Genomic DNA, 57,334 nt, shown 5'->3' on the forward strand with positions numbered 1-57,334 from the left:
GTTTGCTTGCTGTCTCCGAGGCTGCCGAGCGCCTTGGCGTCTCCTCACGTCAGGTGCAGCACCTAGTCGCGCGTGGAGAGCTGCGGCAAGTGGCGCGGGGCGTGCTCGACGAAACGTCGGTCGCTCGACTATTGGCCGTTCGGGGCGGATCGCACAAGCGCGCGTGGTCTGAGGCAACAGCCCGGGGTGCGGTTGCGCTGCTGTCTGGCGCTGATGCTGAATGGATGGGAGACACCCAGCGTTCGCGACTCAGAGGCCGGCTTCGCCAGCTCGATGCAGCCGAGCTGGTCGAGCGGGGCTCGAGAGCGCGCGGAGGTCACTCGCTATCGGGCCCACTCACGCGCCGGGCAGTACCTCTTGGGCGAGCTCGTCTACGCGGCCGATGTGGCCGGCCGGCTCGGACTGACGGAGACGAACAACATTGACGGCTACATCTCTGTCGGAGACGTCGACGGGCTCGCGTCTAGGCACGGCCTGATTCGCGACGACGAAGGAAGGGTGACGCTCCGAGCGACGACCATGGGTCTTGACGTCGTACGTGACTTGGCGAAGCGAAGTGTCGTGCTGGCCGCGATCGACCTCGCCGAGTCGTTGGAGGTCCGTGAGCGACGGGCAGGCGTGGACGCGCTCGACCGTGCGTTGGAGGAATTTCGTGGTTGACCGCACCACCATCGACGTACCCAGCCCGCCGGGAGGCTGGGGTGCGCCCCGGCCAAATGTTGCCGAGATCGAGGCTGTGCTCTCTCACGAGAAGTGGACTCTCGTTGGCGGGTTGATGACCCAGCTGCACGGCATCCATCGGGGGATTGAATCTTTGCGCCCGACCAACGACGTCGACATCGTCCTCCACGTCGAGACGACCCGCGGTGTTGCCGCCGAGGCCGCCAAGGCGCTGGAGTCGCTCGGGTATGAGTTCAAGCCATCGATCGATGACCGGACCGACACGGCGCACCGGTTCAGGCGCGGCGACTCCACCGTGGATCTCGTCACCACTGCACCCGGCGTCGTCGACGTCCTGATCGCCGACCATGCATCTCCGCGGGTAGTCGAGAAGTTGCGCGGTCGAACCATGGTCGCGATCGAAGGCGGCACCCAAGCTCTGCGTCGCACCATCAACGCGCGGCTGGCCATTGAGCCCGGTCGCACGACCACGGTGAGCGTCCCGTCACCGTTTGGTGCAGTCATCCTCAAGGCCGCGGCCTACCAGACCGACTCGAGAGACAAGGAACGCCATCTCCGGGACGGCGCGCTTCTTCTTGCGGTGATTGAGGATCCGTACGCCGCACGTGAGCTGCTCGCGGGTTCGGACAGGGCGCGACTCCGGGCGCTGGTTCGGGCGCTCCCCGATGATGCTCGCGAGTGGCGCACCCTTCCAGAGCAGTGGCGGACCAACGGGCAGACGGCGCTCCGCATCCTCATGTCCTGAGGATGGCGACGTGCGCAAAGGTTCATTAGCAAGGCGACACGCCGTACTGGTTCCAATAATCTGGAGCGCGTCGGTCGTAGCCTGCTGGTGATGCCCGGCGTTGGTGACGCTCGGTGCGCACATGACCGCCGGAGACGGCTGGCCCTTCACAACGAAGCACTTGGAGCGTCGGCTCCCGATGCCCGCTCCTCCCCATTTCCGAGGCTCGGCTGGAGCATCACATGAGCATTGCGAAGATCCTCGGCGTCGACGACGTCGACAACCCCCAGATGACCGCGGCGCGGACGCATGGCCCGCGTGGATCAGTGACGATCCTGACCTCGGTGTCGTCGACGACCTCTTCGACCTACCCAAGTGGCTCAGCGCCGCGACACCGGTCGACCGCGATGGTCCGATACGCGCGCTTGCAGTGCTCGCGATGACCGACGAGAACGCCGCGGTCGCGTTGGCGTGGCTACTTGTACCTGGCGCAGAAGCGACTCGGTGCCAAGTTGTGCGATGTCGCGCCGGACATCGACGGTCTGGTCGCTGGGCAATTGTGGGTTGAGATCCGAAGTCAGGGCGGCACTCCGCCGAGGGCTGTTGGAAGGACGATCCTTCGCAACATCGAGCGGTCCATTCAGGCCGAGTTCGGCAAGGGCGAGGCAGGTCTTCGTGCGGATCGGACCAATGCGAAGACTCAACCAAGCGACACGGTCGGCGAGCAGGCGATCCCGGTGGTTCCCAAGCGGGACCCCGAGGCCCAACGCGTCCTGCGCGCCGTCGTGGAGCGGATGCTCGCCGTCGACGACATCACGATCGAGGAGGTTCGCATCCTTGCGTCCGCCGCCGAGCATGCCGAGTGGCTGAAGAAGCCGAAACGTGGTCGTGCTGGCGTCACCTCACCGGATGCCCCGGAGATCCTCACGTGGCTTGACCAGACGAAGGCGCGCACCATGCGCCGCCATGTCGCCGAGCTGCTCGACCGGGTGGCCGCGTTCGCTCGCGGGCAGGGTCTGGAGTCCCTCCTCGAGTCGGAGGGTGATGACCTCGCGTTCGCAGAATGGGCCAGAGAGCTCGGCGACTCACCAGAAGCCTCGGCCTACCGCCGGTGTCGCGAGTGGATGCTCCGGGCGACCCGAGCACATGCGCTGACGTGGGACCCCGTCACCGAGCGGTGCGCGCTCGAGCCGTGGATGTGTCCGGACTGCATCAGGGCCGAGAACGCGGCATAGGGCTCAGAGACCCATCGCAGGGCCAGAAGGCTGCTGCGTACGCCGCGCGAACGTGTCGGCCGACTCGGGCGCCCGACGCGTGGTGCCGTTGAGGGCCTTGATCCTGTAGGCGAGGGCAGCAGTGGGGCGGTCAACCGGCAGCGGCTTGCGCGCGAGGGCGACGCTGAGGGCCAGCTCGGCGTCGACACCGCGACGCTGGAGCTTGTCGAGTTGCTTGGCCAGCCCGATGGTCTCCTCATCGCGCGTGCCGACGTACTGGACGATGCGCTCCTCCCAGACCTTGAGTGCTTCGCCGTAGCGGGCGTTGATCGTGCGCGTGAGGTGGCGGTGGTACGACGCCTCGTCGTCGCTGTTCGGAGTTTGACCGGCCATCGTGCGGTCGTTGGCCCTGACTCCGCGGGCCGCCCTCCAGACGGCGAGGTCGGCGCGGAGGTCGGGGGTGAGTACGTCGTCGTGCCGGCGCACCCACTCGGGCAGTGTCGAGGTGGCGCGGTCGCGAACCCGGGTGGTGAGGGTGGAGACGCGACGGGCGTGGCCGGCGAGGTACGGACCCCGGGCCGGATGCTCGGCCGGTCGGCGTGGACACCGGCAAGCCGGGGAGTGGCCCGACGGGAGCCTCCTCGAGGTCGACGTGCAGCTTCGACGCAGCGAGAGCAAGAGCGTCGGCGTACCTCGCGACGGCCGTCTTCAATTGCGTCTCGGGGGAGGCAGCGACGGCGCGAGTGGTCGTCGCCGAGGCAGTGGCACCGTCGCGGGCCACGATCCCTTCCAGTAGTTCGGTGGCGGTTCGGGCACGATCCAGCCTCGGCGAGGGCAGCGCGTGGTCGTCGTTGGCCTCGGTGAGCACGACGTGGACGTGGTTCTCGATCCGGCCGCGGGTGAGCATCGTGTAGAGGGTCTGACGGGTCTCTTGGCCGGTGACGATGCCGTGCATGACGTCAGTGGTGAGGCCTTGCGCGGTGTGGACGGTTGAGGCGTAGCCCAACTCCACGTGCTCGGCGACGTACTCCGCGGGCAGCATCGTGTGCAGGCCAGAATCTCGATGCTGCACCGAGAGCCTGCCGTCCTTGGTGGCAGTGATGATCCAGCGGTCACCGTTCTTGACCCAGTCGCTGCCGCTGATGCCGAGGCGTCGGTCATTGCGACGGGTGATCACCACGTCGCCGACCCGGGCGTCACACTCGTCGGACAACCGCACTGACGGGCCGCGCAGATCACGAGCCCTCTGAGCTCGGAGGTTGAGCTGGCGGACGAGGTCGCGGGTCGGCGCGAGCATCACGCAGTCCCGGCCAGCAGCACGCTCGCGCTGCCACGTGTCGAGCAGGTCGTCGGCGCACCCGTCGACGTCGCCGACGTGGACACGCTCGTGATCGAGGTAGAACCCGAGCGCTGCGTTGTCGCCGTCGCGGAGGTCGAGTGACGCGGTCGCCTCGGCCGGGTCGGCGAACCGCACCAATTCGTCGAGACGTAGCGCACCGTGTGTGGTGACGATGTCGTGGAGTACCCCGCCGGCGCCGACGGCCGCAAGCTGCTGGTCGTCGCCGATGAGCCGGACGACGGCGTCGCGCGCAGCGGCGTACGCAATGACGCGGTCGAGGGTGAGGGTGTCGGCCATCCCGGCCTCGTCGATCACCACGAGTGTTCCCGGTTGGATCGACGCGACGAGGGCGGATCCGGGGGAGTGGGCGAGGTCGTGGTCGAGTTTGGCCAGAGTTTCGCAGGGCATGCCCGTTGCCTCGGCGAGCGCGGCCGCGGCTGCCGCCGACGGCGCGAGCCCGACGGCGTTGCCCCCGCGTGCGGTCCACGTCGCCGCGAGCACCAGCATCGCGGTCGTCTTGCCGGACCCGGCGGGCGCCGGGGCGAGTTGCACCCGCCGACCGCTGGTGGCCATCGCGGTCACCAGTGCCTCCCGGCCACGGTTGAGGGGTACGTCGTGCAGTCGCGCGACCAACACCGACCACGCCACTTCGTCGACTGTCCGGGCGGCCCCGCCGACTGGGCCAGCGATGGCGACGATCCGCCGCTCGGCGTCGAGGAGACGCTGGCTGGTGTAGTGATCGGTGCCGGTGTGGCGGTAGACGCTGGTGCCGTCCGAGCGTCGAAGGGCCGTGGGGTCAGCGATCGGATCGGCGTCGGGGGTGAGGTTCACCGAGTGCGACACAACATCGTCCGCGACGAACTGGGCCACCTGCCCCGCCCGGTCGATCGGTAGCGCAACGCCACGCAACTGGCGCTGCACTTCCGCCTTCACGTGCTGCGTTCGCCGGGTCGCCCGGTGGGCCTCAAGCTCGGTGATCACACGCTCAGCGATCTCGTTGGTCCAGTCGACTGTGATCCGCACGAGTGGATCAGGAGGCGCGGAGCGGCGTCTCGAAACCACATCACTGATCATTGCCGACACCGCCTGCTCGGAGCCCAGCACCTCCGCTGCCTCAGCCAGCCGGGTGCGGCGCTGGTCGGCGTACGACCTCGGCTCGTGCTTGGCCTCGCGGGTCTCCGGGTTCGCCTGCTGGGCGAGCACAACCGACTCGATTTGAGTCGGCGGTCGCCCGTGGACCTGCCGGAACTCACGCGCGAGTTCACCCTGCCGAACGGTGATGTCCGTACGTCGCCGCGACCATTGCTGACACAGGGCCGTGTCGACCCCCACGATCTCGCGCACCGGCCGCTTGCTCTTCCCGGTGGTGGAGCCTGTCGACAGCCCAGCGCGTTCAACAAACCGCACTCCGAGTGTTTCGGTGAGCCGCAACTCCGGGGCAGTGTTGTAGGTCTCCGACGCGGCAACGATGTGCTCGTGCAGAACCTTGCCGTAGATCGCCAACCACTTGCCCTGCAGCGTCTGCACCTTGTTGGAGACCGCGACGTGGGTGTGCAGGTCGGGGTCGCCGGCGCGCGAGTCGCGGTGGGTGAATGCCGTGGCGATCAGCCCACGGGTCTCGACCTGCCGGGCACCCCCTCGGCCTTCGCGCGTGAACAGCACCTCGCGCTCGATGAAGTCCGGGGCATCGCGTACAGGCGGCCTCGTGCGCCGCCTCGATCACGCGAGCGACCTCGCCGGGCGCCACCGCCCAGAGCGTCGAGACCGACTTCACCGGACTGAACGTCAGGTCGTAGCCAGCGACCGCCGTGTGCCGTGGCCGCGTGTAGTGCCGGACGGCGTCGGAGAGTTCACGAGCGCTCTCCGGGCTACGCCCATGGTCCCGCTCGAACCATTCGCGGGCGACCTCGGTTCGGATCCGAGCCGCCAACTTGCCCACTGGTTGAGGGGCGACGGAGCCGCGTCTCGAAGCCTCCCGCACCCGGCGCCCGACCTCGGCGTTGAACTCGTCGACGGCGCTGTTGTCGAAGATCTGATACGCCGTCCCGAGAGCCCGGCCTGTGAGCGGGTGCGAGCCGGTGCCGAACAGATGCTTCATCTGCTCGGCAGTCACCACATCGCCGTCCGCTACGCCGTCGAGCCCGACGAGGCCGGAGCCGACCCAGCGACCGGGCGACTCGCCCTTGGCCGAGTAGTAGTCGGCGAGTGGGGTGCGCCCCTTCTCGGTCGAGTCGAGCGCGGCCACCTGCCGTGTCAGGTATTCGTACCCCGACTCGGCCGACAGCATGTGCAACGTCATCACACCCCAAAGGGCCGGCGATCGGGTGCGAGTGGCCAAGGACGGGCGGCCGGTGAAAGAGGTGTGTCTGTCGGGCGTGGAGGTCGGGCGTGGAGGTCGGGCGTGGAGGTCGGGCGTGGAGGTCGGGCGTGGAGGTCGGGCGTGGAGGTCGGGCGTGGAGGTCGGGCGTGGAGGTCGGGCGTGGAGGTCAGGCGTCTTTGGGGAGGACGGCGAAAAGGACGGCGAGGCGGATCTCCCGATCGGTGTCCTCAGGGTGTCCGAGTACGAAGTTGCGGCGAGCAGCCAATTCTTCGGTGCTTGTTCCAACGCGCTTGAAGGCAGGGTGGTCGCGAACCGCCCGGTCTGCTTTCTCGATGACGGCCGTTGCGTCCTTGCGGTCGATGAACAAGATCAAGGCGGCTTTCTCGTCCCGCCAAGGTAGGTAACCCAGCAACTGGTCTATGGCTTCGCTGCACGCCTTCGCACCACTCCACCACTTGCACTCGCCCACGAACACATGGCGCTCGCCATCCTTCACCAAGATGTCGGTCTTGCCCTTCTGGACGAAGGTCTCGCCAGTAGCGCCACCCTCAAACGTGCCGTTGAGTTGGACGAGAATCTGGTCGCGGAGTTCTTCCTCGATTTTCCCCGGAGGCAACAGATGGAGTCCGCTCCATCGCCAACAGGGTCGACCGGACGACCTTGATGACATCCTCGTACTGCTGGGTCGTCAGAGCTGGCTCGTCGGAGTAGGGGGCCGGGAACGTTGGCTCCGGGCGGCGCCGATCTGCTTTCGCGCCAAGGGGACGGACTTCGGAGCGTCTTGCCGCTTGCTGATGGGGAAGCCGAGTGCGCCCGCCAAGCTCCTCCGCCTTTGAACCAGCTCTTTGCGTCGTTCGATTATGGGTCGCAATTGTTCGGCGACGCGTGCGTTGTGAGCCCCTACATCCGCCTCGACATGCCCCAACTCCGTTCGGATCGGGTCGATCATTCGAGCGATCGATGCTTGGGCCTGAGCCGGATCGACGTCGTCTCCCGTCTGTTCTGACATCACGCTCAGGCGGCCGTTTCCAACCGTCGCCTCGAACCGCGTCATCAGGTGGGTGCTTGGCCTGTACTGGAACAGGCGACTGTCACCGGTGAATTCGTACGTCGCACCGATGGTGAACCCGCGAACGGCGTAAGTACGGTCTCGGCCGAACTGGTCCCTAACCTGCTTAGAGGTTTCGTCGACCTTGCCGTCGACAGGGTCGTCGCTCAGAGCGGGGACCTTCAGGGTCGCGAGGGCCGAGAGCTCTTCTAGGAGGTCCTCGGTCGATCGTGCGAGCACCTCGTCTTCCGGAAGTCCTTCGATCTGGCGTGCGACATCCCGGAGCACCTTTTGGAGGAACTCTCGCAGTTCGCCGCGGTCAAACAGCCCTCTCACCGTGGAGTCACACCCCCGGCCCGCGGGCAACAGAAGCCGTTTCGAGGACGAGTTCGATCGCCCGCTCTTCGAGATCCGGCGGAGAGCAGGTGATCACGAGCAGTCGCTTCTTTGGTGGCACTGGCTTCCCTCGGTGTGCTGGATCTTGGGTTCCCATCCTGTCAGCGACCTCGTCAGATAACGGGAGTTCTGTCAGGACGGCTAGCGAATCGCCTTGAGCTGACGGCTCGTCCCGTCGTCGAGACTCCAAAATGTCCAACCGTTCCGATTCGAGTCGATGCCCGGACGTTCGCTCTCGACGACTGCTCGCGCGGCAGCGCTCGGCGTCTTGTGCTTCGTGCCCGCCGTGCGACCCGAGGTGATGTCAATGCGGGTCGTGACGGGGTCGAAGATGCCCCCCGGTGCGCTCGCCGTTGTAGTCCGCATACACGGCGACACCTTCTGGGGTTGGCGCCGGGGACGAGGTGGCCGGCTCTTGGGTGGTCTGGGCGACGAGCTTCTCGATAACGCCACCGGGCGTCATGCCCGTCAGGCGCGCAGCGAGTTCGAGTGCTCGGTACGTCGTGTCGCTCACCCGGATGGTCTGCATTGATCCTCCTTCGATCGTGTAAGTCCGTTCCGCCAAACTCTATCCTTGAGATGCTGAGAAAAGCAAGCAAAGACGCAACGATAGAGATCTGACATTCGAGTGGCCACTCGTGGCGCCCGCTCGACCTTTAGGGGTAGGACCAACCCCAACAGGCAGGAGCTCACCATGACCGAATACCCCCACAGCGACGCGACCCTCCGCGACGAACTGCTCACGATCGAGGAGGTCGCCGAACTGCTCCGCATGCCCCTCGCCTCGCTGCGCTACTGGCGCGTGCTCGACACCGGCCCCGCGCGGCTTCATCATCGGGCGGCGGCTGCGGTACTGGCGCCGGGACGTCATGGACTGGCTCGACGAGCAGCGCGAGTCCACAGGCCGAGGAGTGGCCTGATTCTCCACAGGCATGACGATCGCCGTCGCCTCGGACGGCGATCGGTGCTACGGCGGACAGATGAGTAGGCAACCCGGGACCACGCCCCGACAGCGACGCTCCCAACGCGGAGCCGTCGAGGACCGTTGGCGCAAACGCGTCAAGGACGAGAACGGCAACACCATCGAAGTGCCGTCGGCCGTTGCCAGGACAGGTGACCCGCTGGCGCGCGCGGTACGTCGACGACGCTGGCCGCGAGCACACTCGCGCCTTCGACCGGAAGGCCGACGGCCAGAACTGGATCGACAAGCAGCTATCTGCGCTGCTGCGCGGCGATCACGTCACACCAAAGGACGCCAAGCTCACCATGGGGGAGTGGTGCGACAAGTGGCTCGCCGGCTACGGCACTCGGCGCAAGTCGACCGTGCGGCAGGCCGTGGCTCACATCAAGATCATCAAGGCGCACTTCAGTGGGTGCCGCTGTCGGCAGTGAAGCCGTCCGACGTACGTGCCCGGACCACGGTGCTCAAGGAAGAGGGCCGCGCCGACTCCTATGTCTACGCACTCCATTCCCGGCTCTCGCAGCTCTTCACCGATGCGGTCCATGACGGGCTCGTCGCGCGGAACCCGTGCTCGCGGCGGACGTCTCCCGGGATGGGAAAGCAACGCCCGTACGTCGCGACGACGGCACAGGTGTGGGCGCTGTACGACGCTGTACCGGCTGGGGTGCGACCGGCGGTCCTGCTCGGCGCACATGCCGGGCTGCGTCTGGCCGAGGCAGCAGCGCTGCGGGTCGAAGACGTCGACTTCGTCAACGGCGTAGTGGCGCCATCGGCCCAGTGGCTGAATGAACCGCTCAAGTCCGACATCAGTCGGACCCCGATCCCGATCCCCAAGGAGATGGCGCATCTCCTCGCCGAAGCGATCCACCTCGGCGACGGGCGGTTCCCCGGCCAGCGACCAGTGGGGCAACCCCGCCGGACCGTGGACGATCGAACGCGCCATCCGAGCTTGCCGCGAGACCGCGGGACTGACCAACGACTTCCGGTTCCACGACCTCCGGCACTACTTCGCCTCGTTGCTCATCGCCTCCGGGCTCGACGTCAAGGTAGTCCAAGCGCGGCTACGGCACGCCTCGGCCAAGACGACCCCGGACACGTATGGCCACCTCTGGCCCGACCGTGACGGCTCATCCCGAGCCGCGGTGGCGACGGTCTATCGCGAGCGAACTCCTAGTGGCGCGGGCGCCGAGTGACATCGACTTTGGCACGGGGATCCGCCGGGATACCCCACCCTTGGCCCACTTGACGCTGCCCGGGTGGGAGGCATTCCCGGCCCAGAAGCCGCGCCCATGAACGGTGTCCGCACCCCGAGGGCGTCTGTCGTCGATGGAGGCCAACCGCCCCGACCCCGGGTCAGCCGTTGTCCAATAGGGGATCCTCCATCTGGATGAGCCCCCCACACGCCTTAGACAACGCTCGCAGCAAACTGGTGCGCCCGGAGAGAAGTCCTCACCCAGACCAGCCTCCGGGTACCGGAGAGTGACCTCCTGACGATGGATCCGAGCGTCAGGTTGGGCGGGCCTCGAGACGACACTGATCTCGTCAAGTTGCATCTCGGTGATGATCGAACCTCGGCCGCGCCGGGTACTGGAGGTGCCGCCGATGCTCGGTGCAGCCTTGCTCCATGCAAACCCGGCAGTAACCGAGCGGACTACTGCCTCCGGGCGTCAAGTACTCTCGGGCAGGATCGTGCTCGCAGTCGCTGAAGTCGCGGTCGCATAGTGAGCAGATTCTGGTTGCCACTCCACCGACGCTGAAGCCAACTCGATTGTGTCCCGGGTCGACGGGGCAGGTTCGGTAGTAGGTCCCGTTGGTGTACTCCAATTCGCACCCGAACGTCTCGCAGGTCCAACGACCTGCCGCGTCCATTGCCGCATGGGCTTCATCCTCTCGATCGGTGTCCTCGGCCCAGTCCAATGCGGAACGAAAGTGTGACAAGGCACGACGTGCGGCTGCCTCGCCCTCAGCCCGTTCTTCTGGACCCTCCTCGAGGAGCCTTCGGCTGCGATCAATCAACCCGGCTCCCGCGCTCAGAGCGCCCTCGATCTGCTTCAGGCTGTGAGGAGTCGGCGGCTCGCCCTCGCCGGGTTCGCCGTGCACCTCGTCACTGGCCGTGGTCGACCCCGCAGTCAGTGGTGCAGGCGACATCGAGGGAAGTAGCTGGCGCGCTTTCAACTTCTCCAGAGCACTCATGACTTCGGCGGGCGACCCACTGACGGAGACCTCGGCCGGCGCTGTGTCACTGGCGTCGGTGACGATGATCGTGAGCGGGCTGTTGCCGTTGCCACGCATGAGCGAGACAACCTTCTTGACGCCGTCCCACGCCGCGTTGGTTGCGATACCGATTCCGACAGTCGCCGCGAGCGTGAGCAGCGCGCTCTTTTGGGTGACGAAGTAGCGGTCGGCAGTGCGGTCAAGGTAGTCGGCATTGATGCCCTCATGACGCAAACGCTTGACGAGGAGCAAGGTGTCCTGCGCGTAGACGCCCTTACCCGTTTGCTGATCGACGCCTTCGGGAAGGATAACGACGTCGGCGCCCGTCTCGGCGGCACGCGCCCGGATGCGCTGGGCCAGTTCGTCGACGCTCACAGTGAATCTCCAGTCTGGTCAGGTCTCCACGATGCTCAACTGCACTCTCCGACCTCGGAAGGTCGGGATTGGTCATGGCGCCAATGATGCCTTCAGTCGTCGACAATGCGGCCGCTTCTGTGGTTGGCGTGGTCGACGTAGAGGACTTGGAAGTGGTCGCGGAACCCGATTCCGGCGTCGCGTCTGGGGAGTCCGCCTCCCGGTGGCGTGGTCAGTGGGAAGCGCATCCCGAGCGGTGCATGGGCGTCGATGTGCTCCGGCCTCGGGCCGCCGACCGGGTAGCCGGGGAACGGTGCCGGTTTTGGTGCTCGCGGAGACCGTCGCGGTCAGCGAAGTGCTCCACGGCGGCGACATGGAACAGCGCAGCGTGCGCCATGGCGAGCATCCGGGCGTCTGCGAGCAAGGCTGACGGCTTGAGGCGGAGCTGAGTGATCTCGAAGCCTTGGCGGTGGCCATCGACCTTGGGGCCGCGGGCGAGGAACTCGAGGACGGGCTGGTCAAAGATGTCGACGGCGTCGGGTCCGGCGAATGCGCTCAGCGGGAGATTGCCGTCCTCGTTCGGTGGTGTCGTCACGAAGGCAACCCGCATGTCGGACCGGGCTCGGACGGCAAGGCCGTGCTTGGCCTTGTTGTGGCCAGCCTGCAGATCAATCTCGGCGGGACTGAGCAGACCGGCCGCGTAGCCGAGCCAGTCGACATAGACGTTGCAGGCGTCAACGATCTCAGGGCTCCTGCGCGCGACCTCGATTGCCCCGGGCTCGACCAGTGCGAGCAACATTCGCTCGCCCGGATCCGCCTCTTGGGCGTTAGCGTTCAGGCGATCGATGACCTCGGCGATCTGGGTCGCGCCCGAGGCAATCTCTGCCCACAGACACGGCGCGCCGGCGCGGTGAGGGGGCGAGGCGGGCGCAGGCGAACCGTAGGAGGGATTCGGCGGCGTGATGGCGGACCGCAAGTGCGTCAGCGGCGATCTGCGCGTGCACATCGAGGTCATTGAACGGTCCATCCACTGCGGGCCGCTGAAGGTACTCGTTGAACTCGGCCCGCATGCTGCCGGGCTCGGCGTCGACGAGCGTGGTCTCCAAGACGGGCACGCTTTCCTGCCACGCCAGCAACGACGCGATCCGCGAGCGGAAGTACTGCAAGGGGTCCGACGCAAGGAAGGTGTCATCGAGTTCTCTGGCCTGATCCTCAGTGAGTTCCTGCCCGGCAGGCGGCGGATACATGCGTGAACCGTAGGCCAGATTCGCGTGTCAAGGCGCGCAGAGTGCCCTCACGAATGGCCCGTGAGGTCGCGTGTTTTCCTCCCCACCAAGACTCGCCGTCCGGACGGTCAGCGTCCGATCTGTTGCGGCCGGGCGCGCAGTGCTTGCGGAGCCCTCGGGGGTACTTAATAATGAACTCGTAAAGTAATAGGGTGTTCGAACGACGACGTGGATTGAGGAGCAAGTCGATGGTGGCTGACCAGGATGACGCGGAGACCCTCTGGGGCGAGAAGATGGCCGTGCTCGCTCTCCAGAGAGAGAAGGCGTACCGGGACCACCTGGTTCGGGAGGAGCAGTCCCGGGGCAAACTCCAGCGAGAGCTAGACCAATTGGATCGCATGCATAGCCGCCCGGCAGTCATGAAGGAGGATGTCCTCGTCCTCCTTCGCAGCACGCCTGGCCCTGAACTCAGCGTGTACCACTCTGCAATGTGGCCGTGCCGTCGGGTGACTGGACGGGGCCACAGCCGATCGAACTTCGCCGAGATGCTGGAGGGAGAGGCGCAAGCGAGGGCGGTGCGCCGATGTAGCGCATGCCGATGGACACCTCCTGCCTCGTGAGTCGAAGTGCTGGCAGGGAGCGCCAAGGGAAGGATCGACAAGCAGACGCACAGCCCGGCCAGTTCGACGGTCGCTGATGCGCCGTGCGGGTCCGGGAGCGAACGCATCGGGAGCCGGGAAGCGACTACCGCCCAGCGGCGCGTGCGCACCATCTCAAGCCGGCCCGGGTGCACGTCGTACGAAGGGATCTCGACGTCCTCAGGCACCTCGGTGAGCAGCAGGGCGTCGCGTTCCATCGTCTCGATGAGGACGATTTGGCGAGCGTCCCAGCGCCCCGCCAGTTCCAAGTTCCGATGCGTACCGGGGCAGCCTCGTGCCCCCGAACTCGATCTCCTGCGGAATCCCTGCGGAATTTGGCCCATCTCAGGCCAATGAAAACAGCCTCTGATCCTGCGTTTCCGCAGGTCAGAGGCCGCTTCGGTCTACGACAGGGTCTAGATGTCGTAGTAGAGCTCGAACTCGTGCGGGTGCAGGCGCAGCTGCACGGGCAGGATCTCCCGGGTGCGCTTGTAGTCGATCCACGTCTCGATCAGGTCGGGGGTGAAGACGTTGCCGACCGTGAGGAAGTCGTGGTCGCGCTCCGGGTTGTCCAGCACCGCATTGAGCGAAGTGGGTACTGGTCGATGTCGGCCATCTCGTCCGGCGGCAGCTCGTAGATGTCCTTGTCGATCGGGGCCGGCGGTTCGATCTTGTTCTGGATGCCGTCGATGCCGGCGAGCAGCAGCGCCGAGAAGGCGAGGTAGGGGTTCGCCGAGGGGTCGGGGCAGCGGAACTCGATGCGCTTGGCCTTGGGGTTGGCGCCCGTGATCGGGATGCGCACGCAGGCCGAGCGGTTGCGCTGGGAGTAGACCAGCGAGATCGGGGCCTCGAAGCCGGGCACCGGGCGGTGGTAGGAGTTCACCGTCGGGTTGGTGAAGGCGAGCAGCGACGGCGCGTGCTTCAGGATGCCGCCGATGTAGTGGCGTGCCATGTCGGACAGGCCGCCGTACCCCGTCTCGTCGTAGAACAACGGCTCACCGGCGTTCCAGATCGACTGGTGCACGTGCATGCCGGAGCCGTTGTCACCGAAGATCGGCTTCGGCATGAAGGTCGCGGTCTTGTTGTTGCGCCGGGCGACGTTCTTGACGATGTACTTGAACTTCATGACGTCGTCGGCGGCCTTGAGCAGCTCGTCGAACTTGTAGTTGATCTCGGCACGGCCGGCGGTGCCGACCTCGTGGTGGGCACGCTCGACCAGCAGGCCGGACTTCTCCAGCTCGATGACCATCTCGTCGCGCAGCTCGCCGAAGTGGTCGTAGGGAGCGACCGGGAAGTAGCCGCCCTTGTACTTCACCTTGTAGCCGCGGTTGGGGCTCTCGGCGGTGCCGGCGACGCCGGAGTTCCGGGCGCCCGCCTCGGAGTCGATGTGGTAGTAGCCGGCGTTGGCCGAGGTCTCGAACCGGACGCTGTCGAAGACGTAGAACTCGGCCTCAGGAGCGAAGAACGCCTTGTCGCCGATGCCGGTGCTGGCGAGGTAGGCCATCGCCTTCTTGGCGATGTTGCGCGGGTCGCGCGAGTAGGCCTCGCCGGTGATCGGGTCGTGGATGAAGAAGTTGACTACCGGGGTCTTGGAGACCCGGAACGGGTCGATGTAGGCCGTGGTCGGGTCCGGGAACAGCTGCATGTCGGACTCGTGGATGGCCCGGAATCCGCGGATCGAGGAGCCGTCGAAGCCGAGGCCGTCGTCGAAGACGGACTGGTCGAAGGAGGAGACGGGCACCGTGAAGTGCTGCATCACGCCGGGCAGGTCACAGAAGCGGACGTCGACCATCTCGACGCGCTCGTCCTTGATGTACTTGAGCAGCTCTTCACTGTTGCTGAACATGCATCCTCCTTCGCACGCCACCGGGCGGCTGGGATCGAATGGGGCGCACGGTGACGCGACGCTGCGCTCGTGCGTGACGCAACTTACAACAGCCCCACGACGCGAAGCGGTGCGCCGGCGGGGTTCCCGAGTGCCGAGATGGAGCCCAAATCGGCACGGGCCGACACACCACTCGCGTGGTGTGCCGGCCCGGTGCTGGTGGTGACGGGGTCACAGGATGTAGAGCATCTCCTGATAGGTCGGCAGCGCCCACAGGTCGTCGGCGACGACCTCTTCGAGCGCGTCGGCCGCGGCGCGGACGGCAGCCATCGCCGGGATGACACTGTCGCGGAGGTACGTCGCCTCGCCGATGCCCTCGTGGTCGTGGGCGCCCGCCACGGCGACCTTGAGGCCGGCCGGGCCGGCACGGAGCTCCGTGACCAGCTCGGAGACGGCGACCGGGTCGGCGGTGTCGGCCTCGATGCCGGCAGCCTTGAGGGCGCCGACGTTCTGGGCCAGCTCGGTCTGGAAACGGATCGCCGCAGGCAGGATCGTCGTCTGCGCGATCTCGGCGGTGAGGTTGGCCTCGACGACGAGCGTCATGACGTACTGCTCGACACCGACCTCGAAGCGGGACTCCAGCTCGGCCTCGTTGAAGACGCCGTACTTGGAGAAGAGCTCACGCGACTGGGGGATGAGGTATTCCGGGAGCGAGTCGACCGTGGTCTTGAGGTTCTTCAGACCACGGGTCTCGGCCTCGGCGTGCCACTCCTCGGAGTAGCCGTTGCCGTTGAAGATCACCGCGCCGTGGTTCTCCATGATCTTGGCGAGCAGGGTCTGGACGGCCTCGTTGAAGTCCGTGCCGGCGGCGACGGCGGCGTCGAGCTCGTTGGCGCAGAAGTCGAGCGCCTCCGCCATGATCGTGTTGATGACGACCATCGGGGCGGCCACGGTCTGGTTGGAGCCCGCGGCGCGGAACTCGAAGCGGTTGCCGGTGAAGGCGAACGGCGAGGTGCGGTTGCGGTCGCCGGCGTCCTTGGTCAGGTCGGGGAGCGTGTCCACGCCGACGTTGAGGATGCCCTTCTGCTTCGAGGACGTCGCGCCACCCTTGGCGATCTGGTCGGAACACGTCGGCGAGCTGGTCGCCGAGGAAGATCGAGATGATCGCCGGGGGAGCCTCGTTGGCGCCGAGGCGGTGGTCGTTGCCGGCCGACGCGACGGACAGGCGCAGCAGGCCGCCGTGCAGGTGTACGGCGCGGACGATCGCGGCACAGAAGACCGGGGAACTGCGCGTTGTCGTGCGGGTTGTCGCCGGGCAGCAGCAGGTTGCCCCTGGTTGCCGTTGCCAAACGAGAAGTTGACGTGCTTGCCGGAGCCGTTGACGCCGGCGAACGGCTTCTCGTGGAAGAGGCACTCCATGCCGTGCTGCTTGGCGACGGAGCGGAAGATCGACATCAGCATCTGCTGGTGGTCGGAGGCCGTGTTGGAGCGCTCGAAGACCGGGGCGATCTCGAACTGACCGGGGGCCACCTCGTTGTGGCGCGTCTTGGCCGGGATGCCGAGCTTGAAGAGGGCGCGCTCGGTGTCGTGCATGAACGCCAGCACGCGGTCCGGGATGGCACCGAAGTAGTGGTCGTCGAACTCCCGGCCCTTGGGCGGCTTGGCGCCGAAGAGGCTGCGACCGGCGTTGAGCAGGTCGGGGCGGAGGTTGACGAAGGAGGAGTCGACCGGGGAAGTACTCCTGCTCGGGACCGCAGTAGGACACGACGTTGTCGACGTCCTTGTGGCCGAAGAGCTCGAGGACGCGGGAGGCCCAGTCGGCCATCGCCTTCTGCGAGCGCAGCAGCGGCGTCTTGTGGTCCAGCGCCTCGCCGGTCATCGACACGAAGATCGTCGGGATGCACAGCGTGTTGCCGTTGGGGTTCTCGAGGATGTAGGCGGGCGACTGGACGTCCCAGCCGGTGTAGCCGCGAGCCTCGAACGTGGCGCGGATGCCACCGTTGGGGAACGACGACGCGTCCGGCTCGCCCCGGATCAGGGTCTTGCCCCGGAACTCCCAGATGGCGGTGCCGTCGCCGACCGGCTCCATGAAGGAGTCGTGCTTCTCGGCAGTGAGACCGGTCAGGGGGTAGAAGACGTGCGCGTAGTGCGTCACGCCCTTCTCCATCGCCCAGTCCTTCATGGCGGATGCGACGACGTCGGCGACGGCGGGGTCGAGGGCGTCACCCTTCTGGATCGTCGCGGCGACGGACTTGAAGACCGACTTGGGCAGTCGCTTCTTCATCACCGAGAGGCTGAAGACGTTCTCGCCGAAGACCGAACCGGTCTCCTCGGCGATGTCGAAGATGGTCGCAGGAGGTTCGTAGGCCCGGACGTCCTTGATGGCAGCCAGACGGACGAGGTTCGCAGTCATGTTCTTGCTCCTAGCATCGGCGATCTCGTGTCGCCACGGTTCGGTGTCAGCCCAAGGTATTGGCCCAGCGTTTCGCCAAAGTGCCCTTGTATTACGGGCGTGTTAACGATCTGGTGCCCGGCATTCCGGGTCGTGCCCGCCGCCGGGATACCGTTCCCGGCATGTCTTGCACCTCCCCGTCGAAGCGATTGGTCGCCGCCGCGCTCGTGACCGGCCTCGCCCTCACGACCACCGCCTGCAGCGGTGACGAGGCTCCGGACGCCGACGCTTCGGCGTACGACAGTGCGGATGTCATGGCGGAGATGACCGACGCCGTGGCCGACGCCGGGTCGGTCCGGCTGACGCTGGGGACCAAGCAGTCGCCCAAGGACCTCATCGTCGACACCGCCCGGGGTAACGAGCCCACCTTCCGAGCCCTGACCATGGGCGACCCGTCCACGCAGCTGGACGTACGCCGAGTCGACGGCAGGGTCTACCTCGGTGGCGAGCTCGTCGGACACCAGTGGACCTACATCGACCTCGACGACCCGCGACTGACCGACCCCGAGAGCGACTTCGATGCCGGCATGGTGGAGACCCTGATGGACATCGACGTGCCGGGCGACCCGGCCGCCCTCGGCGGCGCGGTCACCGCTGTGAAGGACGAGGGAGCAGAGGAGATGGCCGGGGTCGACGCCCGCCACTACACGCTCACCGTCGAGACCACGGAGTGGCTCGAGGAGCTGGGCGACGCATCGATGTACGCCGCGATGGACCTCCCCGCCAGCGTCACCATGGACCTGTACGTCGATGACGACTCGCGCCCCGTGCGGCTGGCCTACGAGGTGCCGGGCGAGCCGCGGCAATCGGCCGAGATCGGCTTCTCCGAGTGGGGGACACCGGTCGAGGTCGCAGTGCCCCAGCGCGCGAAGCCGGTCTCATGATCGACACCGCCTCCCCGGGCGCACCGCGTCGGCGCGCTGCTCGTCGACTGGGCCGCCTGCACGCTGATCGTGATGCTGGTGATCGGCCCGGGCGGGTGGAGCAACGATCCGTATGCCGGCTTCTACACGACCGGCGTCTTCGTCGTGGAGTCCGCGTTCTTCACCGCCGCGATGGGTGGCTCCTTCGGCAAGCTGGTCACCCGGCTGCGCGTCGTGCGCAGCGACGGGTCCAACCGGCCGCTCGAGCTGATCCCGGCGCTGGTGCGCAGCCTGCTGATCGCGCTGGTGATCCCGCCGTTGGTCTTCCGACCGGACGGGCGCGGGCTGCACGACATGGCCGCCCGGTCGAAGACCGTGCGGCTGGCCGACCTGCGTACCGCCGCTGGTTGAGCAGGGACGAGCGCAGCGAGGACCGTGTCGAAACCAAGGCCTTGATTTCGACACGTTCGGCGCCGGGGCGCCTCACTGCTCAATCAGCGGAGTGAATCAGCGGCCGCGCTGCTGGCCGCGCATGCCCTTCATGCTGGTCGGCATCGGGCCCTTGGGCATCGGGACGGTGCCGCGCTGGGCATCGATCGCCTTGAGGCGGGCGAGGATCTCGGTGATCTCGGCGGGCTTCACGTTGCGACCGAGCTTGGTGACGTGACGGACCAGCTTGGGCAGCGGCACCTCGCCCTCGCCGTTGCCGCAGACGACCTCGTGGATCGGGGTGTCGGGCAGTACGCGCACGTGCTTGCGCCGCTCGGTGGCCAGCAGGGTCTTGAGCCGGTTGGCGTTGCCCTCGCCGACAAGCACGATGCCGGGCGGGCCGACGACGCGGTGGACGATGTCCTGCTGCTTGGTGAAGCCGACCACCGCGTCGGTCTTCCAGCCGCGGCGCAGCATCTGCAGCGCGGAGGCGGCCGCCCCGGGGCGTCCCTCCATCTGCTTGAACGCGGCGGCCCGGGCGCGGCGGCCGAAGATGATGATCGCGGCCAGCAGCCCGAACAGGATCGCGCCGATGATCGAGAGGATCAGTTTGAGGGTGCCTTGGCCGCCCGGCAGGAACCAGATGACGGCGAACCCGACGGCAGCGCCGAGCAGGAACACGCCGAGCGTGATCAGACCGATGAACCGATCGGTGGCCTTCGCCATCCGGTAGGTCTGGATGAGCTGCTGGCTCCGCTTGGTGGGCGGGGTGGCGGGGGTCGACATGCGCTGCCCTTACTTGACGAACGAACGGATCAGGCGGTCGCGGGCACGTTGTCGCGCGCGTCCATGGCCTGACGGTACAGCCGACCGGCACGGTAGGACGAACGGACCAGCGGGCCGGACAGTGCGCCGGAGAAACCGATCTGGTCCGCCTCGTCCTTGAGCTCGACGAACTCCTCCGGCTTGACCCAGCGCTCGACCGGGTGGTGGCGCAGGGAGGGGCGGAGGTACTGCGTGATCGTGATCAGCTCACACCCGGCGTCGTGCAGGTCGCGCAGCGCCCGGCTGACCTCCTCGCGGGTCTCGCCCATGCCGAGGATCAGGTTGGACTTGGTGACGAGGCCGAAGTCGCGGGCCCGGGTGATGACGTCGAGGGAGCGCTCGTAACGGAACGCGGGCCGGATCCGCTTGAAGATCCGCGGCACGGTCTCGACGTTGTGGGCCAGCACCTCGGGCCGCGACTCGAAGACCTCGCGCAGCAGGTGGGGCTCGCCGTTGAAGTCGGGGATGAGGTTCTCGACGCCGGTGCCGGGGTTGAGGTCGTGGATCGCGCGCGGACCGTCTCGGCATACAGCCGGGCGCCGCCGTCGGGCAGGTCGTCGCGGGCGACGCCGGTGATGGTGGCGTACTTCAGCTCCATCTTCTGCACCGACTCGGCCACCCGGCGCGGCTCGTCGCGGTCGAGCGGCTGCGGCTTGCCGGTGTCGATCTGGCAGAAGTCGCAGCGGCGCGTGCACTGGTCGCCGCCGATGAGGAAGGTGGCTTCCTTGTCCTCCCAGCACTCGAAGATGTTGGGGCAGCCGGCCGACTGGCACACGGTGTGCAGGCCCTCGGACTTCACCGGGCTCTGCAGCGCAGTGTATTCCGGGCCCATCTTGGCCCGGGTCTTGATCCACTCCGGCTTGCGCTCGATCGGCGTCTCGGAATTGCGGATCTCCGGGCGGAGGAGCTTGCGGCCTTCGGGTACCGGAGCAGTCACGTTCGTCACTCTACGCCGGGCGTAAGGAGCACCCAATTCGAGGTGCCCCGGACGGGTCACCGACCGGGCGTGACCAGCTCGATGCGGGGCGCGTGGGCGGGCTCCGGCTTGGGGTCGTAGTCCGGCGTTGCGGCGTACGGGCCCCGGGGAGAGGTACGTCGACAGGTGCCGTCGGACGGACGGCAGCACCTCGGTGACGGGCACGTCGCGGCCGAGCTCGGTGCTCAGGGACGTGACACCGGCGTCGGCGATGCCGCAGGGCACGAAGCGGTCGTACCAGCCCGGGTCGACGTCGCAGTTGATGGCGAAGCCGTGCATCGTGACGCCGCGGCTGACCCGGATCCCGAGCGCGGCGATCTTGCGCTCGGGGCCACGGTCGTCGGCGCGCAGCCACACGCCACTGCGGCCGGGGACGCGTGCGGTGGTGACGCCGAATTCGCGGCAGACAGCGATCAGCGCTTCCTCCACCCGGCGGACGTAGTCGACGACCTTGACGTGGTCGGGCAGCGTCACGATCGGGTAGCCGACGAGCTGGCCCGGTCCGTGGAAGGTGATCTTGCCGCCGCGGTCGACGTCGATGATCGGCGCGCCGCCGGGGTCGATCGGTCGCTCGTGCGGGTCGGTGCGCTTGCCGGCGGTGAAGACGGGCGGGTGCTCGAGCAGGAGCACGGTGTCGGCACGCGTCCCGGCCACGACCTCGGCATGCACCTCGCGCTGCAGGTCCCACGCGGCGAGGTAGTCCACGGCGTCGTCACCGATCCCGGCAACGTGGTAGTCCACATCCTTGGCAGGCATGCGCCGAGCCTACGCCTGTGGATAACGGCCGACGCTCCGGCTCGATCTGGGGCACGGTGGACCCGTGGACCCGCGACGACTCCTCCCGTACTTCCTCGGCCTGACCGTGTGTGCCGTGCTCGCCACGGCCGTGTTCCTGCTCGTCTCGCAACGGTCGTCAGCCCCCGACCCCGGGCCCGCCGTCGCCTCGTCGTCCGTCGCCGGACCGCGCGAGGTCCCGGCTGCCCGGGACTCACGTCGCTCCGCGGCCCTGGGCCGTCGGCGACGTGGCGGCACTGCGCGACCTCTATGTCGCCGGCTCGTCGACGGGTCGTGCCGACGCACGGATGCTCTCGGCGTACGTCGAACGCGGGCTGCGCGTCGAAGGGCTGGCCACCCAGGTGCTGGCGCTGGAGGTGATCGTCGAGGGCGCGGACGCGCTGACCGTCCGGGTCACGGACCGGTTCGTCGGGGGAGTGGTGGTGGGTGGGCCGGACAGCAAGCCGCTCCCGCGGGACCGGCCGACGACGCGCACCCCGGTGCTGCAACGGGTCGACGGTGTGTGGCTGGTCGAGACCGCCAGCGATCAGGCCAGCGCGGCCGACAACACCTCGCGCACGTCGACGTCTTCGAAGTCGTAGCCGGCCCGCTCGAGGGCGGCCGGGCGGGCGTTGACCGACCCCAGCAGCTCTGGCGCCATCCGGCCCGCGGCGAGCTTGAGCACCGCCGCGGGGGCGACCAGGAAGGCGGGGCGGCCGACGGCCTCGGCGAGCGTCTTCGTGAATTCGGCATTGGTCGGGGTCTCGGGGCAGCAGAGGTTGAACTCGCCCGAGACGTCGCGCGACTCGGCGAGGTAGGACGCGGCGCCGACCCAGTCACGCAGCGAGATGATCGGGAAGTACTGCTCGCCGTTGCCGACCTTCGCGCCGAGGCCGAGCTGGAAGACGCGCCTGAGCTCCTTGAGCGGCGACGAGCTGCGGTCCATCACCGGGGCGGTGCGCAGCACGCACACCCGGGCACCGGCCTCCTTCGCGGGCGCGGTCGCGGCTTGCCACTCGCGGGTGACGTTGGTGAGGAAGGTGTCGCCGACGCTGTCGGACTCCTCCGTCAAGGGCTGGGCTCCGTGGTCGCCGTACCAGCCGATGCCGTTGCCGGCGAGGAAGGCGGGCGGGCGCTCGGCCTTGGCGATGGCTCGCGCCAGCACGTCGGTGGTGGCGACCCTGCTCTCGAGCACCGAGTGCGCGCCTTGGCCGAGTGTGGGTTGCCCGCGATGTTCACGCCGGCGAGGTTGACCACGACGTCGGAGCGATCGATGACCGCCCGGTCGAGGTCGTCGGCGTAGGGATCCCACCGCGACTGGTGGCTCGTCTCCGGCGCCCGCCGGACAAGATGGGTGACTTCGTGGCCCCCGACCCGCAGGTGCTCGGTCAGGTGGGTGCCGAGGAACCCTGATGCTCCGGCGATGACGACGCGCATGCCACCCAGCCAACCAGACGCCGCAAGGATGAGGTTCAGCCGGAGAGGTGGGCCCACTTCCGCGACAGCACCGACCACGGCCCGGCATCGACGACGCGTCCACCGTCGAGGACCACCACCCGGTCGGCCTGCGCGAGCGCAGCCGCCTTGCTGGTCGCGCCGATGACGGTCCGACCGCCCGCGCGCAGTGCCGACCACAGCTCGAGCTCGGTGGTCGCGTCGAGGGCGGAGCTGACGTCGTCGGCCAGCAACAGGTCGGCGTCGCACGCAACCGCACGGGCCAGCGCGAGACGCTGGACCTGACCCCCGGAGAGTCGCACACCGCGGTGCCCGACGAGCGAGTCCGGCCCGCCCGCCTCGGCCACGTCGCGGCCCATCCGCGCCGTCTCCGGGGGCCGGCATGACCGTGCGGCCCGGGTGGTCGAGCCCGACGTTGCCGCTGAAGGTGCCCGACAGCACGCGCGGCACTGGGCCACGTGCGACACCAGTGCCGGACGCAGCTCGGCCTGCGCATCCTCGACGACCCGGTCGTTCCAGCGGACCTCGCCGGTGGTGCTGACGAGACCGGCCGGGGCAGCGAGCAGGCTCGACTTGCCCGACCCCACCTGTCCGAGCAGCAGCACCAGCTCGCCGGCGGAGACCGTCAGGTCGACGCCCCGGACGCCGATGGTGCCGTCGTCGTGGACGGCCGAGAAGTCGCTCAGCGCCGGGCTGCGCAACGGGTCGCGGCGCGGTTGGTCGGGCGTCGGGCCGGTGCCCTCGACCGTGGTCGACGCCGGGCGGCAGGTCCATCAGGTCGCCGCCACCGGCGAGGCGGCTGGTGGCGGTCATCCACGCCCGCACGCCGGGCGCCTCGGTGACCACCGCGCCGGCGACGCGGCCGAACCAGTCGAATCCGCTGACGGCGTTGGCCACCAGCAGGGCGGTCGCGAGCCCCCACTCACCGGTCAGCAGACCTGCCCACGCGGCGACGACCCCGCACTGCACCATCACGACGGGCACGCCGTCGAGCAGCGCCTGCACGCGATGCTCGCGCACCGCCGCGTCGACGCGCCCGCTGTCGACCGCGCGCAGGTGGGCGTGGACCTGCGGCGTCGCCGCCGCCAGCTTGACGGTGCGGACCGACTCGAGGGCGGAGACCGGGGACTGGCCGAAGACGGCGCGCGAGGTCGAGGCGGCGGCGGCCGACCGACCGGCGACCCGGCGCCCCATGGTCGAGGCCAGCGCCGACGCGACCATCACGGTGATCAGCACCGCGCCCGCCAGCCACGTGCCGGCGATCAGCGCGGTCACGGCCGCGACGACGAGCCCGTTGACGAAATCCACCCAGCGGTCGGTGTAGCGGGCGAGCCGGTCGGCGTCCATGGTGCGGGCCACGACCTCGCCGGGCGGGGTGCGCTCGAGCCGGTGCTGCGACGTCTGCCCGTGCAGCACGGCCGCGCGGACCCGCAGCCGCACCTCCACCCACCAGTGCGGGTAGGTGCGGAAGGCCTGCGAGAGCAGCAGCGGGCTGATCACCGGGGGACACGACGAGGGCGGCAGCGAGCGCGGTGGGGCGCTCACCGGCTTGCAGGTCGGTGACGATGTGCCCCCAGATCCAGCCCGTGACGGCACCGAACGCACCGGTCAGGGAGGCGATCAGGAACAGGAACGCCCCGACCAGTCCCCACTGCGGTTGGATGCTGACCGTGTGCAGGACCTGCCCGGACAGGCTCGGCATGGGAGCGAGCACCGGTGGCGGAGGAGGGGTGGTGCTGCGGCGTACGGACCCGATGGAGGAGTCGTCGTGGTGGTGCTCCTCGATGACGGCCTCGTGCGCGGCCGCGTCGAGCAGGGTGCGGAACGGGCCGGCCTCGGTGGCGAGCCGGCCGCGCGGCCCCTGCTGCACGATCCGACCCGACTCCGGGACGGCGACCCGCTCGGCACGCTCGGTGGTGGAGAGCCGGTGGGCCACGAGGATGCCGGTGCGACCCGAGATCAGGCGGTCGGCGGCACGGACCACCCGCGCCTCGGTCACCGGGTCCATGCGTGCCGTGGCCTCGTCGAGGACGACCACGCTGACGTCGCGCACGAGGAGCCGGGCGAACGCGACGAGCTGCTCCTCGCCGGCGGACAGGCTGGTGCCGCCGGGGCCGAGCACGGTGTCGAGCCCGACGGGCAGGCCGGCCACCCAGTCGGTGAGGCCGAGCTCGGCGATCGCCGCCTCGACGGTGGCGCGGGGGACGTCGTCGAAGAGGGTGACGTTCTCGGCGAGGGTGCCGGCGAGCACCTCGGTGCGCTGGGTGACGACGCCGACCGCAGCACGCAGCTGTTGCAGGTCGAGGTCGCGCACGTCGGTGCCGCCGAGCAGCACGGTGCCGCGGGGCGGTTCGACGGCGCGCGAGAGCAGCGACGCCGGGGTCGACTTGCCAGAGCCGGTGCGGCCGACGAGGGCGCAGGTGTGGCCGGCCGGAACGAGGAGGTCGACGTCGCGCAGGGCGAAGCTGCCGGTGCCGTAGCTGAACTCGAGGTCGCGGAACTCCACGTCGAGCGGGCCCTCGGGCAGCGGCAGGCCGCCGTTCGGCTCGGCGGGGAGGCGAGCATCCCGCGGAGTCGCAGGACCGCGCCGAACCCTTCCTGCAGGTCGGGCAGGTGGCGCGCCAGCATGTCGACGCCGCCGACGAACATCGTCGTCACCGGGAACAGCGTCACGAGGCGAGCCGTGGACAGGTCGCCGGACAGGACCAGCGCGATGCCGACGACGCCGACCGCGGCCGGGGCTCCGTGCAGGAGCCCACCACTGCGCCGGGTGATGCGGGTCTCGACCAGCAGCACGGCGTCGAGAGTGCGGTGGACCACGGACGCCGGGTGGGCGTTGCGCCGCAGGACGTGCGCCCGGCCCAGCGACGTACGCAGGTCGTCACGGGCGGCGACGCCCTCCTCGGTGGAGGCGGCGTGGTCGGTCCAGGGCGGCTTCCTCGATGACCTTGAACTTCGAGACCGGGGGCAGCAGCCGGCGCACGGACATGAACGCCACCGCTGCGGTGAGCGGGAACAGGAAGGCGGCGGGCCACCACGTCAGGCTGGCCACCACCCAGAGCGGACCCGAGGCCGGGAAGGTGCGTGCCGCCATCCACACGCCCCAGCGCATCAGCTGGCCGACCTCCCGTGTGTCGTCGTCGATGCGGTCGAGGATCTCGCCGACGGCCTGCTCGGAGAGCTCGGCCGGGGGTTGTGCCATCGCCGCGTCGAGGAGGTCGGAGCGGAGCTGGCCCTCGGCGCGATCGACCACGGTGGCCCACATCGTCTTGGCGATGGTGTCGACCACAGCGCCGCCCACCACGCACACCGCGAGCAGCACCACCAGCCGAGAGGCGGCGTCGTCGGCCAGCCGCCCGGCGAACATCGCGCCGAGGGACGCCGCGACTGCCCCGAACAGCGACATCGAGAAGCAGAGCACCGTCAGCGGACGTCGGACCCGGCGCCAGTCGACCGGCATCCGTGGCGGCGGCGGCGACGCTGGCGTCCCCCGCATGGTCTCCGACTCGAGCTGTGTCCCCGTCACTGATCAGACGCTACGCGTCGGCACCGACATCGCGCGATCCTTTTCGGCTGCCCAGAAATGACGAGACCCCGGCGCCGAAGCAACCGGGGTCTCGCTCTCGAGGTCAGACCTCGAACTGGCCACCCTCGAGGCGCGCCTTGACCGCGGCCGGGAAGCGGCCGGCGTCGGCGCCGTCCACCGGGCGGTGGTCGTAGGTCAGCGAGAGGTAGACCATGTGGCGCACCGCGATCGTCTCACCGAGGTTGGGGTCGTCGATGACGACCGGACGCTTCACGACCGCGCCCGGGCCGAGGATCGCGACCTGCGGCGTGTTGATGATCGGGGTGTCGAACAGGGCCCCGAAGCTGCCGAGGTTGGTGATCGTGAACGTGCCGCCCGACAGCTCGTCGGGGCCGATCTTGTTGGTGCGGGTGCGCTCGGCGACGTCGGCGATCTTCTTGGCCGGGCCCGCGATCGACAGGTCGCCCGCGTCCTTGACGACCGGCGTGAGCAGGCCCTTCTCGGTGTCCACCGCGAACGCGATGTTCTCGCGGTCGTAGTAGGTGATCGTGCCCTCGTCGGTGTTGATCGCCGCGTTGAGCTTGGGGTGCTCCTTGAGGGGTGTCGATCGCCGCCTTCGCGAAGAACGGCAGGTAGGTCAGCTTCACGCCCTCGCGGGCCGGAAGTCGGCCTTCACGCTCTCGCGCAGCCGCGCGACGGTGGTGACGTCGACCTCCATCACCCGGGTGAGCTGGGCAGCGGTCTGCAGCGAGCCCACCATCCGCTCGGCGATGATCTTGCGCAGGCGCGAGACCTTCTCGGTGGTGCCACGCAGGTTGGAGGGCGACACCCCGACGGCAGCAGGAGCAGCAGGCTGTACGGCGCCCGCCGGAGCCGCAGCGGCGGCCGGCGCGGCAGCGGCCGCAGGAGCAGCCTTCGCCGCGGCAGCGTCGAGGATGTCCTGCTTGCGGATGCGACCTCCGACGCCGGTGCCGGTGACGGCAGCCGAGTCGATCCCGTGCTGGGACGCCATCTTGCGCACCAGCGGGGTCACGTAGGAGCTCTGGTCGTCCGCGGAGGACGGTGCCGAGGATGCCGTCGGGGCGGGAGCGGCCGGGGCCGGTGCAGCCGCGTGGGCGGGTGCGGCCGGAGCAGCCGGAGCGGGAGCGGGAGCGGCGGCGGGGGCAGGTGCCGGTGCGGCCGGTGCGGCCGGAGCCTCGGCGGCGGGTGCTGCCGGCGCTTCGGGTGCCTTCTCCTCGGCGGGCTTCTCCTCCGCAGCAGGCGCCGCTGCCGGGGCGGCGTCGCCCGAACCGATGGTGGCCAGCTCGGCGCCGACCTCGACCGTCTCGTCCTCCCGGACCTTGATCTCCAGCAGCTTGCCGGCGACCGGCGAGGGGATCTCGGTGTCGACCTTGTCGGTGGAGACCTCGAGCAGCGGCTCGTCGACCGCGACGTCGTCGCCGACCTGCTTGAGCCAGCGGGTGACGGTGCCCTCGGTCACGGACTCACCGAGAGCCGGGAGCGTGACGGACGTGGACGCGCCGCCGCCAGAAGCAGCGGGTGCGGCGGGGGCGGCGGGGGCTTCCTCGACGGGAGCGGGTGCCTCGGCAGCCGGAGCAGCGGGCGCTTCCTCGACAGGGGCGGGTGCCTCGGCGGCCGGAGCGGCCTCGGCGGGTGCTTCCTCAGCGGGTGCCTCGGCGGCCGGAGCGGACTCGCCGCCACCCTCGCCGGCCTCACCCACGACGGCCAGCACGGCACCGACCTCGACGGTGTCGTCCTCGTTGGCCCGGATCTCGAGCAACGTGCCCGCGACCGGCGAGGGGATCTCGGTGTCGACCTTGTCGGTGGAGACCTCGAGCAACGGCTCGTCGACGGCCACGGCGTCGCCGACCTGCTTGAGCCAGCGGGTGACGGTGCCTTCGGTGACGGATTCGCCGAGGGCGGGGAGGGTGACTTCGGAGGCCATGGGCTTTCCTTCGCTCGCGTAGTGAGTTGTCGGTGGATCAGGAGTGGGCGTGCAGGGCCTTGCCGGCGAGCGCGAGGTGCGCCTCACCGAGGGCTTCGTTCTGGGTGGGGTGCGCGTGGATCAGCGGTGCGACGTCGTCGGCGTGGGCTTCCCAGCTGTAGATCAGCTGCGCCTCTCCGATCAGCTCGCCGACCCGGTCACCGACCATGTGCACGCCGAGGACGGGGCCGTCCTTGAGGCCGACCAGCTTCACGAAGCCGGCGGTCTGGAGGATCTGGCTCTTGCCGTTGCCGCCGAGGTCGTAGGTGATGGTGGTGATGTCGTCGCCGTACTGCTCCCGCGCCTTCGCCTCGTCGAGGCCGACCGATGCGATCTCGGGGTGCGAGTAGGTGACGCGCGGGATGCCGGCCTCGTCGATCGGCTTCGGGTCGAGCCCGGCGATCTCCTCGGCCACGAAGATGCCCTGCTGGAAGCCGCGGTGGGCCAGCTGCAGGCCCGGCACGATGTCACCGACCGCGAAGACGCCCTCGACATTGGTGCGGCAGCGTTCGTCGGCGAGCACGAATCCGCGGTCCATGGCGATGCCCTGCTCCTCGTAGCCCGGGCCCCGGGTCGACGGTCCGCGACCGACGGCGACGAGCAGGAGCTCGGCCTCGATCACGTCGCCACCCTCGACGGTCACGGCGACGCCGGAGTCGGTGGTCTTCACGCTCTGGAACGGGGTGCCGGTGCGGAAGGCGATCTTGCGCTTGCGGAACGCCCGCTCGAGCGCCTTGGACGACGCCTCGTCCTCCGCGGCGACGAGCCGGGGGAGCGCCTCGATGATGGTGACCTCCGCGCCGAAGCTCGCCCACACGCTCGCGAACTCGCAGCCGATGACGCCGCCGCCGAGCACGATCACCGACGCGGGCACCCGGTCGAGCTTGAGCGCGTGCTCGGAACTGATGACGCGCTCGCCGTCGAGCTCGAGCCCGGGCAGCGACTTTGAGTAGGAGCCGGACGCCAGCACCGAGGCTCTTCCCGGTGTACGTCGAAGCGCCGACCGTCACCGTGCGGGGCCCGGTCACGCGCCCCTCGCCCTCGATGACCGTGATGCCGCGGGACTTGATCAGCCCGGTCAGCCCCTTGAACAACCGCGAGACGACGCCGTCCTTGTAGGAGTTGACGCCCGCCATGTCGATGCCCTCGAGAGTGGCGCTGACGCCGAACTTCGAGGCGTCGCGTGCCGAGTCGGCAACCTCCGCGGCGTGCAGCAGCGCCTTGGTCGGGATGCAGCCCACATGGAGGCAGGTGCCGCCGAGGTTGCCCTTCTCCACCCGGGCCAACGGTGAGCCCGAGCTGTGCCGCGCGGAGTGCACACGCGTAGCCGCCGGAACCAGCGCCGAGAATGAGTACGTCGAAGTCGCCGTCGGTCACGGGCCCCATCCTTGCACTTCTTGTGTGCCTGTCCACACCGGGTGCGTACCGGCCGGTTGCCCGGATCCTTCGGTACGACAGGCACAATGTCGGCATGGGACTGCTAGACCGATTTCGTCGATCCGGGCGCGTGCGCCGACCAGCGCACGACGGCCTGCGCACCGGTTCGACTTCGGTCCGCGCGTCCGACGGACACGATGTCGCGCACCTGACCGACTTCGTGACCAGTCGCCGTGGCGTCGAGGGATTCGTCGAACCACGCACCGCGGTCAGCGACGTGACGCTGCTGCTGGTCGCGCACGATGGTGAGTGGACGAGGCGACGTGTCCCGAGCGTCCAGTGGGCGCACAGCTTCGCCAACAAGCACCGAGGTGCCGTCCTACGACGCCGCCGTCGTCGGCATCCCGCAGCGCATGCGCGACTTCAACAGCCGCAAGAAGGCCGGCGGGCTCTAGCCTGCTGAGAGCGAGCGGGCGTACTCCACGATCGTGGTGACCCCGAAGCCGGTGCCACCGGACGGGACGTGGCCGTAGGGCCCGCCGGTGTTGATCTCCTTGCCGGCGATGTCGAGGTGGGCCCGGGGCAGCCCCGCGGTGAACTCGCGCAGGAAGGCCGCGGCCATCAGGCCGCCGCCCCAGCGGACCCAGTCGTGCTGGAGCAGGTCGGCGACCTTGGACGCCTTGATCCGCTCCGACATCTCCTCGGGGGATCGGCATCTGCCAGTGCTGCTCGCCGGCACGGGCACCGGCCGCGAGCACCTCGTCGACGATCTCCTGCGAGCCGAGTACGGCGCCGACCTTGTCGCCCGGGGCCAGCTGGAGGTGACCGGTGAGGGTCGCGACGTCGACGATCACGTCGGGCGACTCCTCGGTCGCGAGCACCAGTGCGTCGCCGAGCAGCATCCGGCCCTCGGCGTCGGTGTTGGCGATCTCGACCGTCGTGCCGCCGTACATCGTGACCACGTCGCCGGGACGGAAGGACGAGCCCGACACCATGTTCTCGGCCATCGGCGCGAAGGTGGTGATCCGGATCGGCAGGCCCAGCCGCGCGATCGCGAGGGTTGCGGCGATGACGCACGCCGCGCCGCCCATGTCGCCCTTCATGCTTGCCATCGTCGAGGCGGGCTTGATGGTGAGGCCGCCGGAGTCGAAGGTGATGCCCTTGCCGACGAGGGCGAGGTGGGTGGTGGCGTCCTTGGGGGAGTAGGTCAGCTTCGCCGGGCGCGGCGTCGCGTCCGAGCCGTTGCCGACGGCGAGGGTGCCGCCCAGTCCCCGCTCGGTCAGGGTGTCGTGGTCCCAGATCTCCGGGCCCACCTTGGGCGCCCCTCGGCCCTTCGTCACCGTGTGGTGCGCCTCGGTCACGGCGTCGGCGAAGCCGGCGGGCGTCAGGTGGCCGGGCGGCTCGTTGACCCAGTCGCGGACGAGGCGGACGGCGTCGGCGAGGACCTGCGCCTCCTCGAACGCGGTGATCGCCTCGGCCTTGCGCGCGATCGGGCTGAGCACGACGACGTCGCCGGGGCCCGATGACGCGTCATCCGTCTTCGACCCGCTCTTGTGCGCGGTGTAGGTGTAGCCCCCGAGCAGGTGGCCCCGGGTCACGGCGTCGACGAGGGCCGGGGTGTCGGCGGGCAGCGCGACCGCGACCGACGCGGAGTTCGGCACGCTGCGCGCGGCGACGCCGGCGCTGCGCCGTGCTGCCGTGTCGTCGGGCTCGGAGCCCAGCCCGACGAGGACGAGTAGGTGTGCGTTGATGACACCGTTGGTGGGCAGGCGCACCATCTCGCCGACCTTGCCGGTGACGCCGAGCGAGGAGAGCAGCGGCGCCCACTTGCGGCCCCGGGCCGCGGCAACGTCGGCGCCCGCGTCGCACACCACCGGGCCCTTGTCGGAGGCGAGGACGCCGACCACGACGGCCTCCGCCCGGGTCTTGGCGGGGCTTGCGCTGCGCAGCGTGTACGTCGTCGTCACCCCGGCACTTTAGGTCAGGGTGGACGGCCCGGGCGCTGGGGTAGGTTTCGGGCCATGGTTGACGCGACCCTCAAGCAGTCCCCGCTGCACGACCGCCACGTTGCTCTCGGTGCGAAGCTCGCCGAGTTCGGTGGCTGGTCCATGCCCCTCGAATATCCCGCCGGCGTGGTCAAGGAGCACACCACCGTCCGTGAGTCGGTGGGCATCTTCGACGTGAGCCACCTCGGCAAGGCGATGGTCAGCGGCCCCGGGGCGGCCGACTTCGTCAATGCCACGCTCTCCAACGACCTCGCCAAGATCGAGGCCCGGCAAGGCGCAGTACACCCTGTGCTGCGACGCCGCGACCGGCGGCATCGTCGACGACCTGATCGCCTACTACCGGGACGACGAGCACGTGCTGCTCGTCCCCAACGCCGCCAACACCGCCGAGGTCGTACGCCGCCTGCAGGCCGAGGCTCCGGACGGTGTCTCGGTCAAGGACCACCACGACGACTACGTCGTCCTCGCGGTCCCGGGGCACCAAGTCCGACGAGGTGCTCCAGCGCGTCGGACTCCCGGTCGGCCACGAGTACATGTCGTTCGTCGAGGCGCAGATCCCCGACGTGCTCGGCACGGACATCGGTGTCGTGGTGTGCCGCACCGGCTACACCGGCGAGCGCGGCTACGAGCTGATCGCCCGCAACGACGCCGCCGGCCCGCTGTGGGACGCGCTGCTGGAGGCCGGCGAGGAGTTCGGGATGCTGGCGTGCGGGCTCGGCTCGCGCGACACACTCCGCACCGAGATGGGCTACCCGCTCCACGGCCGGGACATCACCATCGACGTCAACCCGGTCGAGGCCGGCCTGAGCTGGGCCGTCGGCTGGAAGAAGGACGCCTTCTGGGGACGCGACGCCATCGTGGCGGTCAAGGAGGCCGGGCCCCAGCGCCGCCTGCGCGGCCTGATCGCCACCGGCCGCGGCATCCCGCGACCCGGCATGGGCGTCACGCTGACCCGGGACGTCCCGCTGTGCGACATCACGTCGGGCACGTTCTCGCCGACGCTGAAGAAGGGCATCGGGATGGCGCTGGTGCCGGTCATGGTCAACGCCGAGGCCGAGGTCGGCGTCGACGTGCGTGGTCGGCGCGAGATCTTCCAGCTCGTGAAGCCGCCGTTCGTCGACACCTCCGTCAAGGAGTCGTGATGCTGCCCGACCAGCCGCCGACCTTCCGACCTCCGTCCGCCACCGAGCGGCCGTGGTCCCGGCGCCTCGAGGACGCGGCCGGCAACGAGGTCGCGGCCGAGGAGTTCGCCGGGCAGCGGTTCCTCTCCCCGGGCCGACGCCGAGTCGTGGGTCGGGGAGATCTGGGCCGAGCTCGCCGAGGCCGGCGTCGACGCGGTGACGCTGTTCGAGCACGAGCGGCAGGTCTACGGGCCGATGTCGCTGCACGCCTGACCCATCCGGGAGCACTCCGGCCACGAACGAGGGGTGGAGGTGCGGATGGACACCCACGACGACTTCGTGGCCGCTCGCCGCTCCTCGTTGATCGACGAGTTCGGCGGGGGAGCGGTGGTCGAGGCCGCCGTCGACCGCGCCCTCGCGCGCTGCCGCCGCCGCTGGGCGACGCTCGAGCAGACCACGGACGTCGAGGCGCACGTCCGTGACCTCGTGACGGAGGAGCTGGAGCGTCCCTCGTCGCCGCCGGCTGACGTTCTACGCCCTCGGTGCGTTCGTGGTCGCGGCCGTCGTCGTCGCGGTCGTCTCGCTGCAACCGACGCCACCCGCCGTACGGACCGAGGTCAATCGGGTGCCCGTGCCGTGGTTCGCCGACGGCGAGCTGCACCTCGCCGACGTGGTCGTGTCCCTGCCGCGCGCCGGCTCGTTCGCTCCGCTCGGCGACGGGGTCGTGATCGAGGACTCGGAAGGGGCGCTGAGGTTCGTCGATGCGGATGGCGACGTGTCCGACTTCGACCGGGCAATGCCCGCCGTCCCGGAGCCGGACGTGCCCGCGCCGTACGACGTGGACGCCCCCACGCGCCTCGACGTCACCCTCGCGCCCGACGGCCAACCGGTGCACCTGATGGAGATCTCGCTGTCGCGGCACGAGGGCGAGATCTACCTGCGCAACTCCGAGACGGTACGGCGGATGTTCCTCATCTGCCGCGATCCCGGCTGCGCCTCGGTCCGGCGGGTCGTGGTGCCCGGCGCCGACGTGCGCCTGCGCTGAGAGCCGCTCCGCTCGCAGTATTGTCGGGCGCATGCAGGCCTACCTCGACCTCCTCCAGCGGCTCCTCGATGACGGCGCGGAGAAGTCCGACCGGACGGGCACCGGCACCTACAGCGTCTTCGGGCACCAGATGCGGTTCAACCTCGCCGAGGGCTTCCCGCTGGTGACGACGAAGAAGATCCACACCCGGTCCGTCTTCGGCGAGCTGCTGTGGTTCCTGCGCGGTGACACCAACGTCAAGTGGCTCAACGACCGCGGGATCTCCATCTGGGACGAGTGGGCCGACGACAACGGCGACCTCGGCCCGGTCTACGGCTACCAGTGGCGCTCTCGGCCGACTCCCGACGGCCGCCACATCGACCAGTCCGCGCAGGTCGTCCAGCAGATCAAGGACAACCCCGACAGCCGCCGGCACATCGTCTCCGCACGGAACGTCGCCGACATCGGCGAGATGGCGCTGCCGCCCTGCCACACGCTGATCCAGTTCTACGTCGCCGACGGCAAGCTCTCCTGCCAGCTCTACCAGCGCTCGGGCGACGTCTTCCTCGGCGTCCCGTTCAACATCGCGTCCTACGCCCTGCTCACCCACATGGTCGCGCAGGTCTGCGGTCTCGAGGTCGGCGACTTCGTGCACACGATCGGCGACGCGCACCTCTACTCCAACCACGACGACCGGGCGCGGCTCCAGCTCACCCGTGACGTCCGCCCGCTACCGCGACTGGTGCTGAACGAGTCGATCACCGAGATCGACGGCTTCGACCTCGAGGACATCGGCCTCGAGGGCTACGACCCGCACCCCGGGATCAAGGCTCCCGTTGCCGTCTGAGGCCGGTCGGCGCCTCACGCTTGTCGCGGCGTACGCCGACGGGCGCGTGATCGGCGACGACGGCTCGATCCCGTGGCACATCAGCGAGGACTTCGCCCACTTCAAGGCGGTCACGATGGGCGGCGTGCTCCTCATGGGCCGCGCGACACGGGACTCCATCGGCCGCCCGCTCCCGGGTCGCACCACGATCGTGCTGACCCGTTCGACGACCCGGTCGGCCGAGGGCGCTCTCGTCGCCCATTCCCTTGATGTGGCCCCGGCCTTGGCCGCCACGCTCGACGGCGAGACCTTCGTCGTCGGGGGAGCGCAGATCTACGAGCTGGCACTGCCGCTGGCCACCCACCGGTCCTCACCGAGATCTCACTGTCGCCCGCGGGTGACGCGCGCCATCCCGAGTTCTCGCTCGACGAGTGGACCGAGGTCCGCCGCGAGCACCGCCCCGACCTCGGCCTCGACTGGGTGTGGTGGGAGCGTCATACGCCCCGAGCCTGAGGACAGCGGTACCCGGCGGTCACTGGGTGGCTGTCGTGGATTCGCGGCGGCGACGGTTGAGTCGGGCGCCGGGCGTGGCCCGGCGGCCGGCGTCAGCCGGTCGCTGGGTTTGCGTGGTGGAGTCGGGTGAGGTTGATGACGGCTGCTGCGAGGTTGAGTTCGGCCGTGGCGGCTTGGAGTCCTCGGCGGGCGAAGCGGCGGAGCTTGGTTTGGTCCTTGAGGTGGGCGATGACGGGCTCGACTGTGGCGGATCGGCGTTTGTAGAGGTCGGCGTTCTCGGGGATCTTGAGTTGGTGCCGCATCGCGTCTTTGACGGTCGCGTCGTCTGGTGGTGGCCCCGATGTCGGGTTGGTCTTTGCGTCGCTGTGCAGGTCGCGGTTCTTGCACAGGTGCGATGAGCCGGCCCGGGCCTGCGCTGGTGAGGTTCTCGTCGGTGGAAATACCCGGCGTCGGCCAGTACGAGTTCGATGCTCGTGTCGAGGGCCTCGACCTGAGCGGTGGCCGCGGCAAGGGTCGGGGTCCAGCAGCCGGTGTCGTTGGCGTCCCGGGACACATGCACGCCGAGGATGAGGTGGTCGTCGGTGACCGCGATCTGCGCGTTGTAGCCCTGCACGGACCCGCCGCCGGATCCTTCGGTCATCAGGCGGCTGTCGGGGTCGGTGATGTTCACCTGGTTGGCGAGTGCTCCGCGGGCGCGGGCCTTGCGGGCGCGTCGGTCACGTTTGCGTTGGGCCGGGCCACGCAGATCCAGCACCCCGGCCGCGGCCTGTTCCCGGGCAAGGGTCAACGACTTCTCGGCTTGGCTGAGGTTGCGGCGTGCCTCGGCCCGCTGACGGATGACCCGCTGCCCACGCTGACCCTTCAGGTCCTCGATCGTGCGCCGCAACCGACGGATCCGCGCCTGCTGGTAGGCCACCGGATCCACGCCTGCCGGAACCGGTCCGCGCACGGGCTCGCGTTCGACCCGGGCCAAGAACTCGGCGCCCTGTTGACGATCGGCCGCATCGGCTTCGGCGTGCTCGCCGTCTTGGCGATCCAGCTCGGCCAGCGCCTTCTTGATGTTCGCTGACCGTCCGGCCCCGCGTGGCGTAGCCGGGCGGTAGATCGTCATCGGATCCACCCCTTGCAGCGACCGCGGCATCCTCGGCCGCATCGATGGCGTCGGCGTCCGACGACAACCTGCGCCGCGATCCGCCCGGCCTCTTCGCGGACCCAGTCATGGGAGCGGTTGGCACCCTTGGAAGCGTTCGCCGCGATCTTGGTGCCGTCGATCGACACGATCCCGACCTTGACCATCCCGGCGTCCGCGCACAGCCGCAGGACTCGGGCGAACAGGTCGGCGAACCCACCATGGTGCTCGGCACGGAACCGCGCGATCGTGGAGTGATCCGGCCCGTCTTGGCCACACAGCACCCGGAACGCCACATGATCGACACAGAGGCGCTCGATGCGTCGTGAGGATCGCTCACCGATCGCGTACGCGTAGATCAGCAGCGCGAGCAGCATGTCCGGGTCATAGCCCTGACGCCCGACCCCACCGGTGCGCCGTCCGGCGTGGAACACCTTCGTGTCAGAGTTGCTCGACGACGTCGAGCACGAACCAGACCGGGTGATCCTCCGGCAGCCAGTCCGCCATGTTCGGCGGAAGCAGGAACTCCTGATCACGAATGACCGGACGATACGAGCGAGCCATACCCCCATCATTTCGCGGATCGCCGGCCGGGGCACGAACCCCGACCGGCGATTTCACGATCACTCACTCAAATCACGACAGCCACTGGGTGACTGCTGGATACCGCTGTCTTGACGCCGGGTGCCATGAAGCCCAACCGCCGGACATCTTCCGCTCGGTGATGTCGGCCTCTCCGGACAGCGCGTCACGAACCCTGTCGGCCATCTCCTCGTCGTACGCCGGGGGTGAGTATCGCCTCGGACGTCCTTGGTGCCCTAGATGTGGACTTGGTGTCGTCAGATGACTCCGAAGCCACAGTCAGTGATCACGAGTAGCGGTGGCTCTTGGCCGCGTGTCCCTGCTCGCGGGTGCACGTGCGCCCGCTCATGTTGCAGGTGCCCACAGAGCGCTTCCTCGGTCTCGGCACCCTCGGTCGCCGGGGTCGGAGCCGCCTTCGTGGCGGCGGGCTTGCGCACCACGGCCTTCTTCTCGGTCGGCGCCGTGGCGTCGGGAGCCTTCGCCTTCGGGCTCGCGGTCTTTCCTCGCGCCGCGTTCTCCGCGTAGCGCGCCTCGCGCACATCGCGCGCAGGCCGTCCATCTTGCTCATCGTGTACTCACGGCGCACACGCTAGGCGACGGGACCGACACTCCCGGCACGCGCCTCGGACGGGCGGCTATGTTCGCCCCATGAATCGGGGGACTCGGACACTCATCGCTGCGCTCATCACCCACGCACTCGCGTGCCTGCTGCTCGTGGGGGTGACGCCGGCGGGCACCGCCGCACAGGAAGCACGCCGGGCCACCAGCCTGCCGGGTGGCGGCAAGACGATCTTCGGGAAGAAGCGCTTCCTGACCGCGTTCTACGGCACGGCCGGCACCAGCAGCCTCGGCGTGCTCGGGGAGAACTCCCCGGACGGGGCGTTCAAGCGGATCAAGAACATGGGCAGGCCGTTCCTCCAGCGCGGAGAGCAGCTGATGCCGGTCTACGAGCTGATCGTCAGCGTGGCCGACGGGGAGGGCAATCCGGGACTGGGGGACGACTACAGCCACGACATCGAGGAGTGGCTCGTCCAGTCCTACATCGACGCGGCGCACCGCAACGGCGCGCTGCTCCTCCTCGACATCCAGCCGGGCCGCAGCGACTTCCTCACCCCGGCCAAGCGCTGGGAGTGGGCGCTGCAGGACCCGTGGGTCGGGCTCGCGCTCGACCCCGAGTGGCGCGTCGGCACGACCGAGATTCCCGGCCGGGTCTTCGGCTCTGTCTCCGCCAAGGAGATCAACCGTACGGCGGGCTGGCTGGCCACGCTGACGAAGGCGAACAACCTGCCCGAGAAGCTGTTCGTGCTCCACCAGTTCCGGGCGGGCCAGATCCCCGACATCGGCAAGGTCCGTGCACGCACCGGCCTCGCGATGGTCCAGCACGTCGACGGCTACGGCAGCCCGGCGAACAAGCTGGCGACGTACGACAACGTGGCGAAGCCCGGGGAAGTTCACCATGGGCTTCAAGATCTTCTCGGACGAGGACACGCCTCGTATGCGCCCGCGCGATGTGCGTGGGCTCAAGGACGTGCGGTTCGTGTCGTTCCAGTGATCAGAGCTTGACGAGCTTGCGGTACGGGCTCGTGATGCGGATGGGCTGACCCCGGAAGTCGACGGTCACCGCTGCCGATTCCATCCCGACCACCCGTCCGACGCCGTGGGCGTCGTGGCAGACCAGGTCGTCCATCGCGAAGGTCTCGATGGTCGGCTCGGGTTCGGCCCTGGAAGGGACTGCTGGCGAGGTGGCGGCGCGCTGGAGTAGACATCACCCCCAGTATGCGCCTGTTTGCCGCGGATCGGGGCTTCGCCGACCAGTCGACGTGCCAGCATGAGCCCGAGCGGCCACTGAGCGATAGCCTGACCCCATGACAACCGCACCACCCTTCGGCCGGCTGATGACCGCCATGGCGACCGCGTTCCACGACGACGGGTCGGTCGACCTCGAGGGGACCGCGAAGATCGCCCAGCATCTGGTCGACCACGGCAACGACGGCGTCGTGGTCAGCGGCACCACCGGTGAGTCCCCGACGACCACCGTGGCGGAGGACGGCCAGATCCTGCAGGCCGTCGTCGACGCGGTCGGCGACCGTGCGCACGTCATTGCCGGCGTCGGCACCAACGCCACCGCGCACTCCGTCGAGCTCGCCGAGCAGGCAGCCAAGATCGGCGTCGACGGGCTGCTGCTGGTCACCCCCTACTACAACAAGCCCAGCCCCGCCGGCGTCCTGCACCACTTCCGCAGCGTGGCCGAGGCCACCGACCTGCCGGTGATGCTCTACGACGTCCCCGGCCGCACCGGGCTGCCGATCGCGATGGAGACCTACGAGCAGGCACGCGCGATCTCCAACATCACCAGCGTCAAGGAGGCGACCGGCGATCCCGCCCACACGGTGCCGCTGACGCAGCTCGGCTACTCCGTCTACTGCGGCGACGACGCCGCGATGCTCGGCTACCTCGCGTACGGCGCCGACGGGCTCGTCTCCGTCGTCGCGCACGCCGCAGGCACCGAGCTGAAGGCGATGATCGAGGCCTTCGTCGCGGGCAACACCGCCGAGGCCCCGGCAATCCACACCCGGCTCGTGCCGGCCTTCGACGCCGTCATGGGCGTCGCCAACTACGGAGCAACAACCGCCAAGGCAGCCCTTGAGCTGCTCGGCGTGCTCGACAACCGGAACGTGCGAGGTCCGCTCGTTCCTCTCGACGACGACGAGGTCACCGCGCTCCGCGCGGGGCTCGCCGCGTCGGGTCTGATCTGAGGAGTCCCTTGAGTCATCCGCACCCCGAACTGAGCACGCCCGCGCCCCCGGCCAAGGGAGCTCTGCGGGTCATCCCGCTCGGCGGCCTCGGCGAGGTCGGTCGCAACATGACCGTCTTCGAGTACGACGACCGGTTGCTGATCGTGGACTGCGGCGTCCTGTTCCCCGAGGACAACCACCCCCGGCGTCGACCTGATCCTGCCCGACTTCGCCGCCATCCGGGACCGGCTCGACCGGGTCGAGGCAGTGGTGCTGACCCACGGTCACGAGGACCACATCGGCGCGACGCCGTACCTCCTGCGCGAACGCGGTGACATCCCGCTCGTCGGCTCGGAGCTGACGCTGGCCCTGCTCGGTTCGAAGCTGCGCGAGCACCGCCTCAAGGAGACGGTGCACCACGTGGTCGCCGAGGGCGAGACGATCACCTTCGGCCCGTTCGTGCTGGAGTTCATCGCCGTCAACCACTCCATCCCCGACGCGCTCGCCGTGGTCATCCGCACCGGCGCCGGCGTCGTGCTGCACACCGGCGACTTCAAGATGGACCAGCTCCCGCTCGACGGCCGGATCACCGACCTCAACGAGTTCGCGCGCCTCGGCGACGAGGGCGTCGACCTCTTCATGACCGACTCCACCAATGCCGAGGTCCCCGGCTTCACGACGTCGGAGAAGGACATCGCCCCGGTCCCGGAGCGGGTCTTCCACAAGTCGGCCCAGCGGATCATCGTGGCCTGCTTCGCCTCGCACATCCACCGCGTCCAGCAGGTCATCGACGCGGCCGTCGCCAACAACCGCAAGGTGGCCTACGTCGGACGCTCGATGGTGCGCAACATGTCGATCGCCAAGGAGCTCGGCTACCTCCACGTGCCGGCCGGCGTGCTCGTCGACGCCAAGGAGCTCGCCGACCTGCCCGTCGACCGACAGGTGCTCATCTCGACGGGGTCGCAGGGCGAGCCGCTCAGTGCGCTCAGCCGGATCGCGCAGCGCACCCACTCCTTCGTGCACCTCGAGGAGGGCGACACCGTCGTCCTCGCGAGCTCGCTGATCCCGGGCAACGAGAACGCCGTCTACCGCGTGATCAACGGCCTCGCGCGCTGGGGCGCCAACGTCGTGCACAAGGGCAACGCCCCGGTCCACGTGAGCGGTCACGCCAGCGCCGGTGAGCTGCTCTACTGCTACAACATCGTCAAGCCGCGCAACGTGATGCCGATCCACGGCGAGATCCGGCACATGCGCGCCAACGCCGAGCTGGCCCGCGCCACCGGTGTCGAGAACGTCGTGATGGCCGAGGACGGCGTCGTCGTCGACCTCGTCGACGGGGTCGCGAGCATCGCCGGCAAGGTCGAGTGCGGCTACGTCTTCGTCGACGGGTCCAGCATCGGTGACATCTCCGAGTCCTCCATGAAGGACCGCCGGATCCTCAGCGAGGAGGGCTTCATCTCGGTGATCGTGGTCATCGACTCGGTGACCGGGAAGGTCTCGGGCCCCGAGATCCACGCCCGGGGCTTCGCCGAGGACGACTCGGCCTTCGACGCGATCAAGCCGCAGATCGTCGATGCGCTGACGAAGGCGGCCGCCGAGGGCACCGACTCCTACCAGATGCAGCAGCTCGTACGTCGCGTCGTCGGCCGTTGGGTGAACAAGACCCACCGTCGTCGCCCGATGATCATCCCGGTCGTGATCGAGGCCTGAGCCGGGGTGGTCGTCCAGCAGCCGAACGGTGAACTCGGATCGCCGTCCGAGCAGGCGCTGCAACGACTTTCCGAGCTGGTCCGTCGTGTCAACTCCTCGACGGACACGACCGACGTTCTCGAGGAGATCGCCAACGGTGTCCACGAGGTGCTCGGCTACGGCGTGGCGGCGATCAGCCAGCTCGAGGGCGACACCACAGGTGATGGTGGCCGCGGCGGGCCCCGCGGACGTGTGCGAGCAGATCGTGGGTCGCCGCACGAAGGCGGTGCACATCCTCGACGAGTATCGCGCCGCCGACCACTGGGGGATCCTGCGCTACGTCCCGCACGGCCGGATGGATCCCGCCCACCTCAAGAGCCTCTGGACCCCGGACATCGAGCCCAGCGACGACCCGGGCGCTCGGCACCCGGACGACGCCCTCTATGCGCCGCTCTACTCCGCCACGGGCGAGCTGCTCAGGAAACATGGCGGTTGACCTGCCGCCCGGGCTGCGCGTGCCCAGCCCGCCCGAGCGCGAGCTCCTCGAGATGTTCGTGGTGCAGGCCGGGCTGGCGCTCTCCAACGCGCAGCAGCGTGAACGGCTTGCCCGACAGCTGCACTTCGGGGAGATCCTCCGGGAGGTCGCCCAGTCCGGCAGTCGCGTCGGCCTCGAGGCGATGCTCATGTCCGCCACGGAGGCGATCAACCGCGGCTTCGACGCCGTCCGGACGTGGGTGAGCTGCGCGCGCGACCGCGAGGGCGGGCCGGAGACCTCGGTCGCCCATCCGCCGTACGACGCCCGCCCACCGACCTGCGAACCGCTGCGTGCGGACCTCATGGTGACGGCGTGGCCCGCGGGGCTCGTCGTCCCGGTCGCCCTCTCGGACACCGGGGTGCCACTCCTGCCCACCAGCCCGGAGAAGGTCCGGGAGTCACTGCGGGAGAGCGGAGCGGGCCAAGCTGTCGTGACCCCCGTGGGCAACGGTCAGGAGATGTTCGGCTACCTCGGCGTCGGGCTGGGGGAGCAGCGCAAGGCCCTGCGGCGCGACGAGCTCGATGCCATCGCGGAGATCGCGCGCGAGCTCGGACGAATGGTCCAGAGCGCGCGGCTCTTCGAGACGGAGCAGCGGCTCGTCTCGGAGCTGCGGGAGCTCGACCGCTACAAGGGCGAGCTGATCGCCACCATCTCGCACGAGCTGAAGACGCCGCTCACCACGATCATCGGCCACGTCGAGCTCCTCGAGGACCGGGAGGTGGGCACGCGTTCGGTGGCGGCCATCCGGCGCAACGCCGACCGCCTCGACCGGCTGATCCAAAACCTCCTCGACTATGCGCAGGTCCGGGAGCGTCGCGGGTTCGTACGTCGCCGCGTCGACACGGTGGAGCTCGCCGACTCGGCGATCGAGCTGTTGAGCCAGCAGGCCGAGTCAGGTGGAGTGCAGGTGGCCTTCGACCGCCCGCCGGTCGCGGTCGACGTCTCGGGTGATGCCGAGGAGATCGGGACAGTGCTGAACAACCTGATCGGCAACGCCGTGAAGTACACCCGTTCCGGCGGCCGGGTCGTCGTCGATTTCTCCGCGACCGACGACTGGGTGCACGTCACCGTGGCCGACACTGGCATCGGCATCTCCCCGGTGGACCGCGCTCACCTGTTCTCCACGTTCCACCGCTCCAGCAACCCGGAGGCGCTGTCGCTGCCGGGCACCGGACTGGGGCTGGCGATCTCCCGCCGCATCGCCGAGGAGCACGGTGGTCGGATCGAGGTGGAGTCGATGCTGGGCCGAGGCAGCACCTTCCGGCTCGTCCTGCCCGCGATGGCCACCTGATCCCTCATCCCGTACGACGCAACGAGGCCCCGACGTGAGTCGGGGCCTCGTTGGTGTTCAGGTCGTGCCGTGGTGGAGCGTCAGCTGCGACGTCCCGCCTTGGCGACCGCGACACCGGCGACGGCCGGGCACGTGGCCACCTCGATGTTGTCGACGTACCAACCCTCGAGCCCACCACAACCGTCACGACCGACGTCGAAGCGGGAAGGTCACGGAGTCACCTGCGGTGACGCCGGCCTTGGTCAGGTCGACTCGGGAGGTGCCCCACGAGCCGCCGATCTTGCCGCCGTCGGTGCCGGTGAAGCCGTCCTCGCCGGCCATCGGGTTGGTGTTGGTGGACGCGTCGGTCAGCTTGGTCGGCGCGTTGAAGGTGTAGGCCGTCGCGGGGATGACAACGAACGGGCCACCGTTGACGCTGACCTTCACGTTGCCGCCGTCGTAGCCGGTCTCGGTCGAGACGTAGTGCTCGAAGGAGAGTCGGGCGCTGTCCGTGGCCGGGATCTGGACCACCGGGCTGGTGATCGAGTCGCGACTGGAGAAGTCACCCGCACCGTTGGAGCACTCGCCCCGGTCGGGAGCGGGGCCGTAGGCCACGCCACCCGCGTGATCACCGGGGGCACTGGTCGAGCCCTCCCGGGCCCGGCCGAAGCCGCCCGAGAACACGACCTGCTGCGAGGCGGTCCAGCCAGCCAGGCCGTCCTCGAAGTCCTCGGTCCACACACGGGTCTCAGTGCCACCCGCGCCACACAGGGCGGGGGTGTTCAGGTCGAGCAGCGGCTTGAAGGCGCACTGCACCGGGTCCACGCGAAGCTCCACGGCAGCTGCCATGTTGCCCACCTGTGCACAGTCGGCCCGACGGATCGACTCGGCCGGGGCCACCTTGGCGTTGGCCGCCGTGGTGAGCGCTCGGATCGGCTGTCCGACCGGGTCGGAGCAGGAGGCAGCCGGGGGCGTCGGCGTGGTCGGCGAAGTCCGTGGTGGGCGTCTGGTAGTCCGTCATCGCTCGGAAGTAGATCGCCGCGGACTTGTCGAGGCCGAGACCCTTCACGGTGACACCGTTGTAGGTGCCGCCGTCGACGAGCAACGCGTAGCCGTGGTTGGGCACCCCGGAGTTGCTGTGCACGCCGCCGCCGTCGTCGGTCGCGCAGTAGTACTCCGCGTCCGAGACCTTGCCGGGATCGCCGTGGCAGGTGGGCGCCCACATGTCGCGGATCGCGCCACCGAAGGCCGAGGAGTCCTCGCCCATCAGCCAGCGGTAGGAGTCGGCGCGGTCGCCCGACGCGTCCTTCATGGTGACGTTGACCGGGCCGTTGGGCAGCGCCGACTTGATCAGGTTGCCGTCGCTGAGCCGGATGCGCACCGCGGGGATGGTGATGGCCGGGTCGACGCCGGACATGCCGGAGGGAGTGGCCTCGACGTTGTCCGCGACCAGCACACCGGTGGCACCGGCGGCCCGGGCGTTCTTCACCTTGATCGTGAAGGCGCAGGTGCCCCGGTCGAGCAGGGCGACCTTGCCGGCAACCGCGGACGCGTTGGTCAGTGCGGTGCAGGCATCCGACGTGCTCGGGCTCGGCGTGCCGTCGGGCAGGGCCCGGCCGTTGTCGACGGCCGGGACCACGTCACCCGAGACGCCGGTGCCGTCGAGCTGCGGACCGAACGAAGCCGCTCCGGCCTCGCACTCCTTGGCGATGGAGGCCGGGGAGTTGATCAGCACGATCGGGCGGGCGGGGGAGTGGGTGGAGCACACGCCGACCTGTCGCTTCGCGGTGATGTCACCCTCGTCGGCGTCCATGCGGCCGTTGATCAGGTCGACGGTCTCGCCCCAGATGTCGGAGTAGGACTCGTTGAGCGCGCCCGACTGCCACTGGTAGATCAGGCCGTGGGTGTACTCGGTGTAGGCGTGTCCCCATTCATGGGCCACGACGTCGTCGGAGGAGACGCCGGAGCAGTAGTTAGTGGTGACGCCGTTCCAGTTGGCGTTGGGGCACGAGATGCGCGGGTCGTTGTTGACCGTGATCATCTTGTGGCCGGCGCCGTCGTAGGAGTCGCGACCGAAGCCGTTCTTGAAGAACCAGTAGGACTCACCGGTGGCGAGGACCTCGTTCTGCTGGTCCACGTCGAGGCGGCCCGGGAACTTGTCGCCCTCCTTCCACTTCAGCCCCTTGCGGGCGTAGGTGGCTTCGTAGAGCTCGCGGTAGAGCCCGTCGTGGATCAGGGAGTAGCGGTTGACGAGCTTGCCGGTGCTGGCGTCGAGGATCAGCACGTCGCGCACGTTGGCGTCGTTGGAGACCTCCACGATCCGGGCCGGGATCGACGCACCCTGCTCACCCTTGGTCGAGCCCGGGCGGTAGATCGCCAGCTCGGTCCCGGCGGCTCGGATGCCCGTGGTGTCGGCGTCGCCCTCGTGGCCGGGCGGGTTCGCGCGCACGGTGCCGACGGCACGCTCACCGGCGGCGGCGGCGTCGATGCGGGGGTGGTGGTCGACAGTGACAGGTCGGGGGCGGCGAAGCCGTTGACCGAGGTCAGGTCGCCCTGCTTGTCCACGTGGGCCCGCAGCATGGAGCCGAAGACGGGGACGCCCCGGAATGCCCGGGTGTAGGTCACGGTCCAGCCGGCGGGGGAGGAAGTGACGCCGTCGCGGGCGAGCTCGTCGGAGCGGGCGCCGAAGTTGGCGGCGTACTTGTCGAGGTAGGCGTCCGCCTTGGTCGCCGCGCTGGTCTTCGAGCTGGCCGACTTCGACGGCATCAGGTCGCCGTTGCCCTTGAGCCGGATGAAGCCGACGTGGCCGGTCGCGCTCTCCCCGGAGAGGGCGACGAGACCGGTGGCCTCGTTCTTCATGGCCTGCACGCCGTTGTCTGCCTTGGCCGACGTGGCAGCGGGGGTTGCCTGCGCCTGCAACGCAGGAGCGGCAACGAGACCGACCCCCACCATCGCCAGCGCGACTCCTTGTTTGAGGAGTTTCACGAGAGGGTCCTCCATGTTCCGAACGCCACCCGGAGCCGAGCTGCCCGGGTGATCGCGCTCACCTTATGGAGCAATACGTGTCACCGGAAGCCCCCAGCGGATGGTTTCGTGTAACACCCGCGTTTCGCTGACGTTCATCCGCAGATCGGCGTCATTCGCAAGGCGATGAGTTGCCTGCCGACACGCACCTGTGATGCATGGGGCTGGTGTGACTTGGGACTAGGGTCGATCCCATGGCGACCCGTACGTCTTCCCCGCCGGGTTCGCGGAGTTCGAGCACGTCCAAGACGAGTGCGACCACGCGATCCCGGAGTACCAGCTCCAAGCGACCGACCACCAAGCCGGCGCGCGGCAGGTCCGCGCCCGCGCGCGGTGCCGCCAAGTCGCGCACCCCGGCGAAGCGACCGGCGCCACGCGCCGTACATGCACGGTCCAGTCCCGTCTCGCGCACCTTCGGCGCGCTCGGACACGTCGTCGCGTCGATCTGGCTGGGCATCGCCCACACCGTCGGTGCGATCGCGCGCTCCATCGGGCGCTCGGCGCGTGACCTCGAGCCCGAGCACCGTCGCGACGGCGCCGGCCTGTTCCCCGGTGGGCCTCGCCCTCGGTCATCGCCGCCGCCGTCTGGTGGCAGCTGCCCGGCGGCGTCATGGAGTTCATGCGGCAGATGACCGCCGGTGCGGTCGGCAAGGTCGGCTGGCTCGTCCCGTTCTTCGTCCTGTACGCCGGCTGGCGCACCCTGCGCGATCCCGAGCACAACGGCCCGGTGGGCCGTCAGGTCATCGGCTGGTCCGCGTTCGCGCTCGGCCTCCTCGGCATTGTGCACATCGCCAACGGCAACCCGCAGCCCGAGCTGGGCGATGCCAGCGAGCTGCAGCAGGCCGGTGGAGCCGTCGGCTTCGTCGTGTCGAGCCTGCTGCTCGACCTGCTGCGCACCGCCTACGTCGTGGTGCCGGTGCTGGCCCTGCTCGCGCTCTTCGGCGTGCTGATCATCACCGCGACGCCGGTCTACCAGATCCCGGTGAAGCTGGCCGCGACCCGCGACAAGCTCCTCGGCCGCACGTCCCCCTCGGACGACGCGAGCGAGGACGACACCACCACCAAGCCGATCCGCACGCGTCGACGCGGCATGCTCGACGAGATCGACCCGGACATGGGTGACCCCGCCTACGACAGCCCGGTGCTCTCGGACCGCGAGATCAAGAAGCGGCGCAAGAAGTCCGACGTGTCCGCGACGGACGACGATGTCGACCTCGGCATCGACCTGTTCGCCGACGCGCCGACCGAGGTGACCCCGGTGGTCGCGCCCGTCGACTCGACGGGCGACCTCGTCGCGCCGCCCCACACGCCGCTGCCGCAGCGCGTCGAGCAGCTCGCGCTGTCCGGGTGACATCACCTACTCGTTGCCCGCCAACGAGGTGCTCAAGCCGGGTTCGGCGCACAAGGCCCGCTCCAAGGCCAGCGACGCCGTGGTGGAGCGGCTGATGCAGGTGATGGAGGAGTTCGGCATCGACGCCGCCGTCACCGGCTACACCCGCGGCCCGACCGTCACCCGCTACGAGGTCGAGCTCGGCCCGGCGGTCAAGGTCGAGAAGGTCACTGCCCTCTCCAAGAACATCGCCTACGCCGTCGCGTCGGCGGACGTCCGGATCCTGTCGCCGATCCCGGGCAAGTCCGCCATCGGCATCGAGATCCCCAACATCGACAAGGAGATCGTCTCCCTCGGCGACGTGCTCCGCTCCAACACCGCACGCTCGGACCACCACCCGATGGTGGCCGGCCTCGGCAAGGACGTCGAGGGCGGCTTCGTGGTCGCCAACATGTCGAAGATGCCGCACCTGCTCGTCGCCGGCGCCACCGGCTCGGGCAAGTCGTCGTTCATCAACTCGCTGATCACCTCGATCCTGATGCGCTCGACGCCCGACGAGGTGCGGATGATCCCGGTCGACCCCAAGCGGGTCGAGCTGAACGCCTACGAGGGCGTGCCGCACCTGATCACCCCGATCATCACCAACCCGAAGAAGGCCGCCGAGGCACTCGCCCGGGTCGTGCGCGAGATGGACATGCGCTACGACGACTCGGCCAACTTCGGGTTCCGGCACATCGACGACTTCAACAAGGCCGTGCGCGCCGGCAAGGTGGAGGTCCCGCCCGGCTCCGAGCGCAAGGTGTCGCCGTACCCCTATCTCCCGGTGATCGTCGACGAGCTCGCCGACCTGATGATGGTCGCCCCGCGCGACGTCGAGGACTCGGTCGTGCGCATCACCCAGCTCGCCCGTGCCGCGGGCATCCACCTCGTGCTCGCCACGCAGCGGCCGTCGGTCGACGTCGTGACCGGGCTGATCAAGGCCAACGTGCCGTCGCGGCTCGCGTTCGCGACCTCGTCGCTCGGCGACAGCCGCGTCATCCTCGACCAGCCGGGTGCTGAGAAGCTCGTCGGGCAGGGTGACGGACTCTTCCTCCCGATGGGCCAGAGCAAGCCGGTGCGTGTCCGGGGGTCCCGGGTCACCGAGGCCGAGATCCACCAGTCGTCGCGCACTGCAAGACCCAGCTCGAGCCGACCTACATCGAGGACGTCACCGCACCGCAGGCCGCCAAGCGCGAGATCGACGACGACATCGGCGACGACATGGAGCTCGTCGTCCGGGCGATCGAGCTGGTCGTCTCCACGCAGTTCGGGTCCACGTCGATGCTGCAGCGCAAGCTCCGCGTCGGCTTCGCCAAGGCCGGCCGACTGATGGACATCATGGAGAGCCGTGGCGTGGTCGGACCCAGTGAGGGTTCGAAGGCGCGCGACGTGCTGGTCAAGCCGGACGAGATCGACGCTGTCATTGCCACGCTCGAGGGGGAATGTGATGGGTGCTGAACTTCGCGATCTGGACCTCGAGGCCGAGGGCTCGGAGATCACGGGAGAGTCGTTGTCACTGACGCCGGACGCGGTCGAGGTACGCCGCAACGCCGGCCTCGCAGCGGGAGTCGGTGTGGTCGCCTCGGCGGTCGCGATCGCCTACCTCGCACGCGCGGTGGCCAGCGGGGGAGTGCTGGACTGGATGCTGGCCACGGTCATGGGGCTGCTGGGCGGCTACTGGTTGCTGACCTTCCTCGACGCACGCACGCCGCTGCTGGTGGCCGACGCCCGGGGTGTGCGCATCCGGCTCGGTCGCACGTGGCGTGGACTGCCGTGGAGTGCAGTCGAGCACGTCGAGCACACGCCCCGACGAGGTGCCCTGCGCGACGGCCGGCTCGTGATCAGCGCGCACAACGAGGAGAAGCTGCTGGCCGAGCTCGACGCCTCCGGGCGTCGCCGGCGAGCATGTCCACCCCGGTTGTACGGCGCACCCTTCGCCGTACCCCTCGGGCTCGCGACGCGCGTCGTCGGTGCCGGGGACGACCTCGGCGCCGCCCTCAGAACGCGTCGCCCACCGGGCGGGCGACGTCGTGGTGATCGACCCGACGACCGTCGAGGTCGACGACGAGCACGACCTCGGAAGACGCCTTCATCGACGAGGACGACACCCCGCACGCCCGCGCGTCGCTGCGGGACCCGCGGCCGTTGCTTGCCGTCGGCATCGCCAAGCTCGCCGCGCTCGCTCCGAAGCGACGCGAGCGCGAGATCGAGGAGGAAGACGTCCACGACGTCGACCTCGAGGACGATGTCGAGCCCGAGCCGATCGTGGCGAGCGAGACTCCTGCGCCGCTGCGCGAGTCCGCGGCCGGTCGACGCAGCGAGGCGCACTGGACCTGCCGGTCCGGGAGACAGAGCTCGAGGGGCGCGAGCTGCGCCGCCCGGGCAGCGTCAGCCTCGTCGAGGACACCCGGGTCTGGGGTGAGCGGGTGCGCCCGATCGCCCGGGGCGGCGACGCCGTCGACCCGATCGTGCTGGACGACTTCGAGGTCGAGGCCCGCCGCTGACCCCGTCATCGGACCGGAGCTCCTCGCCGCGCGCACGCGTCTCGGCCTCACCGTCGACCAGCTGGCCGACCGCACCCGCATCCGCCCCCACGTCATCGAGTCCATCGAGGTCGACGACTTCGCGCCGTGCGGTGGCGACTTCTACGCCCGGGGCCACCTGCGCACCCCGGCCCGCGTGCTCGGCGTCGACGTGGCGCCGATGCTCGCGTCCTACGACGAGCGCTACGCCCACGCCGAGATCAACCCGCGCCGGGTCTTCGAGGCCGAGCTGGCCACGGGTGCCAACGGCTCCGATCCGCAGCACCCGCGGGGACCCAACTGGTCGATGCTCGTGGCCGTCGTGATGGCGCTGGTGCTCTGCTGGTCGATCGCCCGTCTCGTCATGGACGCCCCGCCCGAGCTGCGTGGGTCCGCGCCGGTGCTCAACGGTTCCGGGGGGCCCGGCGGCGCGGGTGCCACCGCGCTGGGCGACCCGGTGCCGGTCGTGCTGACCGCCACCACGGGCGGCGCCCACATCGTCGTGCGCGACGGCTCAGCGGAGATCGTCTTCAAGGGCAACCTCGCCGTCGGTGAGGTCAAGGAGCTCGAGGCCGCACCGCCGGTGCGTGTCCTGACGACCGACGGGTCCGTGACCGTCTCCCTCGACGGCCGGGACGCCAAGCCGATCGGCGAGGCCGGCGTCGGCGGGCAGGGCACCTACGTCGCCCGCTGACCCCTGTGTGGCGACTCCCACGCGCGTCGCGAAGAGGTCTCGGGGCGCGGGACGCGGCATACTCGGTCTGCGATGACGACTACTTCTGCTGCCCCCACCCGGGCTGATGCCGAGACCCCGATGAGCGTGGCTGTGGTGACCCTCGGCTGCGCCCGCAACGAGGTCGACTCCGAGGAGCTCGCGGGGCGCCTCGAGGCGGGCGGGTTCGTGCTCGTCGCCGAGCCGGCCGACGCCGACACCGTGCTGGTCAACACCTGCGGCTTCGTCGAGGCCGCCAAGAAGGACTCGGTCGACACGCTGCTCGCGGCGGCCGACCTCAAGGAGACCGGCAAGACGCAGGCCGTGGTGGCGGTGGGCTGCCCGGCCGAGCGCTACGGCAAGGACCTCGCCGAGTCGCTGCCCGAGGCCGACGCGATCCTCGGTTTCGACGACTACCCAGACATCGCCGCCAAGCTGCGCTCGATCGTCGCGGGCGAGGTCCACCACCCGCACACGCCGTCCGACCGTCGCCGGCTGCTGCCGATCTCGCCGGTCGACCGCGACGCGTCGGGCATCTCCGTGCCCGGCCACGCCGACTCCGTCGCGGACACCACGGAGATCGGCCGGGGTGCGCCGGCGACCGGCCCCCGGTCGTACGCCGAAGGCTGGACGCCGGACCGATGGCACCGCTCAAGCTGGCCAGCGGGTGTGATCGCCGGTGCTCCTTCTGTGCGATCCCCAGCTTCCGCGGCTCGTTCGTCAGCCGCCGTCCGAGCGACGTGCTGCAGGAAGCCCAGTGGCTGGCGACGCAGGACATCAAGGAGCTCTTCCTCGTCAGCGAGAACTCCACGTCCTACGGCAAGGACCTCGGTGACCTGCGCCTGCTCGAGACCATGCTTCCCGAGCTGGCCGCCATCGAGGGCATCGCCCGCGTGCGGGTGTCCTACCTGCAGCCGGCCGAGACCCGACCCGGCCTGATCGAGGCGATCGCCGACACCCCGGGTGTCGTGCCCTACTTCGACCTGTCCTTCCAGCACGCCAGCGCGACGGTGCTGCGGCGGATGCGCCGCTTCGGCGACCCGGAGAGCTTCCTCGACCTGCTGGAGCGCATCCGCAAGCTCAGTCCGCTGGCCGGCGTGCGGTCCAACGTCATCGTCGGTTTCCCCGGGGAGACCGAGGACGACCTGAACACCCTGTGCGACTTCCTCGAGGCCGCGCGCATGGACGTCACCGGTGTCTTCGGCTACTCCGACGAGGACGGCACCGAGGCCGCGTCCTACGACGGCAAGCTCGACGACGACGAGGTGCGCGCCCGCACCGAGCACGTCACCGCGCTCGTCGAGGAGTTGAACTCGCAGCGCGCCGAGGAGCGCATCGGCGAGACCGTGAGCGTGCTCGTCGAGTCCGTGGAGGACGGCGTCGTCGAGGGCCGGGCCGAGCACCGGGGCCCCGAGGTCGACGGCACCACGACCCTCGACGGCTCCGACGCACGGATCGGCGATCTCGTCACCGCGGAGGTCATCGCGACCGATGGCGTCGACCTCGTCGCCGTACCCCTCGACACCGATGGAGACCGCGCATGACCACCACCGAGAACCGGGTCTCCAACTTCAACATCGCCAACGTGCTGACGGTGCTGCGCATCGCGCTCGTGCCGGTCCCGGGCTGGGCGCTGCTGCACGACGGCGGCGACTCGACCCTGTGGCGCTGGATCGCCTTCGGCATCTTCGTCGGCGCCATGATCACCGACAAGATCGACGGCGACCCGGCGCGCAAGCACAACCTGATCACCGACTTCGGCAAGATTGCCGACCCGATCGCCGACAAGGCCATCACCGGGATGGCGTTCATCGGCCTGTCGCTGGTCGGCGACATCTGGTGGTGGGTCACCATCGTGGTGCTCATCCGCGAGTGGAGCGTGACGCTGCTGCGCCTGTCGGTGCTCAAGCAGGTCGTCATCCCGGCCGCGATGAGCGGCAAGGTCAAGACGACCCTCCGGGCCATCGCGTTGTCCGGCCTGATGCTGCCGCTGCCGCACGGGGACGCGCACGGTGGCGCCTTCGACGCGTGGGGCGGCTTCGGCGAGGTGCTCTTCTACCTCAGCCGGGTGTTCCTCGCCGGCGCGGTGATCATGACGCTGTGGTCGGGCTACGAGTTCTTCCGCGCGGTCTGGCAGCAGAGGCGTACGCCGACGGCCTGACGGCCATGGACGAAAGACCCGACGAGCGTCGGGTCTTTCGGTGATTTTGTGGTGAATCTCTGTGCTCGACGCGGATCCTGTCGCAATTTCTTCGTTCGCCGGGGGTCCGTGCGCCGGATGCTGGGGTTACCCTTCGGGTTCGCGTGGCGTGGTCAGCCTCACACCCCGCGTTCGCAGGGTCCGGGTCCCTGACGTTTTCCACGTATCCCTCACCAGCCTTGAGAAGGGTTTCCGTCTTGTTCGCCATGCTCAGTTCTCGTTCGGGTGGAGGTGGTCTCAAGCGTCGCGCAATCGTCGCCGCGGCCGCCGCCAGCCCGGTCGCCGCTCCGCTCTCCGTGGTCGGCCTCACTGCTACGCCGGCCCACGCCGCGCCAGTCACCATCAACTCCGGTCGGCATCAACGACTTCCACGGACGGATGAACCTGTCCGAGGACACGTCGTCCTCCAAGAACACCAACACCGTGAAGTTCGCAGGAACGGTCGCCAACGTCGCGGCCAGTGCAGCCAACCCGATCGTCGTGGGTGCCGGTGACCTGATCGGTGCCTCGGACTTCGCGTCCAGCATCGCCAAGGACCAGCCCACCATCGACGTGCTGAACACCGTCGGGCTGGAGGCCTCCGCCGTGGGCAACCACGAGTTCGACGCAGGCTGGACCGACCTCAAGGATCGCGTCATGGGCCCGGTCGACGACGCGGCCTCCGCGACCGACGCCGACTGGGACTACCTCGGCGCCAACGTCTACAACAAGGGCACCACCACGCCCGCGATGCAGGAATACTCCGTCTTCGACAAGGGCGGTGTCACCGTCGCCGTCATCGGCGCGGTCACCCAGAAACCTCCTCGCTGGTCAGCCCGGACGGCATCAGCACGCTCGAGTTCGGTGACCCGATCGCCGCGGTCAACCGCGTCGCCGGCCAGCTCAGCGACGGCAACGCCGCCAACGGCGAGGCCGACGTCATCGTCGCCAGCTTCCACGCGGGCGCGACGACGGGCACCGGCGGCAGCTCGCCGAGCACCTACGAGAAGGAGATCGCCAAGGGCGGCGAGTTCGCCAAGATGGCCGCTCTCGACGCCAGCGTCGACGTGATCTTCAACGGCCACACCCACCGGGTCTACGCATGGGACGCGCCGATTCCGGGCCAGCCCGGCGAGACCCGACCGATCATCCAGACCGGTGAATACGGCAACAACGTCGGCCGAGTCGTCCTGACCGTCGACGACGTCAGCGGTGACGTGACCTCCTACGTCTCCAAGAACGTCCCACGCACCACGGAGACCGTGGCCGAGCTCGTCGCGAAGTACCCCGCGACCGTCGGCAAGGTCAAGGACATCGTCGACGCCGCCCTCGCCAGTGCCAAGGTGATCGGCAACGTCAAGGTCGGCAACATCTCGGCCGACATCTCGCGTGCCTATGACGGCACCGCCGAGGACCGTGGCTCCGAGTCGCCACTGGGCGATCTCGTGGCCAACGCGCTGCACGACAAGCTGCCCACGAAGTTCAGGCAAGCCCGACATCGGCGTGACCAACCCGGGCGGCCTGCGCACGGACCTCGCCTTCAAGGGTGACACCACCAACAACCCCGCCAACACGGACGGGTCGGTGACCTACGCCGAGGTCGCGGGCGTCCTGCCGTTCTCCAACGACACCTCGATCGTGTCGCTGACGGGTGCGCAGTTCAAGGAGGTGCTCGAGCAGCAGTGGCAGCCCACGGGCTCCTCGCGCCCCTTCCCCGGCGCTCGGCCTGTCCGACAACGTGCAGACGATCCTCGACCCGACGCAGCCCGTCGGTTCGCGGGTGACGTCCGTGCGGGTCGACGGCAAGGTGCTCGACCCCAAGGCGACGTACAAGATCTCGACCTTCACGTTCCCGGCCGCCGGTGGCGACAACTTCACGTCCTTCCGGAAGGGCACCTCGTCGGTGACCGGCCTGCTCGACCGGGACCTGTTCCGGCAGTTCTTCGAGGCCAGCGCGACACCGGTTGCTCCCGACTTCGCTCGGCAGCAGGTCTACGCGACCGGGCTCAAGGAGACCTACCGGGCCGGCGAGAAGGCCAGCATCGTCTTCACCCGCCTCGACATGGGTGCGCGCGGTGCCCCGAAGAACTCCAAGCTGGAGCTCGTCAAGGTCAACACCGACGGCTCCACGAGGATCTTCGGCACCGTGCCGGTCGTCGACGGCAACGCCCGGGTGCTCTTCACGGTCCGCGGCGGCAAGGAGTTCAGGATCGTCGCCCGGGACTCGAAGACGACGATCGCCCGCGCCGTGGTCAGGACCGCGCCGAAGATGTCGCACAAGGTCTTCCCGAAGGCGAAGTTCATCAGGTCGAAGCAGACCCGCGTCCGGGTCAAGGTCAAGCTCAAGTCCGAGGTCGCGATCCCGGTCAAGGGTCGCGTGACGATCCGGGTGGCAGGTCGCAAGTACAACGCCAAGGTCAAGGACGGCGTGGCCAAGGTGAAGCTGCGCAAGTTCAGCCGCCCCGGGAAGTACCGCGTCGTGGTCAAGTTCAAGGCCAACGACAACTTCGCGTCGGCTCGAGAGAAGTTCACGCTGCGCGTGCAGCGCTGATCATCGCGACTGCGGCGGGCCGGATCAGCTCGGTCCGCCGCAGGGCGTTTCGCCCTTCGTGGTGCCCCTCGTGTAGGCGCAGCGTTCACCTCCGGTTGCTCCCCGAGTGGTCTCGTTCCGTGACCGCTCGGGGTCGACCACCCGTCGCAACAACTCTCGCTCGGAGATCTCATGTACCCACGTCCACTCCTGCGGCAGACACTCGGTCTCGTCGGCCTCACGGTCGCCGCAACAAGCCTCGTCGCCGCACCCCCTGTGGCCTCCGCCAACCCCGGTGCCACTGAACTGGTCATCTCTGAGGTGTACGGCGGTGGCGGCAACTCCGGCGCCACCTACACCCACGACTTCATCGAGCTCTACAACCCGACAGCGGCACCGATCTCGCTGACCGGCCACACGGTCGACTACTTCTCCGCCTCCGGCGGCTCGGGCGGCAGCACGACGCTGTCCGGCACCGTGCCCGCCAAGGGCCACTACCCGGTCCAGCAGGCCATGGGCGCCGGTGGCACGACCCCGCTGCCGACCCCCGACGCCATGGGCAACCCGGCGATGAGCGGCAGCAACGGCGCGGTGGCACTCAAGAACGCCGGCACGACCGTCGACCCGGTCGGCTACGGCACCGCCACTCTCCGCGAGGGAACGGCCGCGCCGGCCCTCACCAACACCACGGCCGCCACCCGCAACGCGACACGGACCGACACCGACAACAACGCTGCCGACTTCACCACGGCCGCGCCGGCACCTGCAGAACTCCGGCACCCCGCCGGTCGACCCGCCGGACCCGGTCGCCGTCGACAAGACCATCGCGGAGATCCAGGGCACCGGCGCCGCCAGCCCGCTGGTCAACCAGCTGGTCTCCACGACGGGCGTGGTCACGGCCGCCTTCCCCGACCGGTGGCTTCAACGGCTTCTACATCCAGACGGGCGGACCGGACACAACGCCGGGCGCCTCGGACGGACTCTTCGTCTTCGAGCCGGGTTTCCCGGCCGGCATCACGGTCGGTGACTCGGTCGAGGTCGAGGGCACCGTCAAGGAGTTCGGTGGCCTCACCGAGATCGACGCGACCACGGTCACGGAGATCGCGTCGCTACCCGCCGCCGTACCCAACACGGAGCTGCCCGGCACGGCGTGCACGCTGCCCGGCACCGGCTGCCCCACCACGGCTGCGCTCGACGCACAGCGGGAGGAGCACGAGGGGAGGCGTTCGCGCCGACCGCCCCGATGACGGTGACGGACGCCTACGACTTCGGCGTGGCGTCGAGCAGCTTCTTCGGCGAGATCGGCATCGCGGCCGGATCGACCATCCCGCTCGTGACCCCGACCGAGGTGGTCGACGCGCAGGACACCGCCGGAATCGCCGCGCGGACCGCCTACAACGATGCCCACCGCGTCGTCCTCGACGACGGGTCGTCGTCGAACTACTGGAACACCAGCAACACCGCCGGTGCCCGGGACCTGCCGCTGCCGTGGCTGACGGCCGACCACACGGTCCGTGTGGGGACGCAGGTCACCTTCGACCAGCCGGTCGTCCTCGACTTCCGCTTCGGCTGGAAGCTGCAGCCGCAGCGCCGGGTCGTCGGCGTCCCGACCGGGCTGGTGACCTTCGAGCAGGACCGACCGGCAGCGCCTGCGGAGGTGGGCGGCGACCTGAAGCTGGCCACGTTCAACGTGCTGAACTACTTCACCACCCTCGGCAGTGAGGTGCCCGGCTGCTCCGCCTTCGTGGACCGCGACAACAACCCGATCGCCACCCGTGGCTGCTCGGGTCCGAACGGTCCGCGCGGGGCCCGGGACCGGGTCAACTTCGAGCGCCAGCAGGCCAAGATCGTGCGCGCCATCAACACGATGGACGCGGACATCGTCTCGCTGGAGGAGCTGGAGAACTCCCGCACCGTGGACGGCGGCGACCGCGACGAGGCCATCGCCGCGCTCGTCGCTGCGCTCA

At 69.2% G+C, this 57,334-nt stretch carries 50 protein-coding genes and 16 pseudogenes (1 of these 66 cut by a window edge); 35 read left to right on the forward strand and 31 right to left on the reverse strand.

Going from position 1 to position 57,334, the window contains the following annotated elements; translation table 11 throughout:
* Positions 1-357: 357 nt before the first annotated feature.
* The 3 genes from LP418_RS22910 (at position 358) to LP418_RS22920 (ending at position 2,640) form a co-directional block, all read left to right on the forward strand.
* Positions 358-660, forward strand: coding sequence for a hypothetical protein (locus tag LP418_RS22910; RefSeq protein WP_257953815.1), 303 nt, complete (start codon positions 358-360; stop codon positions 658-660).
* Entirely contained in the window at positions 653-1,426 is a 774-nt protein-coding gene (locus tag LP418_RS22915; protein WP_257953816.1) for a GSU2403 family nucleotidyltransferase fold protein, read from the forward strand. Before LP418_RS22910 ends, LP418_RS22915 begins: the two co-directional genes overlap by 8 nt.
* Positions 1,427-2,142: 716 nt before the next feature.
* Positions 2,143-2,640 carry a hypothetical protein gene (locus tag LP418_RS22920; protein ID WP_257953817.1) on the forward strand — a complete coding sequence of 166 codons (498 nt, stop codon included), beginning with the start codon at positions 2,143-2,145 and terminating at the stop codon, positions 2,638-2,640.
* Positions 2,641-2,875: 235 nt separating this feature from the next.
* On the opposite strand, the gene mobF is transcribed toward LP418_RS22920, so the two are convergent.
* The 5 genes and pseudogenes from mobF to LP418_RS22945 form a co-directional block, all read right to left on the reverse strand.
* Positions 2,876-5,620 (reverse strand): MobF family relaxase, encoded by a 2,745-nt coding sequence (gene mobF / locus LP418_RS34315; protein WP_442939986.1) that lies wholly within the window; start codon positions 5,618-5,620, stop codon positions 2,876-2,878.
* 88 nt (positions 5,621-5,708) lie between these two features.
* A pseudogene (locus tag LP418_RS34320) lies at positions 5,709-6,257 on the reverse strand (relaxase domain-containing protein); the annotation flags it as partial.
* A 187-nt stretch (positions 6,258-6,444) separates the two neighbouring features.
* Positions 6,445-6,894 (reverse strand): hypothetical protein, encoded by a 450-nt coding sequence (locus LP418_RS22935; RefSeq protein ID WP_257953819.1) that lies wholly within the window; start codon positions 6,892-6,894, stop codon positions 6,445-6,447.
* Positions 6,895-6,966: 72 nt separating this feature from the next.
* The gene (locus LP418_RS22940) at positions 6,967-7,662 is read right to left on the reverse strand and encodes a hypothetical protein (protein ID WP_257953820.1); all 696 of its coding nucleotides are present in this window, start codon (positions 7,660-7,662) and stop codon (positions 6,967-6,969) included.
* A gap of 364 nt (positions 7,663-8,026) precedes the next feature.
* Positions 8,027-8,251, reverse strand: a complete 225-nt coding sequence (locus tag LP418_RS22945; RefSeq protein WP_257953821.1) for a hypothetical protein — start codon at positions 8,249-8,251, stop codon at positions 8,027-8,029.
* A gap of 165 nt (positions 8,252-8,416) precedes the next feature.
* On the opposite strand from LP418_RS22945, the gene LP418_RS22950 reads away from it, so the two are divergent.
* The 3 genes from LP418_RS22950 to LP418_RS34325 all read left to right on the forward strand — a co-directional run bounded on the left by LP418_RS22950 (position 8,417) and on the right by LP418_RS34325 (position 9,876).
* Complete coding sequence (locus LP418_RS22950) at positions 8,417-8,710, forward strand: hypothetical protein (RefSeq protein ID WP_257953822.1); 294 nt, start codon at positions 8,417-8,419, stop codon at positions 8,708-8,710.
* A gap of 125 nt (positions 8,711-8,835) precedes the next feature.
* A complete protein-coding gene (locus LP418_RS22955) occupies positions 8,836-9,114 on the forward strand; it encodes a hypothetical protein (RefSeq protein WP_257953823.1) in 279 nt (92 codons plus the stop codon).
* 354 nt (positions 9,115-9,468) lie between these two features.
* Positions 9,469-9,876 (forward strand): tyrosine-type recombinase/integrase, encoded by a 408-nt coding sequence (locus LP418_RS34325; protein ID WP_442939987.1) that lies wholly within the window; start codon positions 9,469-9,471, stop codon positions 9,874-9,876.
* Between the two features lie 349 nt (positions 9,877-10,225).
* On the opposite strand, the gene LP418_RS22965 is transcribed toward LP418_RS34325, so the two are convergent.
* A complete protein-coding gene (locus LP418_RS22965; protein ID WP_257953825.1) occupies positions 10,226-11,272 on the reverse strand; it encodes a hypothetical protein in 1,047 nt (348 codons plus the stop codon).
* A gap of 211 nt (positions 11,273-11,483) precedes the next feature.
* Positions 11,484-12,227: a hypothetical protein gene (locus LP418_RS22970; RefSeq protein WP_257953826.1), complete on the reverse strand. Its 744-nt coding sequence runs from the start codon at positions 12,225-12,227 to the stop codon at positions 11,484-11,486.
* Here LP418_RS22970 and LP418_RS22975 point away from each other — a divergent pair.
* Entirely contained in the window at positions 12,214-12,504 is a 291-nt protein-coding gene (locus LP418_RS22975) for a hypothetical protein (protein WP_257953827.1), read from the forward strand. The genes LP418_RS22970 and LP418_RS22975 overlap by 14 nt on opposite strands.
* A 1,027-nt stretch (positions 12,505-13,531) precedes the next feature.
* Here the strand turns inward: LP418_RS22975 and glnA are convergent.
* The 4 genes and pseudogenes from glnA to LP418_RS34335 form a co-directional block, all read right to left on the reverse strand.
* Positions 13,532-14,961 (reverse strand): annotated as a pseudogene (glnA, locus tag LP418_RS22980) (type I glutamate--ammonia ligase).
* Positions 14,962-15,171: 210 nt separating this feature from the next.
* Positions 15,172-15,759: a hypothetical protein gene (locus LP418_RS22985; protein WP_442940307.1), complete on the reverse strand. Its 588-nt coding sequence runs from the start codon at positions 15,757-15,759 to the stop codon at positions 15,172-15,174.
* 561 nt (positions 15,760-16,320) lie between these two features.
* Positions 16,321-16,533: pseudogene (locus LP418_RS34330) on the reverse strand (hypothetical protein); the annotation flags it as partial.
* A gap of 253 nt (positions 16,534-16,786) precedes the next feature.
* A pseudogene (locus LP418_RS34335) lies at positions 16,787-17,353 on the reverse strand (glutamine synthetase III); the annotation flags it as partial.
* A gap of 161 nt (positions 17,354-17,514) precedes the next feature.
* On the opposite strand from LP418_RS34335, the gene LP418_RS22995 reads away from it, so the two are divergent.
* Together LP418_RS22995 and LP418_RS23000 are read left to right on the forward strand one after the other, a co-directional pair.
* Positions 17,515-18,276 carry a hypothetical protein gene (locus LP418_RS22995; RefSeq protein ID WP_257953829.1) on the forward strand — a complete coding sequence of 254 codons (762 nt, stop codon included), beginning with the start codon at positions 17,515-17,517 and terminating at the stop codon, positions 18,274-18,276.
* Between the two features lie 24 nt (positions 18,277-18,300).
* Positions 18,301-18,666, forward strand: a pseudogene (locus LP418_RS23000) (RDD family protein); the annotation flags it as partial.
* A gap of 96 nt (positions 18,667-18,762) precedes the next feature.
* On the opposite strand, the gene LP418_RS23005 reads toward LP418_RS23000, so the two are convergent.
* The 3 genes and pseudogenes from LP418_RS23005 to lipB form a co-directional block, all read right to left on the reverse strand.
* The gene (locus LP418_RS23005; protein ID WP_257953830.1) at positions 18,763-19,470 is read right to left on the reverse strand and encodes a DUF4191 domain-containing protein; all 708 of its coding nucleotides are present in this window, start codon (positions 19,468-19,470) and stop codon (positions 18,763-18,765) included.
* A gap of 29 nt (positions 19,471-19,499) precedes the next feature.
* Positions 19,500-20,446 (reverse strand): annotated as a pseudogene (lipA, locus tag LP418_RS23010) (lipoyl synthase).
* Between the two features lie 210 nt (positions 20,447-20,656).
* Positions 20,657-21,241: pseudogene (lipB, locus tag LP418_RS23015) on the reverse strand (lipoyl(octanoyl) transferase LipB); the annotation flags it as partial.
* 266 nt (positions 21,242-21,507) lie between these two features.
* Between lipB and LP418_RS23020 the strand changes: the two are divergent.
* Positions 21,508-21,861, forward strand: coding sequence for a hypothetical protein (locus LP418_RS23020; RefSeq protein ID WP_257953831.1), 354 nt, complete (start codon positions 21,508-21,510; stop codon positions 21,859-21,861).
* On the opposite strand, the gene LP418_RS23025 is transcribed toward LP418_RS23020, so the two are convergent.
* From LP418_RS23025 to LP418_RS23040, 4 genes and pseudogenes are all read right to left on the reverse strand, one after another.
* Positions 21,807-22,454 (reverse strand): DUF1731 domain-containing protein, encoded by a 648-nt coding sequence (locus LP418_RS23025; protein WP_257953832.1) that lies wholly within the window; start codon positions 22,452-22,454, stop codon positions 21,807-21,809. The two genes, LP418_RS23020 and LP418_RS23025, sit on opposite strands and share 55 nt — an antisense overlap.
* Before the next feature lie 74 nt (positions 22,455-22,528).
* Positions 22,529-22,696 (reverse strand): annotated as a pseudogene (locus tag LP418_RS34340) (NAD-dependent epimerase/dehydratase family protein); the annotation flags it as partial.
* A 35-nt stretch (positions 22,697-22,731) separates the two neighbouring features.
* The gene (locus tag LP418_RS23035; RefSeq protein ID WP_257953834.1) at positions 22,732-23,415 is read right to left on the reverse strand and encodes an ATP-binding cassette domain-containing protein; all 684 of its coding nucleotides are present in this window, start codon (positions 23,413-23,415) and stop codon (positions 22,732-22,734) included.
* 221 nt (positions 23,416-23,636) lie between these two features.
* The gene (locus tag LP418_RS23040; RefSeq protein WP_257953835.1) at positions 23,637-25,220 is read right to left on the reverse strand and encodes an ATP-binding cassette domain-containing protein; all 1,584 of its coding nucleotides are present in this window, start codon (positions 25,218-25,220) and stop codon (positions 23,637-23,639) included.
* Positions 25,221-25,327: 107 nt separating this feature from the next.
* Here LP418_RS23040 and LP418_RS23045 point away from each other — a divergent pair, with 107 nt between their 5' ends.
* Positions 25,328-25,660, forward strand: a complete 333-nt coding sequence (locus LP418_RS23045; protein WP_257953836.1) for a hypothetical protein — start codon at positions 25,328-25,330, stop codon at positions 25,658-25,660.
* Here LP418_RS23045 and LP418_RS23050 read toward each other — a convergent pair.
* From LP418_RS23050 to LP418_RS23070, 5 genes and pseudogenes are all read right to left on the reverse strand, one after another.
* Positions 25,596-26,240 (reverse strand): ABC transporter transmembrane domain-containing protein, encoded by a 645-nt coding sequence (locus LP418_RS23050; RefSeq protein ID WP_257953837.1) that lies wholly within the window; start codon positions 26,238-26,240, stop codon positions 25,596-25,598. The two genes, LP418_RS23045 and LP418_RS23050, sit on opposite strands and share 65 nt — an antisense overlap.
* A 103-nt stretch (positions 26,241-26,343) precedes the next feature.
* Positions 26,344-28,185 (reverse strand): annotated as a pseudogene (gene sucB / locus LP418_RS23055) (2-oxoglutarate dehydrogenase, E2 component, dihydrolipoamide succinyltransferase).
* A gap of 37 nt (positions 28,186-28,222) precedes the next feature.
* A complete protein-coding gene (locus LP418_RS23060) occupies positions 28,223-29,194 on the reverse strand; it encodes a dihydrolipoyl dehydrogenase (protein WP_257953838.1) in 972 nt (323 codons plus the stop codon).
* A 64-nt stretch (positions 29,195-29,258) separates the two neighbouring features.
* Positions 29,259-29,543, reverse strand: a pseudogene (locus LP418_RS34345) (dihydrolipoyl dehydrogenase); the annotation flags it as partial.
* A gap of 327 nt (positions 29,544-29,870) precedes the next feature.
* Positions 29,871-31,568, reverse strand: coding sequence for a leucyl aminopeptidase family protein (locus LP418_RS23070; protein ID WP_442939988.1), 1,698 nt, complete (start codon positions 31,566-31,568; stop codon positions 29,871-29,873).
* A gap of 141 nt (positions 31,569-31,709) precedes the next feature.
* On the opposite strand from LP418_RS23070, the pseudogene LP418_RS31365 reads away from it, so the two are divergent.
* The 7 genes and pseudogenes from LP418_RS31365 to LP418_RS23095 form a co-directional block, all read left to right on the forward strand.
* Positions 31,710-31,802: pseudogene (locus tag LP418_RS31365) on the forward strand (hypothetical protein); the annotation flags it as partial.
* A 34-nt stretch (positions 31,803-31,836) separates the two neighbouring features.
* Positions 31,837-32,016 (forward strand): annotated as a pseudogene (locus LP418_RS31370) (hypothetical protein); the annotation flags it as partial.
* An 85-nt stretch (positions 32,017-32,101) separates the two neighbouring features.
* Entirely contained in the window at positions 32,102-32,749 is a 648-nt protein-coding gene (locus LP418_RS31375) for a glycine cleavage T C-terminal barrel domain-containing protein (RefSeq protein ID WP_336275791.1), read from the forward strand.
* Positions 32,749-33,210 (forward strand): hypothetical protein, encoded by a 462-nt coding sequence (locus LP418_RS31380; protein ID WP_336276164.1) that lies wholly within the window; start codon positions 32,749-32,751, stop codon positions 33,208-33,210. The genes LP418_RS31375 and LP418_RS31380 overlap by 1 nt, the downstream gene beginning before the upstream one ends.
* A 68-nt stretch (positions 33,211-33,278) precedes the next feature.
* Positions 33,279-33,773, forward strand: coding sequence for a hypothetical protein (locus tag LP418_RS23085; protein WP_257953839.1), 495 nt, complete (start codon positions 33,279-33,281; stop codon positions 33,771-33,773).
* A gap of 31 nt (positions 33,774-33,804) precedes the next feature.
* Entirely contained in the window at positions 33,805-34,599 is a 795-nt protein-coding gene (locus tag LP418_RS23090) for a thymidylate synthase (protein ID WP_257953840.1), read from the forward strand.
* Positions 34,589-35,221, forward strand: a complete 633-nt coding sequence (locus LP418_RS23095) for a dihydrofolate reductase (RefSeq protein ID WP_257953841.1) — start codon at positions 34,589-34,591, stop codon at positions 35,219-35,221. The genes LP418_RS23090 and LP418_RS23095 overlap by 11 nt, the downstream gene beginning before the upstream one ends.
* Here the strand turns inward: LP418_RS23095 and LP418_RS23100 are convergent.
* Entirely contained in the window at positions 35,184-35,393 is a 210-nt protein-coding gene (locus LP418_RS23100; RefSeq protein WP_257953842.1) for a transposase, read from the reverse strand. The two genes, LP418_RS23095 and LP418_RS23100, sit on opposite strands and share 38 nt — an antisense overlap.
* 116 nt (positions 35,394-35,509) lie before the next feature.
* On the opposite strand from LP418_RS23100, the gene LP418_RS23105 reads away from it, so the two are divergent.
* Complete coding sequence (locus LP418_RS23105; protein WP_257953843.1) at positions 35,510-36,160, forward strand: hypothetical protein; 651 nt, start codon at positions 35,510-35,512, stop codon at positions 36,158-36,160.
* 38 nt (positions 36,161-36,198) lie between these two features.
* Here LP418_RS23105 and LP418_RS23110 read toward each other — a convergent pair whose 3' ends face one another.
* The 3 genes from LP418_RS23110 to LP418_RS23120 all read right to left on the reverse strand — a co-directional run bounded on the left by LP418_RS23110 (position 36,199) and on the right by LP418_RS23120 (position 37,341).
* Positions 36,199-36,654, reverse strand: a complete 456-nt coding sequence (locus tag LP418_RS23110; RefSeq protein WP_257953844.1) for a transposase — start codon at positions 36,652-36,654, stop codon at positions 36,199-36,201.
* A gap of 7 nt (positions 36,655-36,661) precedes the next feature.
* Entirely contained in the window at positions 36,662-36,841 is a 180-nt protein-coding gene (locus LP418_RS23115; protein ID WP_257953845.1) for a hypothetical protein, read from the reverse strand.
* Between the two features lie 218 nt (positions 36,842-37,059).
* Positions 37,060-37,341: a hypothetical protein gene (locus LP418_RS23120; protein WP_257953846.1), complete on the reverse strand. Its 282-nt coding sequence runs from the start codon at positions 37,339-37,341 to the stop codon at positions 37,060-37,062.
* Between the two features lie 109 nt (positions 37,342-37,450).
* Between LP418_RS23120 and LP418_RS23125 the strand changes: the two genes are divergently transcribed.
* A complete protein-coding gene (locus LP418_RS23125; protein WP_257953847.1) occupies positions 37,451-38,365 on the forward strand; it encodes a hypothetical protein in 915 nt (304 codons plus the stop codon).
* On the opposite strand, the gene LP418_RS23130 is transcribed toward LP418_RS23125, so the two are convergent.
* Complete coding sequence (locus LP418_RS23130) at positions 38,355-38,489, reverse strand: hypothetical protein (protein ID WP_257953848.1); 135 nt, start codon at positions 38,487-38,489, stop codon at positions 38,355-38,357. The two genes, LP418_RS23125 and LP418_RS23130, sit on opposite strands and share 11 nt — an antisense overlap.
* A 178-nt stretch (positions 38,490-38,667) precedes the next feature.
* Between LP418_RS23130 and dapA the strand changes: the two genes are divergently transcribed.
* From dapA to LP418_RS23150, 4 genes and pseudogenes are all read left to right on the forward strand, one after another.
* Positions 38,668-39,558, forward strand: a complete 891-nt coding sequence (gene dapA, locus LP418_RS23135; RefSeq protein ID WP_257953849.1) for a 4-hydroxy-tetrahydrodipicolinate synthase — start codon at positions 38,668-38,670, stop codon at positions 39,556-39,558.
* A gap of 8 nt (positions 39,559-39,566) precedes the next feature.
* A pseudogene (locus LP418_RS23140) lies at positions 39,567-41,247 on the forward strand (ribonuclease J).
* A 202-nt stretch (positions 41,248-41,449) separates the two neighbouring features.
* Positions 41,450-41,722, forward strand: coding sequence for a hypothetical protein (locus LP418_RS23145; RefSeq protein WP_257953850.1), 273 nt, complete (start codon positions 41,450-41,452; stop codon positions 41,720-41,722).
* The gene (locus LP418_RS23150) at positions 41,712-43,052 is read left to right on the forward strand and encodes a sensor histidine kinase (protein ID WP_257953851.1); all 1,341 of its coding nucleotides are present in this window, start codon (positions 41,712-41,714) and stop codon (positions 43,050-43,052) included. Before LP418_RS23145 ends, LP418_RS23150 begins: the two co-directional genes overlap by 11 nt.
* 183 nt (positions 43,053-43,235) lie before the next feature.
* On the opposite strand, the gene LP418_RS23155 is transcribed toward LP418_RS23150, so the two are convergent.
* From LP418_RS23155 to LP418_RS34350, 3 genes are read right to left on the reverse strand one after another with little or no spacing between them, the layout of a single operon-like run.
* A complete protein-coding gene (locus LP418_RS23155) occupies positions 43,236-43,847 on the reverse strand; it encodes a hypothetical protein (RefSeq protein ID WP_257953852.1) in 612 nt (203 codons plus the stop codon).
* Positions 43,780-45,348 carry a M4 family metallopeptidase gene (locus tag LP418_RS29965; RefSeq protein WP_442940308.1) on the reverse strand — a complete coding sequence of 523 codons (1,569 nt, stop codon included), beginning with the start codon at positions 45,346-45,348 and terminating at the stop codon, positions 43,780-43,782. The genes LP418_RS23155 and LP418_RS29965 overlap by 68 nt, the downstream gene beginning before the upstream one ends.
* Positions 45,309-46,016 (reverse strand): hypothetical protein, encoded by a 708-nt coding sequence (locus LP418_RS34350; protein WP_257953853.1) that lies wholly within the window; start codon positions 46,014-46,016, stop codon positions 45,309-45,311. The genes LP418_RS29965 and LP418_RS34350 overlap by 40 nt, the downstream gene beginning before the upstream one ends.
* 233 nt (positions 46,017-46,249) lie before the next feature.
* Here LP418_RS34350 and LP418_RS23175 point away from each other — a divergent pair.
* The 11 genes and pseudogenes from LP418_RS23175 to LP418_RS23220 all read left to right on the forward strand — a co-directional run.
* Positions 46,250-48,882: pseudogene (locus LP418_RS23175) on the forward strand (DNA translocase FtsK 4TM domain-containing protein).
* The gene (locus LP418_RS23180; RefSeq protein ID WP_257953854.1) at positions 48,872-49,846 is read left to right on the forward strand and encodes a hypothetical protein; all 975 of its coding nucleotides are present in this window, start codon (positions 48,872-48,874) and stop codon (positions 49,844-49,846) included. Before LP418_RS23175 ends, LP418_RS23180 begins: the two are co-directional and overlap by 11 nt.
* On the forward strand, positions 49,843-50,640 hold the full coding sequence (locus LP418_RS23185; RefSeq protein WP_257953855.1) for a helix-turn-helix domain-containing protein: 798 nt from the start codon (positions 49,843-49,845) through the stop codon (positions 50,638-50,640). Before LP418_RS23180 ends, LP418_RS23185 begins: the two co-directional genes overlap by 4 nt.
* Positions 50,641-50,760: 120 nt before the next feature.
* Positions 50,761-52,202, forward strand: a pseudogene (rimO, locus tag LP418_RS23190) (30S ribosomal protein S12 methylthiotransferase RimO).
* Complete coding sequence (gene pgsA, locus LP418_RS23195) at positions 52,199-52,819, forward strand: CDP-diacylglycerol--glycerol-3-phosphate 3-phosphatidyltransferase (protein WP_257953856.1); 621 nt, start codon at positions 52,199-52,201, stop codon at positions 52,817-52,819. Before rimO ends, pgsA begins: the two are co-directional and overlap by 4 nt.
* A 417-nt stretch (positions 52,820-53,236) precedes the next feature.
* Positions 53,237-53,908, forward strand: a complete 672-nt coding sequence (locus tag LP418_RS23200) for a hypothetical protein (RefSeq protein WP_257953857.1) — start codon at positions 53,237-53,239, stop codon at positions 53,906-53,908.
* A complete protein-coding gene (locus LP418_RS23205; RefSeq protein ID WP_257953858.1) occupies positions 53,878-54,387 on the forward strand; it encodes a hypothetical protein in 510 nt (169 codons plus the stop codon). The genes LP418_RS23200 and LP418_RS23205 overlap by 31 nt, the downstream gene beginning before the upstream one ends.
* Positions 54,341-54,472 (forward strand): annotated as a pseudogene (locus LP418_RS34355) (hypothetical protein); the annotation flags it as partial. The gene LP418_RS23205 and the pseudogene LP418_RS34355, both read left to right, overlap by 47 nt.
* Before the next feature lie 16 nt (positions 54,473-54,488).
* A complete protein-coding gene (locus LP418_RS23210; RefSeq protein ID WP_257953859.1) occupies positions 54,489-55,388 on the forward strand; it encodes a 5'-nucleotidase C-terminal domain-containing protein in 900 nt (299 codons plus the stop codon).
* Between the two features lie 171 nt (positions 55,389-55,559).
* A complete protein-coding gene (locus LP418_RS23215; RefSeq protein ID WP_257953860.1) occupies positions 55,560-57,089 on the forward strand; it encodes a lamin tail domain-containing protein in 1,530 nt (509 codons plus the stop codon).
* A protein-coding gene (locus tag LP418_RS23220; RefSeq protein WP_257953861.1) for a hypothetical protein crosses the window boundary here: on the forward strand, positions 57,025-57,334 show its start. The gene runs 740 nt beyond the window's last position; 310 of the gene's 1,050 nt are visible here — the first part of the coding sequence; it begins with the start codon at positions 57,025-57,027; the stop codon falls past the right edge of the window. The genes LP418_RS23215 and LP418_RS23220 overlap by 65 nt, the downstream gene beginning before the upstream one ends.

It is taken from the genome of Nocardioides sp. B-3, assembly GCF_024703895.1.
Taxonomy (GTDB): domain Bacteria; phylum Actinomycetota; class Actinomycetes; order Propionibacteriales; family Nocardioidaceae; genus Nocardioides.

Bases quoted from the DNA above. Each gene is read 5' to 3' on its own strand.
- LP418_RS22945 (WP_257953821.1), bottom strand. From the start codon at position 8,251: ATGCAGACCATCCGGGTGAGCGACACGACGTACCGAGCACTCGAACTC.
- LP418_RS22950 (WP_257953822.1), top strand. From the start codon at position 8,417: ATGACCGAATACCCCCACAGCGACGCGACCCTCCGCGACGAACTGCTC.
- LP418_RS34325 (WP_442939987.1), top strand. From the start codon at position 9,469: ATGAACCGCTCAAGTCCGACATCAGTCGGACCCCGATCCCGATCCCCA.
- LP418_RS22975 (WP_257953827.1), top strand. From the start codon at position 12,214: ATGGCGGACCGCAAGTGCGTCAGCGGCGATCTGCGCGTGCACATCGAG.
- LP418_RS22985 (WP_442940307.1), bottom strand. From the start codon at position 15,759: ATGGAGAACCACGGCGCGGTGATCTTCAACGGCAACGGCTACTCCGAG.
- LP418_RS22995 (WP_257953829.1), top strand. From the start codon at position 17,515: ATGTCTTGCACCTCCCCGTCGAAGCGATTGGTCGCCGCCGCGCTCGTG.
- LP418_RS23005 (WP_257953830.1), bottom strand. From the start codon at position 19,470: ATGTCGACCCCCGCCACCCCGCCCACCAAGCGGAGCCAGCAGCTCATC.
- LP418_RS31380 (WP_336276164.1), top strand. From the start codon at position 32,749: ATGCTGCCCGACCAGCCGCCGACCTTCCGACCTCCGTCCGCCACCGAG.
- LP418_RS23090 (WP_257953840.1), top strand. From the start codon at position 33,805: ATGCAGGCCTACCTCGACCTCCTCCAGCGGCTCCTCGATGACGGCGCG.
- LP418_RS23100 (WP_257953842.1), bottom strand. From the start codon at position 35,393: ATGCGGCACCAACTCAAGATCCCCGAGAACGCCGACCTCTACAAACGC.
- LP418_RS23125 (WP_257953847.1), top strand. From the start codon at position 37,451: ATGAATCGGGGGACTCGGACACTCATCGCTGCGCTCATCACCCACGCA.
- LP418_RS23130 (WP_257953848.1), bottom strand. From the start codon at position 38,489: ATGGACGACCTGGTCTGCCACGACGCCCACGGCGTCGGACGGGTGGTC.
- dapA (WP_257953849.1), top strand. From the start codon at position 38,668: ATGACAACCGCACCACCCTTCGGCCGGCTGATGACCGCCATGGCGACC.
- LP418_RS23145 (WP_257953850.1), top strand. From the start codon at position 41,450: ATGGTGGCCGCGGCGGGCCCCGCGGACGTGTGCGAGCAGATCGTGGGT.
- LP418_RS23150 (WP_257953851.1), top strand. From the start codon at position 41,712: ATGGCGGTTGACCTGCCGCCCGGGCTGCGCGTGCCCAGCCCGCCCGAG.
- LP418_RS23180 (WP_257953854.1), top strand. From the start codon at position 48,872: ATGGGTGCTGAACTTCGCGATCTGGACCTCGAGGCCGAGGGCTCGGAG.
- pgsA (WP_257953856.1), top strand. From the start codon at position 52,199: ATGACCACCACCGAGAACCGGGTCTCCAACTTCAACATCGCCAACGTG.
- LP418_RS23200 (WP_257953857.1), top strand. From the start codon at position 53,237: ATGAACCTGTCCGAGGACACGTCGTCCTCCAAGAACACCAACACCGTG.
- LP418_RS23205 (WP_257953858.1), top strand. From the start codon at position 53,878: ATGGCCGCTCTCGACGCCAGCGTCGACGTGATCTTCAACGGCCACACC.
- LP418_RS23215 (WP_257953860.1), top strand. From the start codon at position 55,560: ATGTACCCACGTCCACTCCTGCGGCAGACACTCGGTCTCGTCGGCCTC.